General features: G+C 38.4%; 25 protein-coding genes, 2 tRNA genes and 1 pseudogene. 7 read left to right on the top strand and 21 right to left on the bottom strand.

The window, feature by feature from the left end:
• Positions 1-277: 277 nt before the first annotated feature.
• Genes HMPREF9072_RS01855 through HMPREF9072_RS01835 form a run of 5 tightly spaced genes read left to right on the top strand, consistent with a single transcriptional unit; the run spans position 278 to position 5,531 of the window.
• Entirely contained in the window at positions 278-3,130 is a 2,853-nt protein-coding gene (locus tag HMPREF9072_RS01855; RefSeq protein ID WP_009410237.1) for a DEAD/DEAH box helicase, read from the top strand.
• 55 nt (positions 3,131-3,185) lie between these two features.
• A complete protein-coding gene (locus tag HMPREF9072_RS01850) occupies positions 3,186-3,473 on the top strand; it encodes a hypothetical protein (protein WP_002672706.1) in 288 nt (95 codons plus the stop codon).
• Between the two features lie 17 nt (positions 3,474-3,490).
• A complete protein-coding gene (locus HMPREF9072_RS01845) occupies positions 3,491-3,715 on the top strand; it encodes a hypothetical protein (protein ID WP_009410236.1) in 225 nt (74 codons plus the stop codon).
• A 15-nt stretch (positions 3,716-3,730) separates the two neighbouring features.
• The gene (locus HMPREF9072_RS01840) at positions 3,731-4,240 is read left to right on the top strand and encodes a DUF4252 domain-containing protein (RefSeq protein ID WP_009410235.1); all 510 of its coding nucleotides are present in this window, start codon (positions 3,731-3,733) and stop codon (positions 4,238-4,240) included.
• Between the two features lie 7 nt (positions 4,241-4,247).
• A complete protein-coding gene (locus HMPREF9072_RS01835) occupies positions 4,248-5,531 on the top strand; it encodes a dihydrolipoamide acetyltransferase family protein (protein WP_009410234.1) in 1,284 nt (427 codons plus the stop codon).
• Between the two features lie 101 nt (positions 5,532-5,632).
• Here the strand turns inward: HMPREF9072_RS01835 and ftsZ are convergent, their stop codons facing one another.
• The 7 genes from ftsZ to HMPREF9072_RS01800 all read right to left on the bottom strand — a co-directional run bounded on the left by ftsZ (position 5,633) and on the right by HMPREF9072_RS01800 (position 13,296).
• Positions 5,633-7,414, bottom strand: a complete 1,782-nt coding sequence (gene ftsZ, locus HMPREF9072_RS01830) for a cell division protein FtsZ (RefSeq protein WP_009410233.1) — start codon at positions 7,412-7,414, stop codon at positions 5,633-5,635.
• Between the two features lie 29 nt (positions 7,415-7,443).
• Positions 7,444-8,871, bottom strand: a complete 1,428-nt coding sequence (gene ftsA, locus HMPREF9072_RS01825; protein ID WP_009410232.1) for a cell division protein FtsA — start codon at positions 8,869-8,871, stop codon at positions 7,444-7,446.
• A gap of 251 nt (positions 8,872-9,122) precedes the next feature.
• Positions 9,123-9,860, bottom strand: coding sequence for a 3-deoxy-manno-octulosonate cytidylyltransferase (gene kdsB, locus HMPREF9072_RS01820; protein WP_009410231.1), 738 nt, complete (start codon positions 9,858-9,860; stop codon positions 9,123-9,125).
• Between the two features lie 2 nt (positions 9,861-9,862).
• Positions 9,863-10,306, bottom strand: a complete 444-nt coding sequence (locus tag HMPREF9072_RS01815) for a DUF6790 family protein (protein WP_009410230.1) — start codon at positions 10,304-10,306, stop codon at positions 9,863-9,865.
• 79 nt (positions 10,307-10,385) lie between these two features.
• Positions 10,386-11,738 (bottom strand): acetyl-CoA carboxylase biotin carboxylase subunit, encoded by a 1,353-nt coding sequence (gene accC, locus HMPREF9072_RS01810; protein WP_009410229.1) that lies wholly within the window; start codon positions 11,736-11,738, stop codon positions 10,386-10,388.
• An 11-nt stretch (positions 11,739-11,749) separates the two neighbouring features.
• The gene (gene accB, locus HMPREF9072_RS01805) at positions 11,750-12,253 is read right to left on the bottom strand and encodes an acetyl-CoA carboxylase biotin carboxyl carrier protein (protein WP_002672720.1); all 504 of its coding nucleotides are present in this window, start codon (positions 12,251-12,253) and stop codon (positions 11,750-11,752) included.
• 32 nt (positions 12,254-12,285) lie between these two features.
• On the bottom strand, positions 12,286-13,296 hold the full coding sequence (locus HMPREF9072_RS01800) for a beta-ketoacyl-ACP synthase III (protein ID WP_002672722.1): 1,011 nt from the start codon (positions 13,294-13,296) through the stop codon (positions 12,286-12,288).
• Positions 13,297-14,159: 863 nt separating this feature from the next.
• Between HMPREF9072_RS01800 and HMPREF9072_RS01790 the strand changes: the two genes are divergently transcribed.
• Positions 14,160-14,483, top strand: a complete 324-nt coding sequence (locus HMPREF9072_RS01790) for a hypothetical protein (protein ID WP_009410227.1) — start codon at positions 14,160-14,162, stop codon at positions 14,481-14,483.
• 101 nt (positions 14,484-14,584) lie between these two features.
• On the opposite strand, the gene HMPREF9072_RS01785 is transcribed toward HMPREF9072_RS01790, so the two are convergent.
• From HMPREF9072_RS01785 to HMPREF9072_RS01770, 4 genes are all read right to left on the bottom strand, one after another.
• Positions 14,585-26,440, bottom strand: coding sequence for a T9SS type B sorting domain-containing protein (locus HMPREF9072_RS01785; RefSeq protein ID WP_009410226.1), 11,856 nt, complete (start codon positions 26,438-26,440; stop codon positions 14,585-14,587).
• A gap of 486 nt (positions 26,441-26,926) precedes the next feature.
• A tRNA-Met gene (locus tag HMPREF9072_RS01780) sits at positions 26,927-26,999 on the bottom strand.
• A 70-nt stretch (positions 27,000-27,069) separates the two neighbouring features.
• The gene (gene alr / locus HMPREF9072_RS01775) at positions 27,070-28,179 is read right to left on the bottom strand and encodes an alanine racemase (RefSeq protein WP_009410225.1); all 1,110 of its coding nucleotides are present in this window, start codon (positions 28,177-28,179) and stop codon (positions 27,070-27,072) included.
• A complete protein-coding gene (locus HMPREF9072_RS01770) occupies positions 28,176-28,943 on the bottom strand; it encodes an enoyl-CoA hydratase/isomerase family protein (RefSeq protein WP_009410224.1) in 768 nt (255 codons plus the stop codon). The genes alr and HMPREF9072_RS01770 overlap by 4 nt, the downstream gene beginning before the upstream one ends.
• 89 nt (positions 28,944-29,032) lie before the next feature.
• On the opposite strand from HMPREF9072_RS01770, the gene HMPREF9072_RS01765 reads away from it, so the two are divergent.
• Positions 29,033-29,106 (top strand) — tRNA-Ala (locus HMPREF9072_RS01765).
• Positions 29,107-29,479: 373 nt separating this feature from the next.
• On the opposite strand, the gene nqrF is transcribed toward HMPREF9072_RS01765, so the two are convergent.
• From nqrF to lon, 10 genes and pseudogenes are all read right to left on the bottom strand, one after another.
• Positions 29,480-30,793: an NADH:ubiquinone reductase (Na(+)-transporting) subunit F gene (gene nqrF / locus HMPREF9072_RS01755; protein ID WP_009410222.1), complete on the bottom strand. Its 1,314-nt coding sequence runs from the start codon at positions 30,791-30,793 to the stop codon at positions 29,480-29,482.
• The gene (gene nqrE, locus HMPREF9072_RS01750; RefSeq protein WP_009410221.1) at positions 30,777-31,520 is read right to left on the bottom strand and encodes an NADH:ubiquinone reductase (Na(+)-transporting) subunit E; all 744 of its coding nucleotides are present in this window, start codon (positions 31,518-31,520) and stop codon (positions 30,777-30,779) included. The genes nqrF and nqrE overlap by 17 nt, the downstream gene beginning before the upstream one ends.
• 20 nt (positions 31,521-31,540) lie before the next feature.
• Entirely contained in the window at positions 31,541-32,188 is a 648-nt protein-coding gene (locus HMPREF9072_RS01745; RefSeq protein WP_009410220.1) for an NADH:ubiquinone reductase (Na(+)-transporting) subunit D, read from the bottom strand.
• Positions 32,189-32,194: 6 nt separating this feature from the next.
• Positions 32,195-32,932 carry a Na(+)-translocating NADH-quinone reductase subunit C gene (locus HMPREF9072_RS01740; RefSeq protein ID WP_009410219.1) on the bottom strand — a complete coding sequence of 246 codons (738 nt, stop codon included), beginning with the start codon at positions 32,930-32,932 and terminating at the stop codon, positions 32,195-32,197.
• Positions 32,933-32,935: 3 nt separating this feature from the next.
• Positions 32,936-34,165: an NADH:ubiquinone reductase (Na(+)-transporting) subunit B gene (locus HMPREF9072_RS01735; RefSeq protein ID WP_009410218.1), complete on the bottom strand. Its 1,230-nt coding sequence runs from the start codon at positions 34,163-34,165 to the stop codon at positions 32,936-32,938.
• The gene (locus tag HMPREF9072_RS01730) at positions 34,162-34,686 is read right to left on the bottom strand and encodes a ClbS/DfsB family four-helix bundle protein (RefSeq protein ID WP_009410217.1); all 525 of its coding nucleotides are present in this window, start codon (positions 34,684-34,686) and stop codon (positions 34,162-34,164) included. The genes HMPREF9072_RS01735 and HMPREF9072_RS01730 overlap by 4 nt, the downstream gene beginning before the upstream one ends.
• 5 nt (positions 34,687-34,691) lie before the next feature.
• Positions 34,692-35,567: pseudogene (locus tag HMPREF9072_RS12625) on the bottom strand (hypothetical protein).
• Positions 35,568-35,607: 40 nt separating this feature from the next.
• A complete protein-coding gene (locus HMPREF9072_RS01720; protein WP_009410214.1) occupies positions 35,608-36,963 on the bottom strand; it encodes a Na(+)-translocating NADH-quinone reductase subunit A in 1,356 nt (451 codons plus the stop codon).
• 375 nt (positions 36,964-37,338) lie between these two features.
• Positions 37,339-38,010, bottom strand: coding sequence for a GTP cyclohydrolase I FolE (folE, locus tag HMPREF9072_RS01715; RefSeq protein WP_009410213.1), 672 nt, complete (start codon positions 38,008-38,010; stop codon positions 37,339-37,341).
• Between the two features lie 37 nt (positions 38,011-38,047).
• Positions 38,048-40,501, bottom strand: a complete 2,454-nt coding sequence (gene lon, locus HMPREF9072_RS01710) for an endopeptidase La (protein ID WP_051032646.1) — start codon at positions 40,499-40,501, stop codon at positions 38,048-38,050.
• Between the last annotated feature and the right edge of the window lie 288 nt (positions 40,502-40,789).

Below are 40,789 nucleotides of genomic sequence, written 5' to 3'. Positions count from 1 at the left end.
GAGCCGCACGGGCAGATAAACAAAAGACGAACAATGAACGAAGAATAAATGGTGATAAAATAAAGGTAAGGTGAAGATATAATATATCAAGTTTTAACTTTTCCAAAGTTTGAAATTTTCGCAAAGTGAGGACAAATATCTTGCAAAGTGTTGTTCAATAAAGGTTTTTTCCTATCGATGTTGATAAAAAGAGGTTACTTAGTTTTTTTATTCCTGTAAAAATACTGTACCTTTGTCCGCTGAATACAAAACCTTACAGCAGTTACATTATTGAGTTATGTTTTTATTTTTTGACTTTAGCTTTCACCCTACCATAGAACTAGCTTTGCCTAATGCTTATTTAGCCGAAAAACAAAACGGATACGCCTCGTTTTACAAGAAAGCTACCACAGAAGTATTACATAGTTTGACTAACTTTGAACTATCAGAAAGTGAAAAAAGGGCTTTAAGTATCGTAAATAGTCTACAACCTAATATTCTACATCAAAAATACATCAAAAAAGGGGATAGTTTTGAGGAAATATACAAAAATGCCCAAATAAAAAAGCATATTCAACAACAAATAGAAGAAAAAACAGCTGAATTACTTTCTATTATTGCAGAAAATAGTTTGTTTATCACTACTAACCACAATCACAAAGACGATATCAGTAAGAAAATACTCCCCATAAGCACGAATATAATTGAACCTCTATTGGAATTTACAAAAATTGAAGGAGGTATTAGTTATCGGTTGTTGTTACAGAAAGACGATGAAAAATTATTGCCTTGTGAAAGCCATATCGAACTGCTGAACAACTCATACGCTTGGATTGTACTCAAAGGGCAAGTAGTGCGAGTAGCTCATATTAAAGCTTCGCACCTTAAACCTTTTTTGAATAAAGAAAGTACCTTTATTCCCGAAAAAACTTTCCCCGAATACTTCGAGAAATTCCTTAAAAAAGTACTTAGAAATGCACAGGTAGAAGCAAAAGGCTTTAAAATTATTACTCAGAATGAATTAAAAGGTAGTGAATTGGATATTTTATACGATTTCTTTGCCAATCATTACAAAATATACATACACTTTGATTACAATGGTTATACTTTTGACAGTAATCAATCGAAAAACAATCAGTCGAACTTAGAAATAAGCCCCAATAACGATATAAAAATATATAATTACCAACGAAATAAAGAAGAAGAAACAAGAAAGTATCGCCTTTTGGAACAGTTAGGTTTTGTGAACGACGGAGGTACTTTTTCAGTTGAAAGTAAAGACCCTTTTGCTTCGTATTTTCATCTGTTGCACTGCAAAAAAGATTTGGAAGAAGCAGGTTTTGGCTTTCATACTTTCAGCATAGAAGGAGGAAAAGAAATCAGTGAACATCTGCCTGAGCTCATTTTTGCAGAAACAAGTACCGAAAACGATTGGTTTGACCTCAATATAAGAGTAAAACAAGGAGAAAATAGCTTTCATTTTAAAGATTTAATCAAGAATTTAAAAGAAAATAACCCTATTTACTTACTTCCTGATGGAAAAGCCTTCATTATTCCTCAAGAATGGTTTAGTAAGTTTGGTAGTATTGCCAAATATGCACAAATTAGGCAGGAGAAACTGCAAATTAGCAAAAGTAACTATGCACTTTTGGAAGCTGTACCCGAGATAAAACCTCAGAACTTAGTAGAAAAAGTGAATTATACCCCCTCGCCTAACCTACGAGCTACCTTACGTCCGTATCAAATAGAGGGTGTGGAGTGGCTTTTACAACACTATTACAATGGTGTTGGGGCGTGCCTTGCTGATGATATGGGACTTGGGAAAACACTACAAACCATTGCCTTATTGGTGGCTATACACGATGCTTTACCCGAAAAAGCGATTGAAACTGCCGACCTTTTTTCAGGGATAGAAAAGAGTAAAGAGGCTCTAAAAGTATTGGTTATTCTGCCTTCATCGCTTATTTTTAATTGGTATGACGAGACTAAAAGGTTTGCCCCACATTTTAAATGCACACAATACGTGGGGACTGACCGAAAAGTAAAAGCCAAGCGCTTAGGCAATTACGATGTGGTTTTTACCAGTTATCCGATAGTAGAACGCGATGTGGAACTCTTCCAAAAGTACGAATTTAGGTATATCATTTTAGATGAAAGCCAGCGTATTAAAAACAAGAACTCAAAGACATTCAAAGCAATACATACCTTAAAAGCGACTCATCGCATTGCGCTGAGTGGGACACCTATTGAGAACTCACTCAGTGACTTATGGTCGCAGATGCAATTTATCAATCCGAATATACTGAAAAGTTATGCTTCGTTTTACAAGAACTATGAAGTGGAAATCAGCAAAAAGAAAAACGCGCAAGCCTTAGAGGAGTTAAAGACTATTATCAGTCCGTTTTTACTAAGGCGGACAAAGGAGCAAGTGCTTGACGATTTGCCAGAAATGGAAGAGCAAATTATCTACTGTCCTATGAGTGAAGCCCAACACAAATGGTATGAAACAGAAAAATCGAAAGTGCGTAACCAGCTTTTACAAATTAATGAGCCAATCACTGAATTTAACACTCTAAATATGCTAATGAGGCTTAGAAAAATAAGCTTACACCCTAAATTAGTGGACAAAGAGAGTAAAATTGCATCAGGAAAGTACGAAGAAGTGATAAATTATATGGAGGAATTGCTACAATCATCTCGAAAAGCACTTATTTTTAGCAGTTTTGTGAGTCATTTAGCACTTTATGAAGAATGGTGTAACAAAAAAGGGATAAAATATGCTAAACTAACAGGCGAAACACCTTCGTTTGAGCGCAAGAACCAAGTAGAGATGTTTCAGAACAATCCTAGTATATCGTTCTTTTTCATTTCGCTTAAAGCAGGTGAGGTAGGGTTAAATCTCACGCAGGCATCTTATGTTTTGTTATTAGACCCGTGGTGGAATCCGTTTTCTGAAAAGCAAGCTATTGGGAGGGCTCACCGTATAGGGCAACAAAATAAAGTGAACGTGATACGCTTTGTGAGCAAGGATACCATTGAAGAAAAAATCATCAAATTACAGAAAAGTAAAACAGAACTTTCCGAAAACATTATTGATGAAAATCACATCATTAAGGAAGTAATGGAACAAATTAATAGCTTATTGGAATAATTTTTGTGCAATATTTTATTGTTAATTATCAATTATTTTTTACCTTTGCATTATTATGAAGATTAGATTATTTAAATTACCAAAGAACAAGCGCTTTAACTATACTCCTCGTTACTACGAAGGGAAGGAAGAAGGCAACCCTTTTGAGATGGGCTCACGCATTCGCAAAGACCGCGAAACCGTAACGAACCACTTCACGGAAGAATGGCGTTCTATCCGCAGTGAGAGTCGCAACCGAAAAAACGCAGGGGTAAACAAAACTTTTTGGATAGTGTTATTAGTATTAATATTGATAACTCTTTACTTCCTTGACTTTGATTTATCAATATTCAGAAGACATTAACAAAGTTACAAGAAAATATGAAAAAAACCATTGCAATTTGTGTACTCATAGCGGTGGCGATAGGATTAGGCTGTTTTTATTGGGTGAAACAGCAACGCGAATACAAAGAAGCAGAGTACAACTACCAAGTAATAAGAAAAGGGCTTTTAATACTCTCAGAGGAATATAATAAAGGCGCTGAGAAAGTGCAATACCTCAAAGAATATGAAGAAACTAAAAACAAAATCGTTAAAGAACATTAACAACATATTGTTACTATGAAAATAAAGAAAATATTAATGCTATCTGCTTTTTGGGTGACCATAGCTGTTAACGGACAAACAGCCTTTGAAAAGTTAGAAACCAATAAAGATATTAGCACTGTGGTAGTATCGCAGAAGATGTTTCAGATGCTATCAAAAATTGACAGTAAAGATACGGAAGCTAAAGAGTTTATGGAAGTTGCTAATAAGCTCAAAGGAATGAAGATTTTTACGACTGAAAGTAAAACGGCTGCTGGGCTAATGAAAACAGAAGCACAACAGTACCTTAAAACAGCAGGGCTATCAGAATTAATGCGAGTAAAAGACAAAGCTCAAAATGTGAAATTCTACACCAAAGAAGGGAAAGATGCTACCCACGTATCGGAACTGCTAATGCTTGTAGAACCGACCGAGACTTCAAAACAAACTATAGTATTATCGCTCACAGGCGATATAGACCTTAATAAAATAAGCGTATTAACCAAAAATATGAACCTCCCACAAGAGGTTAAAGAAATAAAGTAGCAGGAAAATGGCAAGATATGAATTAATTTTCCCTTCATTAGGAGAAAGTGTAACAGAGGCTGTTGTTACCAACTGGCTGAAAAAAGTAGGCGATCCTGTAGAAGCCGAAGAAAGTATTGTGGAAGTATCCACAGATAAAGTAGATACTGAAGTACCTACTGATGTGTCGGGTATATTGGCTGAAATCAAGTTTCAAGTGAATGACGTCGTGAAAGTAGGTGAAGTAATAGCTGTTATTGAGACACAAGAAGAGATTAGCACTTCTGGAGAGGCGCTTGATGTTGTACAACAATCGGTTGCAAGTTTAGAAAAGAACATTGCTAACATACAACAAAGTACCTCAGCTCAGCCACAAATAGACTTCAGCAAAACAGAGCGTTTCTATTCACCTTTGGTAAAGAATATCGCTAAGAAAGAAGGTATCAGTTTAAGTGAGTTAGACAGCATCAAAGGAACGGGGTTAAACGACCGTGTAACCAAGAGTGATATTCTTGACTATCTATCGCATAGGACACAAGGAAAAGCAAAGCCTTCAGCTACTTTTGATGCTACTCCTGTCGATAAGAGAGTTTATACCAAACGCGGTGAAGAACGAATTGAGATGAGCCGTATGGGTAAACTCATTGCAGAGCATATGCTAAAAAGTAAACTTACTTCAGCACACGTACAAAGTTTTATTGAGGTAGATGTAACCCGTATATGGAAATGGCGCAATAAAGTAAAAAAAGCATTTGAAGAGCGCGAAGGTGAGAAATTCACTTTTACACCTATCTTTATGGAAGTGGTAGCCAAAGCACTTGTTGATTTTCCTATGATGAATGTCTCAGTAGAAGGAGATAGCATTATCAAGAAGAGAAATATTAATATAGGCATGGCTACTGCGTTATCAGACGGTAACCTAATTGTTCCCGTTATAAAAAACGCTGATGAGCTCAGTTTAAGAGGTATGGCAAAAGTAGTAAATGACCTTGCTAATAGAGCTCGTGCTAATGCACTCAAGCCCGATGAAGTGAAAGATGGCTCATATACAGTAACCAATATAGGTTCATTTGGCACTTTGTTTGGCACTCCTATTATTAATCAGCCACAAGTAGGTATCTTAGCAATAGGAGCTATCCAAAAAGTTCCTGCTGTAATTGAAACTCCAGAAGGAGACACAATAGGCATTCGTTATAAACTAATGCTTTCTCACAGTTATGACCATCGTGTTGTAAATGGAGCCTTAGGAGGAATGTTTGTACAGCGTGTAGCTAAATATCTTGAAGAGTGGGATATGAATAGAGTACTATAAAATAATTTTAATAATGTGATTATATAGAAAAACGGGAAGTTTTAATTAAACTTCCCGTTTTTATTAGAATATGGTTTTTCTCATAGATGAGTCCTATAAAACTAATCTACATTGTCGTGTAAATAAGAATTGTTTTTTCTTATTTGCATCTCTCCTGCGCTATCTTTCCCCATAGAGGTACGTGATTGATTATTACTTCCAAACTTGTAGTTATAATCTTGCAAACGATTGGAACGAGAGCGTTTCATTACATCAGAGATTCTACTGTCAATAGGGTTCAAAGAAGACTCTATATCCTCTTCTTCTGCAAACATATCTAATTGACCTGAAGAAGTAGAAGTTTTGGACTTAGAATCCTCTTCTTTTTTATAAAGAATAAACTCGTTTGAGTTTTTATCTTCTGTAAAAGAGGTTGGCTTTGCTTCTATAAAAGTTCTTTCAAGCTCTGTATAGTCTTCTAAAGTATAACGAATTTCTCCCTCTTGATTTACAACAGGAGGATTCTTCCGGCGTTCTACTTGAGGAGCTTCTTTATGAATATCCTCACTCAATTGGTGAATAATTGGAGCTTCTTTTTCGGGCTCTTCGTGTTTTACTGATGTTGGTTGCTGGGTTTGCACTTCAGCTTTTTTTTCAATAGTCTGAAAACTATTCTTTTTAGGAATAGACTTATCTACTATCACAAACTCATCATTTACAGCAGTAACTATTTCACAATCCACCCAAATATTAAATAAATCTGATAGCGAAGACTCTTTCTTTATATCAGAGATTGAGGAAATAGGATAACTGCTACTTATAGCATTAACCACAGTTCCTTTGGGCTCTGTTAAATCACGAGTAGCTGTTTGGTTTTCCTCAAGAATATGTATTACCTTTTTGGTTTCAGCGTTCACTATTTCTTGTTGTTGATCAGCATCAAAGCCTGTGGCAATCACTATCACAGAAATAGCTTCTCCTAATGATTCATCTTCACCTATCCCATAGATAAGGTCAGCCATATTATCACCTGCTTGCTCTTGGATAAAACTACTTATTTCAGTAACTTCACGCTGAGTAGCTTCTTTTTTACCATAAGTAATCAAAAGAAGAGCATTTTTAGCACCTGCTATCTTATTATCATTTAGTAAAGGAGAGTTTAAAGCAGCTGCTACGGCTTCATAAGCTCTATTATCACCTTCAGCTGAGGCTGAGCCCATAATAGCCGTACCCCCGTTTTCAAGTACGGTACGAGCATCGCGTAAGTCGATATTTACAAGGTAATGCTTACTGATTACCTCAGCCATACCTTTAGCTCCTTTTAATAATATCTCATTCGCCTTTCCATAACTCTCTTTAATACTCAAATCACCGTATATTTCGTTGATTTTATTATTATTGATAACAATAAGAGAATCTACACATTCACGTAGTTTCTTAATACCCGCTTGTGCTTGTCGACTGCGCTTTAAGCCTTCATAATTAAATGGAGTAGTTACAATAGCAACAGTAAGAATACCCATATCCTTAGCTTGCTTAGCTATTACGGGCACTGCTCCTGTTCCTGTTCCACCACCCATACCAGCTGTAATAAACACCATTTGGGTATTCCCTTCCAAAGTACGTTGGATATCCTCAATACTTTCAAGAGCCGCTTTTTCACCAATATCAGGATTGGCTCCTGCTCCTAATCCTTCAGTAAGGGTAACTCCTAATTGAATTTTATTAGGGATAGGGCTGTTTTCCAAAGCTTGTGCATCTGTATTACAGACCACATAATCTACCCCTTTAATACCTTCGTTGTGCATGAAATTCACGGCGTTGCACCCTCCGCCTCCTACGCCAATAACTTTGATATAGTTACTAATATTCTTTGGCAAATCAAATTGAATGTCCGAATTCATATCAAAAAATCATAATTATTTGTTTCTACTTAATCTTCACTATCTAAGAAGTCCTTTAGTTTTTCATTTAATTTACTCCACCAGCCTCTACTAGTTTTATGTATCTCTAATTCATCATCTTCATCTTTATCTTGAAAAACATTTATTTTCGGTGAATCTACTATTGTGATAGGTTGTTTTTCAAGTGATGAATCCTGCAAATCTGCTGATAAAGACTCTACTACCACTCCCTTTCCGCTCTCTATCGTTTCTTGAGCTTTTACTTCCTGGAAGCGTTTTTTAAATTGCTCTTCTGCTTCATTTTCAATAGCGCTCATTACAAGACCTATAGCCGTAGAGTAAATAGGCGAAGTAAGTTTAGGGTCAGAGTTACCTGCTAAGTGCTCATTAGGATAACCTATGCGGGCATCCATTCCCGTAATATATTCTACTAACTGAACAATATGCTTCAGTTGGCTTCCACCTCCTGTGAGTACTACTCCGGCAAACAGTTTCTTTTTAGTTTCTTCGTGACCGTAATTTTTAATCACGTTAAACACTAAATTGATGATCTCACTTACTCTTGCGTGAATAATTTTAGAAAGGTTTTTAAGTGTTATTTCTTTAGGTTCCTTCCCTTTAATACCAGGAATAGATACTATCTCATTATCTCGGTTCTCTCCTGGCCAAGCTGACCCAAATTCTACTTTCAGCATCTCGGCTTGACGGGTGAGTATTCCACAACCTTCTTTTATATCATCAGTAATAATATTACCTCCTAAAGGCACTACGGCTGTATGGCGGATAATACCATCTTTAAAGATAGCTACATCGGTGGTACCACCTCCTATATCCACTAACACCACTCCTGCATCTTTTTCCTCTTCGCTTAATACAGCTTTAGCAGAGGCAATAGGTTCCAAAGTAAGGCCTATGGGCTTTAGATGTGCCATTTCCACACAACGAGTAATCCCTTTGATAGCGCTTACTTGCCCAATAACTAAGTGAAAAGTAGCATCTAAACGCGTCCCCATCATACCGATAGGTTCTTTAATATCTCCCACATTATCTACTTTATAGTCCTGAGGGAGTGCGTGAATTATCTTTTGTCCTGGTGAAAGTGCTATAGAGAACACCTGTTCTTTCAGGCGTTCCAAATCGTCAAAGTCTATAAGTTGTTCAGGGTCTGTACGGGTAATATAATCGCTATGCGAACGACTTATGATATTTTGTCCTGCGATACCTGCTTCTACGTTCTCAATTTCTAAGCCTGTCTTTTCTTTGGCATCTTGAATAGCATCCATAATAGATTGAGTAGTTTTAGCAATGTTAGTTACTACTCCTTTATTGATGCCTTCACTTTTAGATTGCCCATAACCTAAAATCTGAATCTTCCCGTATTCGTTCTTTGCCCCTACCATAGTTACAATCTTGGTAGTCCCGATATCTAACCCTACGTAATACTTGTTATATTTCATTTTTCACTTAAACAACTATATCTAGATGTATAGCCGATAATTTTTTGTTTAATTCGTTATTAATTAGGTCGCTCTATTCGTGTCTTTACACTTCTTTAGACGTAGCAAAGATATAGAAAAAAAGAAACTTTACAGCATTTTTTTATTAATAAGTTATCAACATTTTTATAAACAGCTGATAATCAATGTTAATAATTTGCTAAATTTCTGCTTTATTCCCCTCAATTTTAGTCTTTTTATCTCTATTTTTATCATTTTTGTGTAATCAATCGCTTACGTGCCCTCTCCAAATCTTCGGGGGTATCAATCCCTATGGTAGGAATATCGGTTAGCGCTAAACGTATTTTAAACCCATTTTCTAAGTAACGAAGCTGTTCTAATTTTTCCGTTTCTTCTAATAAGGAAGGAGGTAACTCGGTGAACTGTTGTAATGCTTCTTTGCGATAGGCGTAAATACCTATGTGCTTGTAATAAGACACCTCGGTGTTAGGGTCGCGAGGAAAGGGAATGATATTCCTCGAAAAATAGAGCGCCTCTCCAAATTTGTTCACTACTACCTTCACATTGTTCGGGTTTGCAATATCATCTGGGTCGGTAATACGCTCCATTAGGCTTGCTACTGCTATGCTTTTAGTAAGGTCTTTAGCAAAAATATCAATTACTTTTTGTAAGTTCTCTTTATCTGTAAAAGGCTCATCTCCTTGTACATTCACAATAATATCTACGTCTAAATCTCTTGAAGCTTCTGCCAAACGGTCACTGCCACTATTGTGTTCTTTTTTACTGCGAATTACTTTGCCTCCTACCTCTCGTATCGCCTTTTCTATACGGTCATCATCAGTTACCACATACACTTCGTCAAACAAGCGGGTATCAGCTACACGTTCATAAGTATGTACAATTACAGGCTTGCCACAAAGGTCTTGCATCAGCTTTGCAGGGAAGCGTGTCGCCCCGTAACGGGCAGGTATCATTGCTATGAGTTTCATCTCTAATTCAGTATAAACAATATTAATAACGTTAAGGGCATTAGCAAATCAGGAAGAATAATCCATACGTTCCCTTTGTTGAAATTGTGTTTTCGCTTTATCTCAGCGATGTGTAACAAGGCTGCTCCTATCAAGAATACACTAAACGGAATAGCCGTTGCCAACCAGAATCCGTCGCGAAACCAATGGCACAATATACCACAAATGCCTATCCCCAACGACACAAACCCCAATTCTTTTTGAAAACCATTAGATGCCCATCCTATGGTTTTAGCTACTTTCTCACTGAGTACCGAGTGCCCTACAAAGTTAAACAACCCGAAAAAGCCTACCCCATAAACCAAATGGGTGTATAATGCGGTATATACAAAGCTTTCATCGAAAGAAAAAGCATACAGTACAACAGCTAATACCCAACAAATAAAATATACAATAAGATATATCATAGTATTGTAACGATATAAAAGGGACTATCTTTCTCTTGAGTTAGACAGTCCCTTTCTTTATATAATCATTTCTACTTCATTATTCTGCCACTTGGGGTTTCATCTGGAAATCCTCCATAAACTTAGTAGTGTAATTGCCTGCTAAGTAATTGGGGTCGTCCATTAGTTGCAAGTGGAACGGAATTGTGGTTTTCACTCCTTCTACTACAAACTCGTCTAAGGCGCGTTTCATCTTGGCTATTGCTTCCTCACGGGTTTGCGCTGTAGTGATGAGTTTCGCAATCATCGAGTCGTAGTTAGGCGGAATTACATAACCACTGTACACGTGAGTATCGAGGCGCACTCCGTGACCTCCTGGGGCGTGCAAGGTGGTAATCTTACCTGGCGACGGACGGAAGTCGTTATAAGGGTCTTCCGCATTGATTCGACACTCTATGGCGTGCAGTTTAGGCGTGTAGTTCTTACCTGAGATAGGCACTCCGGCAGCTACCAATATCTGTTCGCGAATAAGGTCATAGTCTATCACTTGTTCAGTGATAGGGTGCTCTACTTGTATACGAGTATTCATCTCCATAAAGTAGAAATTGCGGTCTTTGTCTACCAAGAACTCTACCGTTCCTGCCCCTTCATATTTAATAAACTCAGCAGCTTTCACTGCAGCTTCTCCCATACGCTTGCGAAGGTCGTCCGTCATAAAAGGCGACGGCGTTTCTTCGGTAAGTTTCTGGTGGCGACGCTGTATCGAGCAATCGCGTTCTGAAAGGTGACAAGCCTTGCCGTATTGGTCGCCTACGATTTGTATCTCAATGTGACGAGGGTCTACAATCAGCTTTTCCATATACATCGCATCGTTACCAAAGGCAGCTCCTGCTTCCTGCATCGCGCTGTTGAGGGCTTTCTCGAGGTCTTCCTCTTTCCATACATCGCGCATACCGCGACCTCCCCCACCAGCAGTAGCTTTCAGCATCACAGGGTAGCCTATTTCAGCAGCTATCTTTTTAGCGTGCTCCAACGATTCTACGAGCCCGTCGGAACCTGGTACGGTAGGCACTCCTGCGTCTTTCATAGTCGCTTTAGCTGATGCCTTATCACCCATTTTTTCAATCATTTCAGGCGATGCGCCTATAAACTTAATGCCGTGTTCTGCACAAATCTTCGAGAATTTCGCATTTTCCGAAAGAAATCCGTAGCCTGGGTGTATGGCATCGGCATTGGTAATTTCGGCAGCGGCTATAATATTAGGTATTTTTAAGTATGAATCTTTGCTGGGTGGAGGACCTATACACACAGCTTCATCGGCAAAGCGCACGTGCAAGCTGTCAGCATCGGCAGTAGAATATACGGCTACCGATTTGATACCCATTTCGCGACACGTACGTATCACGCGTAAGGCAATTTCTCCACGGTTGGCTATCAATATTTTTTTAAACATAATTGTTTGGTTTATGAAGGATCCACTAAATACAATGGCTGGTCAAATTCTACAGGTGAAGAATCATCAACCAATATTTTAACTATCTTACCAGAAACTTCTGATTCTATTTCGTTGAAGAGTTTCATCGCCTCAATAATGCAAATCACACTACCTTTGGCTATGGTAGAACCTACTTCCACAAATAGCGGTTTGTCTGGACCAGGACGACGATAAAAAGTACCAATCATCGGCGATTTGATAGTAATGTATTTGCTATCGTCATCGGCAGGTGTTGCTGGTTTGCTGTCAGCAGGTTCAGCTGTAGGAAGTTGTTGTACAGGTACTTGCTGTTGCAAAGGCAATTGCGGCAGCTGTTGTGCTACGGGCAATTGTTGTACAAACACTTGCTCTTTGCCACTTTCATCAGGGTTCGTTTTAATGGTGATTTTTACATCTTCCATTTCCAATTTCACTTCGCTTGCCCCCGACTTGGCAACAAACTTAATTAAATTTTGAATGTCTCTTAAATCCATACGTGTATTGTATTTTTCTCAATGGTTGTTCCTTATTTGTGATAAAGGGCTCCGTCGTATGCCCATTTTAAGTAAATAGCTCCCCAAGTGAAACCTCCCCCAAAGGCTGCCAATACTATATTGTCTCCTTTTTTGAGTTGGTTTTCGTAGTCGTTAAGAGCTAAGATGATGGTTGCCGAAGTTGTATTGCCGTACTTGTGAATGTTGAGCATCACTTTTTCAGCAGGTAATCCCATACGCTCGGCAGTAGCATCAATAATGCGTTTATTAGCTTGGTGAGGCGTAAGCCATTGCACTTCGTTTGAGGTCAAACCGTTGCGTTTGATAAGCTCCTCTGCTATGTCAGCCATTCCTGTAACCGCATATTTAAACACCGTTTTACCGTCTTGGAATACAAAATGGTCTTTGTTAGCCACTGTTTCAGCCGTAGTCGGACAGAGAGAACCTCCTGCTTTAATGTACAAATAGTTACGTCCTATACCATCACTTCTTAAGAGTTCGTCCTGTACGCCTAAACCTTCGTAGTTAGGTTCAAAGAGTGCAGCCCCTCCCCCATCGCCGAAGATAATGCAAGTAGCTCTATCGGTATAGTCTATGATAGACGACATCTTATCTGCCCCCACCAAGAGTACTTTTTTATAACGCCCTGATTCTATGTATTTAGCAGCTACCGAAACCCCAAATAGGAAGCTCGAACACGCAGCTTGCAAATCGAATGAAAAAGCATTCACAGCGCCTATTTGCGACGCTACATAAGGACCTGTAAGGGCTACAGGCATATCAGGGGTAGCCGTAGCCAAAATAACTAAGTCTATTTCTTTGGGGTCGAGACCTGTTTTGCGAATAAGGTCTTTAGCGGCTTCAATTCCTAAAAATGATGAACCTTTATTAGGGTCTTTAAGTATGCGTCTTTCTTTGATACCTGTACGGGTGTAAATCCACTCATCGTTAGTATCTACCATTTTTTCTAACATTTCATTGGTTAGAACATCTTCAGGTACATAGCCTCCGATAGCCGTAATGGCAGCGGTTATTTTCTCCATCGTAATTCTCTAAATTAATTTTTATATAACTCACATAGTGATTATTAACTCCAATAAGTAGTTTTTTCACAAAGCCCACTATATAAATTTGGGGCAAAAGTACATAATATTTTTGATTTAGCACCAATATGCAAAGAGTTTTTTTACTGAATATCCTTTTAAGAGCTTATTTTTAATGATGCAAAATTTTTACAAATAAATAAAGCCCTAATAAAATCAGCTTTTAAACTATTATAAAACACCCTATCTCCACCCTGCTACTCAGGTTTCATTTGTTCATCATTCGTTTATGTATAAACTTTGTAGAAGTTTGAAACTCTAACAAAGTTGAAAACCTTCAATAACCATCTTTTTATCTTTACCTCAACTTCAACTTACCTTCGCTTTAGCATCGCTCTTCCTTCGTCTTTTCTCTATCTGCCCGTGCGGCTCGCACCGTCTTTTGTTCGTTTTTTGTTCGTTTTTTGTTCGTTTTTTGTTCGTCTTTCCTTCGTTCATTGTTCGTCTTTCCTTCGTCTTTTGTTTATCTGCCCGTGCGGCTCGCACCGTCTTTCCTATAAGCTTTCTATAAGCTTCTCCCAAATTAACCATTAACCATTAATCATTAAATAAGGCTTTCATCTACATTATTTTATTTCCCCTCCCCCATTTGCTAATTTGCTAATTAACCCATTTACTAATTTTACTCGCTTGTGTGGCTCACACCTGCCAGTGTGGCTCACACCTCACACCGTCATTGATTGGGTATTATTGGTATTTCTAGCATTTCTGATATTAATCAGTATTATTAACATTTTTGGTATTATGGTATTAATTCGGTATTAATTAGTATCTTTGCAAAGTAATTATAAACTTTTGTACCAATGAAAACATTCTATGCGGTTGCTATTATTGGAATTATGCTATTGGGCATAGCGCATTCAGCACTTAGTTTCAAGAAATACGACCAACTTTCGGCAGAAGCCTTTTGGTTTTTCAGTGCAGGGTTAGCCCTTATTTTTGCCGGTTTAGCCAATGGCTTACACTATCAGTTACAACTGCCTATTACTTTTCGTTATGTACTTGCTATAAACGTGCTATTAGTACTTTTTACAGTATTTTTAGCGATAAAAGTACCTGCCCCCACTACACTTTTAGTAGCGATATTCTCAGCACTACTTTGCATAGCAATTTTACTAAACAAATAGATAGGCAAGTTATTGTATTCATAACTCAATTACGATGAGTTTAATAAAAAAGAGCTGTTCATTGCTGAACAGCTCTTTTTAGTTATGAAAACTATTAACGATTATCGGTATAATGTAAAGTTGCCATAGAACTCACGTTTGTCGTATAATTCATCGTTCACCTCAATGATATACCAGTAGTCACCAGCTGGTAAGCTACGACCGTCGTAAGTACCATCCCAACCCTCTCCTGATCTGAGCAGAGCTACACGTCTACCATAGCGGTCGAAGATGTAGAAGCGAGCATTCACGTTGTTGTCTAAGTTTTTAGGTTTCCAAACATCGTTAATTCCATCGCCATCTGGGGTGAAGAAGTTCGGTACTTCAATGTCTAGATATTCTTTTTCTATCGTCATTGTACGTACACAACCTTGTGCATCTTCCACCTTCACTTCTATGATTTTAATGCGTCTGCCATTATCTATTCGTTCAGGGTCATTATGCTTGATTTTGTATACACGGTTATCGCCACTATCTACTCCGTTGAAGTAGTAAGTATAGCCCTTCACTGTGCTAGTGACCCCTCCTGTAGCTATCACTTCTATCGTATTGAGAGTAGTATTGGTTACCTGACTCAATACAAGCGGAGTGATTTGGTCTACCGTAAAGGTCTTGCTTGTTGTACAATATCCTGTGATAGGAGCTACCGCAGTGTAATGTATATGAATAGTTTGAGTGCGGGTTGTTCTATCAAAGTTATCGATATAAGCTATATTACCTACCGTACGAGTAAAGGCTGTACGACTTGCCGTACCGTTAAGACTATAAGTTATCTTAGAGTAATCTACTTCTGTATTTCTGAAACGTACTATCAAATGGTCTACATAGTTATTAGTATTCATTTCACAAGTACCTTCTTGTTCTACATAGCTTATAGCTATATCAGGGAACTCTTCTACAGTAAAGCTGAGTGTCTTAGTCATCGTACACTTATTAGTATCTTGTATCACTACTTGATAATAAGTGTTCTTAGGTGATGGAGCTAATCCTGAGAACGTTTCTGATGAACCTGCTGTTACTCCTGAGCGTCCATCTATCTTTTGGTTATTATCAGCTCTCACAATATTTACTGTATAAGAACCTGTACCGCCTGCGATATTGTGAACTGTTACACTTCCTCCATTCTCACCATAGCAAGTAAAGAAGGTTGAGTTAGTCACATCAATATCAGCAGTAATAGGTTGCGGATTCGTAAAGGTATAGCTTCCTGCTATGGTTACTGAACAGTTCTTAGCATCTACTATATCCACACGGTAAGTACCAGGTTTAATACCTGTAAAGGTTGCTTCACCTTCATTAGTAGCTATTTCAGGTAAATCACTGCCCGTTGCCGATGTTCTCACTAAAATATAGTGATAAGGACGTGCTCCTCCTGTTACACCTGTTACTTTAAGAGTACCGTCATCAGCATCAATACAAGTGATTGGGGTTGTGGTTACTGAAATAGTAGAGGTATTGATACCACTATATGGGTCAATAGTCACACTCAAAGTACCTGTAGCGGTTGCACAGCCTAAGGCATCGGTTACTGATATAATATAGCTACCTGCGTCTAAGCCACCAAACTCAATTCCTGGAGCACCTGCTCTCACATTAGTTTGTACGTGTGGAGTACCACCTCCTACAGGAGTAAGTGTTACAGTAAAGGTTTCTTGACCTCCTACTACTGTTAAAGCTGCTACCCCGTTCTTATTAGCACAATCGACAGATACTTTTTGTCGAGCATCTCTCACTTCTATCTCAGCAGGGTTAGAAGGAATAGTAAAGCGTGTTTTCGGTACTTTACATCCTACTCCATTCACTGTTACTTCAATATCATATGAACCACCTTTCAAGTTCACAGTAAAGCTACGTGTACCTGCTGGTATCGTTGCCGAAGTAGAAGTAGCTACTGTAGCTCCCACTGAGGTAATGGTATAAGTATATCCACTTGTTGATTGATCGCCGTTAGAAAGGTCTGTATCCACTAATCCGAGTGTGATAGAACCATTATCGTTATGGCAAACCGCTCTCACTGGGTTAGTTGATTCTATCGCAAAAGTATTAGGCTGTCTAATACTGTGTACGCCTGTAATGCTACAACCAGTACGTTCATTAATTACTTCTATTGTATAATTGCTATTACCAAAGCCACTTGAACCTGTAAGTGGTACACTAAGGGTAGTAGCAGTAGTAGAAGTAATAGCCACAAATCCATTATCAGTACCTCGGATAGTATAGCGCAATGGAGTGCCTGCTATATAAGTAGGCGTTACCGTTAAGCTAATATTTATCACTTCATCTACCACACAAGTTACTGAGGTAGTTGTGGTAATGCTCATTGAGGTAAGAGCAAAGGCAGGAGCTACTGTTACGCTAGCAGTATTAGTACTACAAGTGCCTGAAGCGTCTTTTATGCTTACGTAGAAGCTACCTCCATTGAGGTTTGTTAAGGTGTACTCAGTACCTGTACCTAAACTATTACCTGCTCCGTCAAAGAACTCAGTAGTATAAGGTGGTATACCTCCTCGTATCTTAGTTACATCTACGCTTACTTTTGGTGTAGTCATTCCTGCACCTCCCTCACATACATATTGAGTAGCTGAAAGAACATCTGCATCAAAGCTCAAAGGCTCTGGTGAAGTAAGTATTGTTTCTACCATTGCGGTACAACCCGTACTATTAGTAACAGTTATTTGGTATCTTACCCCTTGCGTAGTACCTCGTAGCTGTGTAAAGGTAGCATTATGAGTTCCTGCGGTTGAAGGTGTAGTAGTTACCGTTACGTTGCTACCATCGGTTAAGTCTATAGCACTTGTAATTCTAAATGTATAGGTATCAGGGTCGGTAGGGATAGCTACGTCTATGCTTCCTGTTGGGGTAGCTGTGAGACCTAAATTACATTTTTCGTTATAAGCTTGAGCTACTATAGTCGATGGGTCGATAGGTGTTGGGTCTACCACTTGAACTTCTTTCACGATAGGACAATCGCGTGTTTCTGCATCAAATATACTGATGCGGTAGGTAGCAGCCTCAGTTGGGTTGGTAATAGTTACCACACCACCTGCTGGCAAGGCTACATTCTCTCTAATAATTTCACCTGCTAACGAACCGTTATCTAAACGCTCTAAGGTATAGCTGTATACACCTGTACCTCCAGTGGCTACTACGGTTATTTCAGCCGTAGGTGTAGCACACGTTTTCACTTTGCTCACGGTAGCCGTAGCGGTGATGATAGCCGTAGTACTGAATGTTGTACTAGTAGCACAACCATTCACATCTTTCACAACGATAGTGTGATTTACTAATGGGCTTACTTCTACCTCAAAGGCTTGATTAGCTATTGTCCAAACCACAGGCTGATCAGCACTACCATCTAAGGTGTAATAGTGGTTACCTTGACCTATCTGGTTGAGGGTCACTCTCACTGGTATCTTACCTGTTATATTGTTGTAGGCTTGGCAATTCAAAGCTGTAACATCCGATATACTTGGTACATCAAACATTCCTATGGTTACAGTAGCGTGCTGTATACAGCCATAAGCATCGCTTACATATACATCCCAGTTACCTGCTGGCAACTTGATGTAAGTAGAAGCTTGTGTAGTGCCTGTCATTACCGCTGGGTTATAAGCTCCTCCTGCGGTTACATAACCATAAGTATAGCTTGCAGTACCTCCTTTGATATTCAACCACGCTTGACCAAGTGTACTACAAGAGGCTTTCTGAGTAGCCATAGTAGATACTTGTAATGGCACCGCTGAGCGTTTTACTTCAAATGGGAAGGCTTTCACGCAACCTGTATTTTCAGTAAACTCAATATAGTATTTACCTGCTGGCAAATTACTATTGGTGTTTTGTGTGATATGGAACGGAGCTGTTACACTTCCTCCTGCACCTACTTGTTGGTGATTATCTTCTCTGAATATCTTCCAAGTAATAGCTGTTGTGCTACCTTGGAAACCTGTTAAGGTATAGCTTACTGTACCGTCATTACCTCCTGCACATTTCACATTGGCTACTTGTAAAGTAGCACCCAATGTAGAATACGTAGGCACTGGCATAGTAGCTTGTTGAGTATATCTACAACCTGTTGTGATGTTGTACACCACAAAGGTATATTGAACACCAGGTGTTAAGTTTGGTATTTTCACAGCTACTCCTGTACCAGAAGCAGTTCCTTTATACCAAGTATCAGTACCTCCATTGAGGTTATTGGTAGTTAATTGTGCTGCTGTTGCTGTATTTGGTGGATTTACAATTCCTGGACGATATACAGCAAAGTAAGCATTGGTAGTTGCACTGAATGTAGTGCCATTACTTGCCTTAATAACCATACTACTTGTAGTTGTACAACTTGTAGGCGTTTCAGCAGTGATAGACATTACATTAGAATTAGGATTAATTACAGTGCTAAGTTTAGTTTCACAACTGTTAGCATCAGTAATGGTAATATCATAATTACCATAATCCAAACCAGTGAACTCTGTTGGCATATTATTAGAAGCGGTTAAAGTATGTGTACTTTCATAACCGTTCAAGTTATTTCTCAAATGTACTGCAAAAGGTGGAGTACCTCCTCCATTAACAAGAGTTACAGTGATAGCCGCTAAATCAGCTGCTGCTGATGTACAGCCCATTTGTTTAGTAACCGTAGCAGTAGCAGTAAGCTGTGGTACTGCTCCTACAGTAAAGGTTTGGGAAGCCACACAACCACGATTATCGGTTAATTCAGCTACATAGTTACCTTGTGCTAAAGCAGTAGCTGATTGTACAGTTCCTCCAGTATCTTTAATCACTAAGGTATATGAAGCAGTACCTACATAGTAATCATTTGGTGTAATTGTTACTGAACCATTCGCTTTTCCACAAGTAGCTTTGGTAGTAGTGAACGGTTTCAAGAAGCGAGGTGAATCGCTTAATAAAGTGATGTAACGTTCAGCAGTACATTCGCTACCGTCAGGTTTATAGGTTACTTGGAATCTAATAACAGTAGTAGTGGCTACACTCACTGCTACAGTAGCTTGTGAAGGAGCCGTAGCTATGGTAGTATAAGTTATACCATTATCTACACTGTATTTAAATTCTTTCATTGCTGTTGGGATACCGCCTTGTGCTGTAAGGGTGTAGGTTACACTACCTCCCTTACAATCAGCATACTGTTGGGTAGTAGGCGATACCTGTAATGTCAATGGGTCGTATACTTGGGTAGTAACAGTAGTACTACAACCAAATCCATCAGTTATAACAAAGGTATGGTTTCCTGCTGGCAAAGCATCAGGATATACATAGCTATTAGTGTTGAATGAATAGATAGCTCCTCCCACACGTTGTACTTTATAATTGCCATTACCACTGAGCATTGTAATAACTACTTTCTTCTCATCACCTGTTCTATAACAGTAAGATTGAGGTTCGGCAGTCGCTGAAATAGTAGCTTTATCTTCAATCTCAAAAGTAGTTTCTGTTTTACATCCATTAGCATCAGTTACTACTAAACTATAGGTTCCTGCTACAAGGTTATTAAACTCATAAGGGTTAGGCGTTTTAGCAGCTGGCTGTGGAGCACTTAAAGTACCTGTTACCAATCCCACTTGATACTGATAACCTGGTGTACCTCCCGTAGCCGATACTTTTACTTTAGCCTTTCCTCCATTGTAACAAGTTATTTTCTCCATTACTACAGCAGTAGGTACAATAGAAGTAGGTTCTCCTATCTTGTAACCCGTTTGTAAGGTAGTAATACAGTTTGGATTATTAGCATCTTGTACAGCTACTACACCGTTTTGAGTAGCACTTAATCCTGTAATAGTAAAGACTCCTTGTGCATCAAGGGTAGTCGTAGTCCAAACCGCTTGATAAGGATCAATAGAATATTTAACAGTATTAGAAGCTGGATTTATTACTCTAATACGCACTTGTCCGTCACTAGCTCCTTTACAGCTTACATTCTTCTCAGCACCATATTTCTCAATACGCATTTGCTTGAATTTCTCAATATTCACTAATTGAGAAACTTGTGAAGCACAATATTGTGTAGCTTGCGCTACTTTAATATTATCCACAGCATAATCATTGCCTAAGTTACCATAACTTGCAGCCGCTGTATTTACAATCTTAACGATAAGAGTACCATCGGTAAGACCTGTTAATTCAGCTTCGGTAAAGGTAACACTTACATTCTTCCAGCTCGTAGCATTCACAGTGCCTACATTCTTGCCACGAAGCAGTGCTCCATCGCTCTTGTGTAATTCTACACTGAAACGAGGTGCTACTCCTGAGGCACTTGAAATGAGATTCAAGGCATCAAAACTTACAGTTATAGGAGTAAGAGCAGTTGCTCCTGTAATGCGTTTTTCATACACTAATTCGCTACTACCATTTCCTGCAATAGCCAAATAACGTCCTCCCGAAGGGTCAGTAGGTGATGGTACCCAAGAAGCATTAGTACCTACTTGTTTAGTAACTACATAATTACCATCTGCTAAGTTACCATCAGTCTTACACACTAAACCTGTAGTGGCTCCTGATAAGCACTCATTAGCACCTTTACCAAAATCTTCTACGTATAGTACATTAGGCGTAGTAGCTGTATTCAAAGTCTTATAGTACACAGTAATAGAGTGCGTACCTGGCGCTAACCATCTACTGAAAGTATTACCTGCGATAGCTGTTTTACCACTACCATCTATACTGTATTCATAAGTTTGACTAGTAGTTGAAGCAATCGTTACAGTTACCATTCCATAACCATTATCACAACGATAGGTAATAGGGTTGGCAACGGTAAGAGTCGGTATGGTTTGCGCAACAATATTCACAGGGATAACAATACGACAATCCTTGCTATCTTTTACATACACATTACCAGAAGCTCCCATAAAGCCAACGTTGTTGGTACCATAAGTAGTTTCTCCATCAAAACTATAACGGTAAGGAGGTGTGCCTCCTGCAACATTGTTTACCGCTATTTTATATTGATTACTTGCATCGCAATCTTTATCGGCTACTACTCCTGCAAAAGCTCTAAGAGGATCTTTAGTAGGAGCAATTACAATAGGTTTCTGACTGTAAGTACATATATTACCCCCTACATTCGATTTCATTTCTATTTCATAGCTTCCTGCGGGCAAACCAGTAAATAATCCTCCTGAACTTGTTTTGAAAGCAGGTGTGATGCGATTACCATTACTATCTAACTTATACAAGTTAATAGTACGATTTTGGTGTTGGCTACCTGCTGGGAATATCATATTGATGTGTCCACTATTAGGATTGCTTTCGCACTCAATTTCTTGAGTTACCGACAAGGTATAGCTATGTGGATCTGGTGGTGTAATCGTTACCTTGTTAGACAAAGCAAACTTACCATTATCCATATCACCTACTATAAATACATATTCTCCTACTTGGGTAATATTTGGCACATCTACATCTACGCTTGTTTGGTGTCCTAACTGTAATGCAATAGGTGAAGCAGAAGCAATTGCCGTTTGTTCGTCAGCAAATTGTTGTACTCCATTGATACTCCAAATATAGAAACGATAAGTAGGTTTACCACCTTCGGCTTTAAGTTGTAATTTAGCAGTGTTACAATCTTTCCAACCTTTGAAGGCAGCAGTCATTGTCATTTCAGTGAGCTTATCTATCGTTACATTACCATTATACTCACAACCTGGTATTTGCACTGAGGTAACTTTAATATCATAAGTACCTTGTGGCAAGTTAGGAATGCGGTAATCATTTGTATTGATATTGTCAGTTCTTAGAAGTACACCTCCTTTGTAGATTTCTACCTTATAGTTTACACCACTGGTGCTAAGAGTTAATCTCACTGAACCTTGTGAATAGTTTGTTTCGTCAATCTTATCAGTAAGGTTACCACTTAATCCTGCTGTAAATACTTCAAAATAGAAGTTTTCGTTACAATCTTTCAAGTGTAAACGATATTTACCAGCACTATTAGCTGTAAAAGTAGCGTTAGAATGTACCGGATTCCAGCAATTATCATCGGTATTACGACAATCAGGAGAAGTTTCTGTACAACCTCCACTCCATTGTTGCCATTCAAAAGCAGTGTTTTTATAGCTTACCGTAATATTCTTACTTCCTCCTTGACAGAAGTAGAAGTGGCTTGTCCAACTACCATCACCAGGACAAGTTACCCCTATATTCTGAGCTTGTGCGCGAATAGGGTCAGTAGTAGGTGAAATACCTTGATAGTTGATAGTTTCTACTGTTACTACTGAAACTCCTTCACAAAAATTCGTTTTCTCTACCTTATAAACACCTGGTGAATTAGCAACAATTGATTGTTTTGTTTCTCCTGGTATGAGGCTTCCATTCTTATACCATTGATAACTTGTAAAGCCTCCTACAGCTTCAAAAGTCATCGCTCCAGTACCACAGAACACTTCCTGACGATTGCAATCCGTAGTATTTATGGTGATTGTTTTAGTACCTGCTTCCGTTTGTTGATTTCCTGTACAACCCGCAGCCCCTCCTTCGTAGTCTATATTCATAGACGTTTTCAAAAAGTTCTCACAAGGTTTTAAAAAGTCATTACAATCGCCTACAAGTTTAAGAGGAATACGTATTGTACGAACAGGGTCTCCAGCTTTAAGCGTAGACTGCAACTGTACGCCTCCTGCTTTACCTCCTATCACAAACTGATAGCTCTTAGTAGCATTGTTATAGCTACTTTGAGGAAGAGGATTATTCACTGTGCCATCACCTGCCCCATTAAGATCAGGGTTACCATTAGTAACTACGGTAGTATTAGCGGGAAGTTTTACATTTATAGTTGCTTTATTGATATTTTCTGAACCGTCGTTCTGATAAGTAAGTACATAAAAGAACTCCTGATTAGGGGTCAACTGAGTGATAGTATTCCCCGAAGTATCAGTATAACGATGGCTTGATTTTAGTTTAGTAGCGTTAGATTTCACTGTTACAGTGAAAGAACAACTAATAGTATTTCCTTTTATATCAGAAAACGCATAGGTAACGGTATGAACTCCTATATTGAAATAATATGGAGGTGTATGGCTCTTTGTAGTAGTGATAGTACCACTACAAGTGTTATAAGCCGAAGGCTCTTGCCAATTTACCGATTTACCACAGGCTCCCTGATCAGCAAAAACTGTAATATCATTAGGACAAGGTGTTCTAAACTTAATGGCATCACTTCCTGAAGCCACCTCTACAGTAGTAGATTTAGTATATACTTTAGCATTACCACAACCTATACCTGGCTTCAAGTTATATTCAGCCAAATAGTGAGTAGTGGTCGTAATATCCTCAGAGAATGAAGGTCCCGATTGAAGTGGAGACGAAGTAGTTTTTTGTCCATTAGCATCAAGCTTAAACCATCGGATATCAAAAAGATGTCCTGATACTCCAAGAAATACTTTAACTGTATTAGTTTCGCATAATCCTGATTTATCTACTAATAAATAAGGATCAAAATCACCAGTACTGTTTATCTCTATATCTTTATTTACTGTTTGGCAACGGTGAATAGTCCTCACCATATAGTGCCCCATAGGTAAATTAGAGAAAATATGATAATATTGGTTTTGTGACTGCTGGTAAGTTGCTTTTTTTACAAAAGTAGTTTGAGTAGAAGTAGCACTCGGTTTAGAATACAGCTCATAGGTAACAGGGAAAGCCACTTGCTGTCCTGTTAAATCTACTGAAATCATACCAGTGTTGCTACCACTATTACATACTGCAGGGTTTAAAACAGGGTTTAATTTCTCCATCTCTGGAATAGAGATCTCTTGGTAATTTTTCCTATTTATAGGAGGCATAGTAGGATCTGTTAAACTATGAACTCTATAAATTCCAAAAGTAGAAGAAGGAATAAAACCATACTTATTATCCCAGTCGGAAAATATCCTATATTTCCCAGTCAATAAATTAATAAATTCTCCTTTACTATTCTTTATATAACTATCATTACCATTTACTTTCACAGGTTGCCAAGAGTGATTGCCATAAGCGTCTACTACATCTCGTTCTATATATACTTTTTCTGAATCGGATCCAGTATTATTCACTAATCGTCCTATGTCAAAAATAATCTTTCCTACTTCACAATCTCTTTCATATTTCAAGATTGGATTATATCGCATTGCTGGAAGCACGTAATCTCGTGTAGTAGTATTACTACAAGCATCCGTTACTATTATTCTATAATTGGTAGAAGGCAAATTGGTATAACCAAAATTTCTAATATCACCTTTATTCGTATAATTTATTGGATATGTAATAGTACGAGTAACAGAGCTTCCTAAAGCCAACTTTCCTTGATAAGTAACCGATTTAGTACCATCTACAGGTTCTATCTTAAATTTCAATGGATAATAAAATTTATTATCACCTATTTCTTCAAAACGAAAAGCTCCTGTCCCTTCATAACTACCATAGCCTATTTTTAAATAGTTCCATATTTTCTCAATCGGATTAGAGGTAGTTTTATCTATATATTTTATATATTCTTCTCTAACACAAGTTCCTCTACATCCCATAGGGTCTTTATAGGTAAGCCTATAAAGTCCTTCTCCTACCTTATCTAAATAAATAATATTACTTGTCCATCTTGCTTGTCCTGCTCCAGGGGTTCCTGACACCATTGGTATTTCTACCCAAGGTCCTGCAGAATTACCCGTTGTACTTTTTTCTAACTTATATTGACTTATGTCAACAGGAGCTACTGGCCAGGTGACATCATATGGATAAGTACCTCCATCCAAATTAGGCAAAGTTCTCCAATCCCCCGCTCTTAAATAGTGATAAAGAGATAAACTTTGTTCAAAAGCTCCACAAGAACCTGGCTTATTTTTTTTATAAGAATTATTATAAGTTCTAAATGTGTCACCTCTAGGACACAAAGGAGTTACGATTTGTTCATTAAAACGTACTCGCTCAGTAATCGTATTATTAGGTCCCTTTATAATAATCTCTACTTCATCACCTTTTTCAATAAAAGAGGGGAATTTCAATTTAAAACCATAACCATCAAAAGTACTAGAAATATCTACTTGTGGTTTAGAACTGTTTAAAAAGCGCACCACGGCTCTACCAGGTTGAGTAAAGAAACTTTTTATCTCTGAATATGTTATATTCGGATTCTGAGTTAGCCAACGATCTTGTCCTACTTCTTTTATTCTTAATTCAACTTCATATTTATTACAATCAGTTCTACTTCTCGTTAAATAACGATTGCTAATTCTTATGTCAATACAACTAAAGTCATTTTGTAAAGCTGGAATTTGTACTTTTGGAAGTATGCGTTCCTCACCACAGTTGTTATGTACATTTGTAATATCTTTTATTTTCACCTTTATAAAAGTATTTGGAAGTACCTTATGAGAATTATTTCCTCTTACTTCTATATAATTGTTACCTGTAGGACGAGTAAAGGTTTGTGCAGGCACCAGCACTTGGTCACTCATATCAAGTAGGGTTACCTCAAAAGGACCTATACCTCCATTAGGTATTTTAAATTTCACACCACCATTGTTCTTATTACAGGCAGGAGCAATGGCTTGTAGACTCTGGATATTCATTATCTTATAGCTAGAAATAACCTTTACGCTTTTAGCTTCAGAGTTCCCATTTTTCGCATCATATACTGTTACCGTATAGTTACCAGGATTTAAACTAGTAAAAGTATATTGCCCTGAGGTACCTCCTGCCATTCTCTCCAAACCTGAATCAGTTCCGTAACCCTCTAAGCGTACAAAATAACCTTCACTACCAGGCGCAGGACAACCCGAAGGAAGAGGTGATACTGGCTTTGCCTCTACCTTTAGCTGTGCATCGGAGTAACAAGTACCCGCCGTAGGCGTTACTTTTATGTCTATACATTGAGCTGACGCAACTCCTGCGAACATCAAAAACAAAATTGCTGATAAAAACTTTTTCATTATCATTAGTTATTAAACTATGGTATATAAAACTGCTATTCTTAAAACTAATATGTATATTATGTATACAGAGTTAGTGCGACAAAAGTAATCTTTTTTTTTTAATTACACATCATTAAAGTATATATTTTTACGTTTTTAAATCAAAAAAAATATAGGTTTTTCATTTCCAATATTTTACACTATGTTAAAGTCTTGTTAAAGTTTTACCCAAATGCATTTTAGATGTTTTTTAAGTTGTAAAAACTTTTCTTTTTGCAGAAATAAAATACGATTTCAATAATATTTTATCTAACAAATAATATAAGACACATTAAAAATATCTATAGCGTTAAATTAAATATTGCTAAATTACTTTATATAAAAAGTGAAGAGATGTTTTCTATTTACGGCTACCTTCCTCGTGCAGGAAAATAGCTACAAATCCGATGCACTTATTTTAAGAAGTTAGGCGTAATCAGTCTTTAAACCAGACTAATTACGCCTATTTTGTAGCGGGAACTGGACTCGAACCAGTGACCTTCGGGTTATGAGCCCGACGAGCTACCTACTGCTCTATCCCGCGATTTCTGGGTGCAAAAGTACAACCTTTTTTTTATATACCAAAATTTTTTAGGTATTATTTTTTACACTTTTCACTCTTCTATATATACTCTCTTGATTCTGTGCGCCATAGAGGTAATAAGTTCATACGAAATTGTACCTGCCGATTCCGCTAATGTCTCAGCTGTATGGTCTTTATCAAATACAATTACCTCTCCTCCCTCTTCACAAGAAATATTAGTAACGTCTACCAATATCATATCCATACACACATTACCTATAATAGGCGCTTTCTTCCCATTGATAAATACAAAGCCTTTCCCCTTACCGTAAATACGGTTGATTCCATCAGCGTGACCTACTGGTATAGTGGCTGTTTTAGTAATATGGTCAGCAATGTAACCTCGATTATAGCCTAAACTATCACCTACTTGCAAAGTGTGTATTTGTGAGATAACGCTTTTAAGAGTCATAATAGGCGTAAGATATTGTTGTAGCTGAGCGTCATTGGCAAAGCCGTACATTCCTATACCACAACGCACCATATCAAACTGAGCGTGGGCATAATTCAGTATACCTGAAGTATTACACTGGTGGTAAATTACTTTATGAGAGAAAGTTTTGTTTATCTTTTCTTGAAAAGCAATAAAAGTCTTAATCTGATTTTCAGTAAACTCTTTCTCATTCATATCCTCTGAAGCCGCTAAATGAGAATAAGCCGTTTTCACTGTCACCGTAGTATTATTTTTTAACAAAGTAAGCTCTTGGTCTATTTCATTTAAATCAAACCCCAAGCGATTAAGCCCTGTGTTACATTTAAGGTGCACAGGATATTTTACCAAATGGTGTTTCTCAGCATATTCCAAGAATAGCTTTGTAATACGCTGTGAATATAATGTCGGTTCTAATTGATATTTTACAATATCATCAAAATTAATAGGTTGTGGGTGTAACACCAATATAGGAAGTGTAATACCTGCTTCTCTCAAAGCTTTACCTTCGGAAGTGTAGGCAACTGCAAAGTAATTCGCCAATCCTTTCTTTTGCAAATGTAAAGCTATAGGCACTGAATTATTCCCATAAGAGAAAGCTTTTACCACTCCCAAAAACAAAGTTGTAGGTTTGAGTCGGCTTTTTAAGTAAAGAACGTTTTTTTCTAAGGCGGTAAGGTTGATTTCTAAAACGGTTTCTTCTGTTTTCATTTATTCTTCAATTTTTCTAACATTAATCTTGTTTGCTCTGAAAGTACTAATTTTCCTGAAATAGCTGCGTTATTTATGAGCTCTTGTTCCCAATGCTCAGTGTGTTGCCAAGTGATGCGTTTCATTTCTGACAAAGCTACTGGGTTGGATTTCAGAAGCGTAACTATAAAATGGTCTATCGCTTCGTCCATATCTTTTGTATTTTCGAACACGCGAGCAATCAACCCTTTCTGTTGAGCCCAATAAGCACTTTTCCATTGGTCAGGAGCCATAAAAAGCTCGTTGAGTGTTGCTTGTCCGGCTTTACGTAAGATTGCAGGAGCAATCACAAAAGGACCTATGCCCAGTGAAAGTTCCGATAGCTTGATACTCACTGCTTCGGTAGCAAACACATAGTCTAAGGTAGCGAGTAAGCCCACTCCTCCGCCAACAGCCTTGCCTTGAGCGCGCCCAATAATAAGTTTTTTACAGCGACGCATCGCCAAAAAAAGATGCGCAAAGCCCTCAAAGAAACGTTTTCCTTCTTCTTCATTGCTAACGGCTAAGAGCTCGTCAAAAGAAGCTCCTGCACAAAAAGCTCCATCTCCTTCACTCTTGAGAAGTATAATGCTTACTTCTTCATTTTCAGAAAGCGCATCAATTTCTTTAGTAAGTCTGTTTAACAACTCCAAAGGGAAAGAGTTCGCATTAGGATGTCCAAAAGTAGTAACAGCCAGTTTTTTATCTATTTTCGTATACAACGAACCTTGCAATCTATCAGTCATTGTTATTATAAATTTATGGCAAAAGTATAACTTTTTTCGCAAATAGGTTTGGTAATTAGAAAAAATATTTTACCTTTGCGCTTGCAAACGGGGATGTAGCTCAGTTGGCTAGAGCGTTTGGCTGGCAGCCAAAAGGTCGTGGGTTCGAGCCCCATCTTCTCCACAAGCAAAAAAGATGATTAAAAGTTCTACTTTTAATCATCTTTTCTTTGTTTATTCTTCTTCTGTCTGCGAAGCTCACTCTGTTTATCTTTCATCATTCGTTCGTCATTCCTTCGTTCTTTGTTCATTTGCCCGTGCGGCTCGCACCGTCTTTTGTTCGTCTTTTGTTCGTCATTTGTTCGTCTTTTGTTCGTCTTTTGTTCGTCTGCCCGTGCGGCTCGCACCGTCTTTCATATAAGTTTTCTATAAGCTAAGCATACCTTATTCTGGCATTATTGACATTATCGACGTTATTAGTTTTTTCTCTCATTCCATTATCAATAAAAAAATCCGACTTATCACTAAGTCGGATTTTTGTATAATGTAGGTAGTGATTAACCACCAAAGTCGTCGAAACGAATGTTTTCATCAGGCATACCAAAGTCTTGTCCCATTTTCTGAACGGCTTTGTTCATCATTGGAGGACCGCAGAAGTACAATTCTATATCTTCTGGAGCTTCGTGTTTGCTCAAATACTGTTCAATTACAGCGTTGTGAACAAATCCTAAGAAGCCATCGCCTTCAGGATCATTAATATCTTTCTTCACTTTCCAGTTGTCTTCAGGTAGTGGTTCAGAAAGTACAATAAAGAATCTAAAGTTAGGAAACTCGCGCTCTAATTCACGGAAATGTTCTACATAGAACAACTCGCGTTTTGAACGACCTCCGTACCAATAAGTAACTTTCCTATTAGTTTTTAAGGTTTTAAAAAGGTGATACAAGTGCGAACGCATAGGCGCCATACCAGCTCCTCCTCCTACATATAACATCTCAGCGTTAGAATCATTGATGAAGAACTCACCATAAGGCCCTGAGATGGTTACCTTGTCACCTGGTTTACGTGAGAAGATATAAGAAGAAGCTACCCCAGGATTTACGTCCATCCATCCTCCTTTAGCTCTATCAAAAGGAGGCGTAGCGATACGCACGTTCAACATTATACGGCGTCCCTCTGCTGGATAGGAAGCCATAGAGTAAGCACGCTCTGCCGGTTCCGGATTCTTCATTACAAGAGGCCATAATTTAAACTTATCCCACTCCATTCTGAACTTATCAGGCTCTCCTGGGTGTTCTTTAGGGTGTGCAGTGATGTCAATATCGGAATATTTCACTTCACAAGCAGGAATTTCAATCTGAATGTATCCTCCTGGTTTGTAGTCCATATCTTCTGGGAGTTCTACCACAAACTCTTTAATAAACGAAGCCACATTATAGTTGCTCACTACAGTAGCTTCCCATTTCTTGATACCAAACACTTGTTCTGGTACGCCTATTTGCATATCTTGTTTTACTTTCACTTGGCAAGCTAAACGCATACCTTCTTTGAGTTCCTTCTTTGTAAAGTGAGGCGTTTCTGTAGGAAGAGCCTCTCCTCCTCCCTCATACACGTGGCATTTACATTGTAAGCAAGACCCCTTACCACCACAAGCTGATGGCAAGAAAATCTTCTCGTTACCCAAAGTAGAAAGCAATGAACCGCCGATAGGCACTTCAATTACTTTGTCTTTATTAATTGTAATTTTCACAGGTCCCGATGGGGTTAGTTTCTGTTTTACGTAAAGCAAAATAGCTACTAACAGCAGGATTATTACCAATAATCCTATTACCGTTACCGTAATAGTTGTTAATATTTCACTTGCTAATATCATTGCTTAAATCTTTTGTGTTATGAGCTAATTTATCAGTTTTAACTTCTTGTTGGATAGTAGTCTCTTGTTTAGGAGCTTCTTTAGCTTCCTTTTTGCTGCTACCACCTGTAAGCATACCACCAAAACTCATAAAGCCGATAGCCATAAGCCCTGTAGTGATAAAGGTGATACCCAAGCCACGCAAGGGTGCAGGTACGTGTGAATAACGTATTTTCTCACGGATAGCTGCCAACGCTAAGATAGCGATAGCCCATCCCAATCCTGAACTGAACCCGTAGGCTACTGAAAGACCAAAAGAGTGAATAGTTTCCTCACGTGATTGCATAAAGAGTGACCCTCCCAAGATAGCACAGTTTACGGCTATCAAAGGCAAGAAAATACCCAACGAGTTATATAACGATGGAGAAAACTTCTCTACAATAATCTCTACCAACTGCACCATCGTAGCTACAGTGGCAATGAATAAGATATAGGTAAGAAAGCTCAAATCATAATTAGCATACTCTGGACCTAACCAAGCTAAAGCACCTTCTTTGAGGATATACTGGTTCAACAAGTAGTTCATAGGTACGGTAAGAGTCTGTACAAAAATAACAGCAGCTCCTAAGCCTATGGCAGTAGATACTTTTTTAGATACAGCCAAGTACGAACACATACCTAAGAAGGTAGCGAAAATCATATTCTCTACGAATACCGATTTAAAAATCAGTGTTAAATATTCTAACATTTTCTTTTCTTTTTAAATGATTAATGACTGTCTTCTATCAAGGCTTTATTACGTGAACGTTGTACCCACACTACTATACCGTAAGTTACTAATGCCATAGGCGCTAACAACATAAAACCGTTGTTTTCATAGCCCCAAGCATATACACCTGTTTTCTTAATAGGGTCTCCTAATACTTGGAAACCGAGCAAAGTGCCTGAACCTAATAGTTCACGGAAGAAGGCGACGATAAGCAAAGCGATAGAATAACCACCTGCATTACCAATAGCATCTAAGAACGATTTTCCTGGAGGATTTCCTAAGGCAAACGCCTCAAAGCGTCCCATCAAAATACAGTTAGTGATGATAAGCCCTACATATACCGATAGCTGTTTGCTAAGGTCGTACACATAGGCTTTCAGCACAAAGTCCACCACGATTACCAAAGCAGCTGCTACAATTAGCTGGGCAATGATACGGATTTTAGGTGGTATTACATTTCTAAGTAAAGAAATGGTTACGTTACCCATTACAAGTACAAAGGTAAAGGAAAGACTCATTACAATAGCGGCTCTCAATTGCGCTGTAATCGCTAAAGCTGAACAAATTCCTAATACTTGTACCGTTACGGGGTTGTTATCCCATAGAGGGTCGGTTACTAATTTTGTATCTTTTTTTGATAGTCCCATAGTCTCTTATTTGTTTAAACTTTTAATATAGGATATATAAGGCTCTATGCCATCGCGTATCATTGCTTGCACTCCATTACCAGTAAGGGTAGCTCCTGCAATAGCATCTATTTTCCCATCTTCTTTACGTTTGTTTTCAGGGTCACCATTGCTTTTTGAAATTTGAATGCTTTGGAAGTTACCAGCAGCATCCAATAAATGTTCCCCGATAAAGTCGTCCATAAAGAAACGTTCTTTGATATTAGCTCCCAAACCAGCAGTTTCTCCCTTGTGGTCAAAGAAAACGCCACGTACGATAAGGTCTTTATCTACGGCTATATATCCCCAAATAGCATCCCACAAACCACGTCCGTTTACGGGAATGATGTAGAGGGTAGTTCCATCTTTTTCACCTACATAAAGAGGCAAACCTTCGCGATGACCGTTAAAGTTGATAAGGTCGTTAGCACCTTCTACTTTTTCAGCGGTTTTCCCTTTGATAAGGTATTGTTCTTTCACATAGTTAGGGAACTCTTTTTCAGCATCAGTTGTAGAAAGAAACTCTACTTTACCACCTCCGAGCTCACCTTGGTTGTGATTTACACCCATAGCGTAGAGAATGTTTTGTTTCTTTTCTAACTTTTTATTGTTACTGATATCGCTGCTCAATGCTGACGAAATACCAGCGAGCAAAGCTCCTACGATTACCACCATTATAATGGCGAAAATCACTGTATACGAATTACTTTCTGTTTTTACTGCCATAATTTATGCGGTTTTAGTAACTGTTTTTAAACGTTTTTTACGACGAGATACATTAGCTTGTACTACAAAATGGTCGATAGTAGGAGCCAATACGTTCATTAATAGGATAGCAAGCATTACCCCTTCAGGATAAGCAGGGTTGAAGCAACGGATAGCAATAGCAATGAAACCAGCTAAGAAGCCATAGATATACTTACCAGTATTCGTTTGTGCTGCTGTAACTGGGTCGGTAGCCATAAATACAGCTCCGAAAGCCAAACCTCCAATGAGCAAGTGTTGATAAGCTGGTACACTCCAAATAGTGTAGAACTGAGTACCTACCATACTTGGTGCTAAAGCATTGAAGATAGCGCCCATTACCCAAGCTCCTATAAACATACTAACCATCACACGCCAAGAAGCAATTTTAGTATAGATGAGGAATAAACCTGCTAAGAGGATAATGATAGTAGAAGTTTCACCTACTGAACCTGGGATAAACCCGAAAAGAAGGTCAGAATCGGTGTAGTGAATAGGGTGTCCTTGTGCCAAGTTACCCAAGATGGTTTCGCCTGAAACCGCATCTAAGTTTGCTCCAGCAGCAATTTCTTTAGAACGATCTAATACACCTGTTACCCATACTTTATCCCCTGTCATTGAAGTAGGATAAGCAAAGAATAAGAAGGCGCGAATAGTAAGCGCAGGGTTTAAGATATTCATACCTGTACCCCCGAATACCTCTTTACCGATGATTACTCCAAAGGCTACTGCTACAGCAAGCATCCAAAGTGGAATATCTACTGGAACGATAAGTGGCACCAACATACCGGTTACCAAGTATCCTTCCTCTACTTCGTGACCACGAATGGTAGCAAAGATAAACTCAATGCCCAACCCTACTACGTACGACACTACTACAAGAGGAAGTACTTTTATAAAACCAATACTAAAATTTGTCCAATTCCAAAAATCTCCACTACAAAAAGCTAAGCCTTCAGCGGGGTGCGTTAAGTGACCGAAAGCCACTTCGTGCTGGTAACCTATATTGAAAATACCAAAAATCAAACAAGGAATTAGTGCCAAAACCACCATATTCATTGTTCGTTTTAGGTCGTCAGCAGCCTTAATGTGGGTACCTCCGTGGGTTACCTCATTAGGCGTATAGAGGAATGTGTGGAGGGCGTTGAAAGTCGTCTCCATCTTCGTTCCTTTATACTTTTCTTTTAATGTATTTAATTTACTTTTTAAACTCATTTTCTTGATGATAAGTAATTATTCTTTTTTATTGATTTACGAATTAGTTTTAAAGCCCAATCGTAATGACTTGATGTTGCCGAAACTAAATAAGAACCTAACGAAGTTGTCTTCGTCCAAGGATATCTTTTCTTTGTAAAAAGTTCCTCATCAGTATGACTTTCTATAATATGAAAAACCTTACTATGTGAATCTTTAAACAGAGAAAACATTTTAGAAAACGGTACTTTTTGGCAACTCTTCCATATCTCTCGATTTAATTTAGGAGTGTCTTTCATAGTATAACCCTCTTTGGGTATTTTAGGTTTACCTCCTTTCATTCCTTCCTCATACCAAGATAAAAAAAGCAAATGCCAATGATATAAATGCCCGAGTACATCTCGGAGATTTCGATTCATTGTTCCCTTAGGAAACTCCTTTTCTCGTTTGTCTTCGGGAATAGTATCAATCAAAGAAATCAATTCATTGTAATTTCTTTCTGCTGATACTACAAGCCCTAATTTAGATTGCGGACGTGCCATAATGTTTAGATTTTACTTTTCAATAAGTCATAAACAGTTTTATCAATACTGAGATATTTTATAAAATCTTCGGTATCAAACTCTATCTTATCTTTCTTATTCTTTTTTGCTGTAGCCTTAGAAACTGAAAGATAATACTCATTAGCCGAGGTATATAAGGTAAAAACACTATGGTTAGTTCCTTTATCACCTCTTTGAATAACTGTAAAAAGTTGTTCCCAATTACCTTGTTCAGCTTGTTGTTTAAAGTCACTTACATTTTCTATATAAGAAAAAGCAGGTAATTCTTCTTCTTTAAACCACTCATCTGCAAGCTCGTTAAAAGGCTCTTTAGCTCTACCTACAGAGGCAACTATTCCCATAATCACAATTACTAAGAATTCAATTACCCAAATAATGGTAAGGAAAACTCCACTCACAGTATTCCCCTTTATAGCCCACGTCCCTTCTTCATTGATAAGTCCTATCAATCCAAAAAGGTCTGACGGATGCCCTAATAAGTATAGCAATTGTTCAATTTGCACATTACTTACAGCTACACCTATTTACTTATTACCATACACTTCACTTGTATTGATAGCCAAATCAGCCCATACTACCCATTGCAGATAATAAGCAACAAGTGATGCTATGAGAGCAAACAAAATAGCTAAGCCATAATTACGTACTTTACCCAATCTAACTACTAAATAACCAACAGTAATGGCTATAGCAAAACCAAAACCAAATGTTACTAAGAAGTTAAGATATATAATTGGGATATACCATATTAAGTACGCATAGATGGTTGCTAATATAGGCAATGCTACTGTACATACTAATATGAAATACACAAATGATATAGGTGAAAACTTCCCTGAAGGTTTGTAATAATTAGACATATTTCAATTATTTAAAACTGTTTACTTACTTTTATATGAATCAACCTAATTCCGCCATCATTAAATCAAGTCCATCTCTGATAATTTGCTGATGTGGTTGTTTAGATACACATACAAATTCAGTAAGTGCAAAATCTTCTGGTGCTACTTCGTAAGCTCCTAAGTTTTCCAACTCGTCCAAATCCTTATACAAGCAGGCTTTGAGCAGTTGCATCGGATAAATATCCAACGGGAAAACCTTTTCGTACATACCTGTTACCACAAAAGCGCGTTGTTCACCATTGGTATTGGTATTGAGGTCGTACTTTTTCTTAGGGTTCAACCACGAGAAAGTAAGCGAACGTGTAAGCGAAATCTTGTTGGCTACTGGTTTTGCCCAACCGAACAAATCATAATCATTTCCTTCGGGAATTGCTGTAATTTGGTCGTCGTAAAAACCTAAGAAGCCTGTTTCACTCACCTTAGTACCAGTAAGCACATCACCGCTAATAATACGGGTTGCAGCCACGTCTTTTACCTGGCTACCCACGATGCCACTGATTTGAGCTCCAGCAAGGGCTGTAACATAGTGAGGTTTCTCAATGCGCGAACCTGTAAGAGCTACTGTACGAGTGAGGTTCACTTTACCTGTTAAGAAGAGTTCTCCTATCACCACCAAATCTTGAGGCGTCACCACCCATACCACTTCACCTTTGTTTATCGGACTGATTTGGGCAATTTGTGTACTGACGTTCCCTGCTGGGTGAGGTCCTGACACATTGTGCACCACTATGCCCTTAAGGTTGCGGAAAGGTGACAACGAGCTGTCTTTGAAAACAGACACGTGTACTTTCCCTGTGGTGAGTTTAGCTAAGGCGGTAAGAGCGGTTTGCAGAACTTGCTCTTTTCCTTTGAGCACATAGTCGTAATCGGGAGCGAGCGGATTGGTTTTGCAAGCCGACACAAAGATAGCCTTAGGCTTCCCGTCGGGATTGGCAATCACGTCATAAGGGCGTTGTTTGATAAAAGGCCAGCAACCTGCTGAAAGAAGGTGTGCCTTAATATCTTCACCCTGCATCTCTTCTACGTCTTTCTTCCCATAGTCTTTGAAGGTTTGTTCTTGACTGGGCGCAATGTGTATTTCCAACACTCTACGACGCTCACCTCGTACAATCTCCTTGATGGTACCACTTACCGGAGAAGGGAACAAAACACGCTCATCACTCTTTGAAAAGAATAGTGCTTCACCTGCTTTCACTTCATTACCCTCACGCAATAAAAGCTTAGGAATAACACCGTGAAAATCATTGGGTTTAATACCATACAAAGAGGCAAGCGGAAGCTGTTGTGTAGTTTTATCAGCTTCGCCTTCCAAGTGTATGTCTAACCCTTTTCGAATGCGGATGTCGTTTGACATATAAATAATATTAGTTAGTTTTATTAAATTAGGTGCAAATATACAAATTTATTTTTGATTTAAAATAATCTACTCCTTTTTTTAGCTCAATATATGAAATTTACTTATAATTTCTTCCTATTTCACAGCTAAAAAATAGCTCCCTATTTCATCTATAAACTTTTAAAATTCAATATTTAAACTACTATTCTTTACCTTTCTCTCTCCTAAAATCTTTATTCATAAAAAATACCCCTAAAAGTATCTAAACTTTTAGGGGTATTTTATTCTTTTAATTAACATCTGCTCAATATAACAAATATTATTTTCTATTGCCTGCCGTGCTACAGCGTTCTGAGGCACAACATCATCTCCTTACATCAAACTTACATTAGTTTAATGGAATCTCGTGTCTAATTTTATATATTCTAAGAACTCCTTTCTTACCTCAGGGTCTTTGAATTTACCACCAAACTCAGCAGTAACCGTACTGCTATCAATATCTTCTATACCGCGAGAGTTCACACATAGGTGTTTGGCATCTATAATACAAGCCACATCTTCGGTACCGAGAGCGCGTTGCATCTCTTGTACTATTTGCATCGTAAGGCGTTCCTGCACTTGCGGACGTTTTGCATAGTACTCTACAATACGATTCATCTTCGAAAGCCCTAACACTTTACCGTTAGAAATATAGCCTACGTGAGCACGCCCTACAATAGGTAACAAGTGGTGTTCACAAGTGGAATACACTACAATATTCTTCTCTACCAACATCTCACCATAATGGTAAGAGTTCTCAAAAGTAGACATCGAAGGTTTGCGCTCTGGTAATAAGCCTCCAAAAATCTCTTTTACAAACATCTTAGCTACACGTCTGGGAGTGCCTTTCAAACTATCATCGGTTAAATCCATTCCCAAAGTATGCAAAATAGCACGTACGTGAGTTTCTATTTCTGCTATCTTTTCGGTTTCACTCATCTGAAAAGCATCTGCTCTAAGTGGTGTAACTGCCGAAGTTGCTATATGGTTATCTCCTAATATATCTTCTTCTTGATTTTTATTCATTGTTCTTTATCTTATGAAAGTGCAAAAGTACTAATTATTACTCAAAGGTTAAAACTTTTTTGTGTTTTACATCTTGATTGGTAATTGCCAAACGTATCACTTCTTCCATATCCGTTACATAATGAAAAGTAAGTCCTTTAAGGTATTCTTGTTTGATTTCCAAGATATCTTTCTCGTTGTCTTTGCACAAAATATATTCTTTAATACCTGCGCGTTTCCCTGCCAAAATCTTCTCTTTAAGTCCACCTACCGGTAGTACCTTTCCACGCAAAGTAATCTCTCCGGTCATTGCCAAGTGTTTTTTCACTCTCTTTTGAGTAAAGAGCGACATTAGTGAGGTAAGCATCGCAATACCCGCACTCGGACCATCTTTAGGGGTTGCCCCTTCGGGTACGTGTATATGCACATCGTAACTATCAAAGAGTTTCACATTGAGGTTATAGCGCTCAGCATTGGCTTTTAGGTATTCCAAAGCAATAGTAGCCGATTCTTTCATCACCTGACCTAAATTACCCGTGATATTAAGCACCCCCTTACCTTTCGATAAGGCAGATTCTATAAACAGAATATCTCCTCCTACACTCGTCCACGCCAATCCAGTAACTACGCCAGCTACCTCGTTATCTTCGTATTTATCGCGTTCTAAGCGGGCAGGTCCCAATATTTTTTCTATGGTCTCTATGGTAAGTTTAGGGTCATAGGCTTCTTCCATTGCTAAGTTTTTAGCTCCGTAGCGCACTACTTTCGCTATTTCTTTTTCCAAAGCGCGTACCCCCGATTCGCGAGTATAACCTTCCACAATACGTTCTATTTCCTTTTTGCCTAATTGCAAGTCAGTAGTTTTCATACCGTGTTCTTTGAGTTGCTTAGGTAATAAGTGGCGTTTAGCTATCTCGGTCTTTTCCTCTATGGTATAACCCGTTACGTTGATGAGTTCCATACGGTCTAGCAAAGCAGGCTGTATGGTCGAAAGGTCGTTCGCAGTAGCGATGAACATCACCTTAGAAAGGTCGTAACCCATCTCGAGGAAGTTGTCGTAAAACTCTTTATTTTGCTCAGGGTCGAGCACTTCTAGCATAGCCGAAGAAGGATCGCCTTGGTAACTATTGTTTCCTAATTTATCTATCTCATCTAATACAAATACAGGGTTGGAAGTCTTAGCTTTTTTAAGCTGTTGCAAAATACGCCCCGGCATTGCCCCAATATAGGTTTTGCGGTGACCGCGTATCTCAGCCTCATCGTGCAAACCTCCTAACGACATACGCACGTACTCACGGCTCAAAGCTTTGGCAATAGAGCGTCCTAAGGAGGTCTTCCCTACCCCAGGAGGTCCATAGAAGCACAAGATAGGTGATTTCATATCATTACGGAGTTTAAGCACCGCCAAATACTCTATGATACGGCGTTTCACCTCTTCTAATCCGTAGTGTTCCTTATCAAGAATTTTCTGAGCGCGTTTTAGGTCAAAGTTGTCTTTAGAATACTCATTCCAAGGCAATTCCAATAATACTTCTAAGTAATTACGCTGAATGCCATAATCTGGACTATTAGGATTGGTACGTTGCAATTTGCTCAGTTCCTTTTCAAAAAGCTCTTTTATCTTGTCGTCCCACTTCTTGGTTTTAGCTTTCTTTTTCAGCTCTTCCATCTCTTGCTCGTACGACACGCCTCCTAATTCTTCCTGAATGGTGCGCATCTGCTGGTGCAAGAAGTATTCACGCTGTTGCTGGTCGATATCAATACGCGTTTTCGACTGTACTTCGTTACGCAAGGTAAGGCGTTGCAAGTCGATATTCAAATATTTTAAGATAGCCGTAGCGCGCTCTTTTAGTTCGTCAATTTCCAATACGCCTTGCTTTTCCAAAACGGTAGCATTCATATTGGACGATATAAAGTTAATAAGGAACGATGTGCTCTCTATATTCCTAATAGCAAAAGCCGCTTCCGAAGGGATATTCGGATTTTCTTGTACAATCTTGATAGAGAGGTCTTTCACAGCTTCAATAGTCGCTTCAAACTCCTTATCGTTCGCTTCGGGTTTCACATCCGGCATCTCTTTTATCATCGCTTTGATGTACGGCTTTTCTTCTACAATACTCTCTATCTCGAAGCGCTTTTTACCTTGAATGATAATAGTTACATTGCCGTCAGGCATTTTCAATACTCTGAGAATACGGGCTACCGTACCAAAACGGAAAAGGTCTTTGCCCTCGGGTATTTCGGTCTTCTCGTCTAATTGAGCTACAACACCAATAGTCTTAGTAGTAGCATATGCCTCGTTGATAAGGTGAATAGACGCATCTCTCCCCGCACTGATAGGCACTACTACTCCTGGAAATAGCACAGTGTTTTTCAAGGGAAGAATAGGTAACACGTGTGGTATGCGTTCGCGTTCTATCTCTTCTTCATCTTCCAAAGTAAGAAGCGGAATGAACTCTGTATCTTCGTCTATATGTTCAGCCAAAAGGCTGTCAAAATTTCCTATATTCATATTTAGATCGTTACTATATGCCATTTTGTCAGTAGCCACTTATCTATATAAATATTCTCATTATATCTATACAGTTTAAAATCAATTTCTTATATACTACAAAATGTACACTGCTTCCTATGTATTACAATAGGTGTGCCATAAAAATTACCTCTTTCTTACTTTCTTCTTTACTCCGTCTTTACCGTCACACTCCCCCTAGTACCTATGGCCTAAGGCCTAGTACCTCTTCCTCTTTCTTTCGCCTCGAAACTCCGTTTTTAACATTTTTAGCCTTGTTGTATGATA

It is taken from the genome of Capnocytophaga sp. oral taxon 324 str. F0483 (assembly GCF_000318315.2).
GTDB lineage: Bacteria > Bacteroidota > Bacteroidia > Flavobacteriales > Flavobacteriaceae > Capnocytophaga > Capnocytophaga ochracea.
This window is presented reverse-complemented; position numbering and strand designations above follow the sequence as displayed.

Bases quoted from the DNA above. Each gene is read 5' to 3' on its own strand.
- HMPREF9072_RS01855 (WP_009410237.1), top strand. From the start codon at position 278: ATGTTTTTATTTTTTGACTTTAGCTTTCACCCTACCATAGAACTAGCT.
- HMPREF9072_RS01850 (WP_002672706.1), top strand. From the start codon at position 3,186: ATGAAGATTAGATTATTTAAATTACCAAAGAACAAGCGCTTTAACTAT.
- HMPREF9072_RS01845 (WP_009410236.1), top strand. From the start codon at position 3,491: ATGAAAAAAACCATTGCAATTTGTGTACTCATAGCGGTGGCGATAGGA.
- HMPREF9072_RS01840 (WP_009410235.1), top strand. From the start codon at position 3,731: ATGAAAATAAAGAAAATATTAATGCTATCTGCTTTTTGGGTGACCATA.
- HMPREF9072_RS01835 (WP_009410234.1), top strand. From the start codon at position 4,248: ATGGCAAGATATGAATTAATTTTCCCTTCATTAGGAGAAAGTGTAACA.
- ftsZ (WP_009410233.1), bottom strand. From the start codon at position 7,414: ATGAATTCGGACATTCAATTTGATTTGCCAAAGAATATTAGTAACTAT.
- ftsA (WP_009410232.1), bottom strand. From the start codon at position 8,871: ATGAAATATAACAAGTATTACGTAGGGTTAGATATCGGGACTACCAAG.
- kdsB (WP_009410231.1), bottom strand. From the start codon at position 9,860: ATGAAACTCATAGCAATGATACCTGCCCGTTACGGGGCGACACGCTTC.
- HMPREF9072_RS01815 (WP_009410230.1), bottom strand. From the start codon at position 10,306: ATGATATATCTTATTGTATATTTTATTTGTTGGGTATTAGCTGTTGTA.
- accC (WP_009410229.1), bottom strand. From the start codon at position 11,738: ATGTTTAAAAAAATATTGATAGCCAACCGTGGAGAAATTGCCTTACGC.
- accB (WP_002672720.1), bottom strand. From the start codon at position 12,253: ATGGATTTAAGAGACATTCAAAATTTAATTAAGTTTGTTGCCAAGTCG.
- HMPREF9072_RS01800 (WP_002672722.1), bottom strand. From the start codon at position 13,296: ATGGAGAAAATAACCGCTGCCATTACGGCTATCGGAGGCTATGTACCT.
- HMPREF9072_RS01790 (WP_009410227.1), top strand. From the start codon at position 14,160: ATGAAAACATTCTATGCGGTTGCTATTATTGGAATTATGCTATTGGGC.
- HMPREF9072_RS01785 (WP_009410226.1), bottom strand. From the start codon at position 26,440: ATGATAATGAAAAAGTTTTTATCAGCAATTTTGTTTTTGATGTTCGCA.
- alr (WP_009410225.1), bottom strand. From the start codon at position 28,179: ATGAAAACAGAAGAAACCGTTTTAGAAATCAACCTTACCGCCTTAGAA.
- HMPREF9072_RS01770 (WP_009410224.1), bottom strand. From the start codon at position 28,943: ATGACTGATAGATTGCAAGGTTCGTTGTATACGAAAATAGATAAAAAA.
- nqrF (WP_009410222.1), bottom strand. From the start codon at position 30,793: ATGATATTAGCAAGTGAAATATTAACAACTATTACGGTAACGGTAATA.
- nqrE (WP_009410221.1), bottom strand. From the start codon at position 31,520: ATGTTAGAATATTTAACACTGATTTTTAAATCGGTATTCGTAGAGAAT.
- HMPREF9072_RS01745 (WP_009410220.1), bottom strand. From the start codon at position 32,188: ATGGGACTATCAAAAAAAGATACAAAATTAGTAACCGACCCTCTATGG.
- HMPREF9072_RS01740 (WP_009410219.1), bottom strand. From the start codon at position 32,932: ATGGCAGTAAAAACAGAAAGTAATTCGTATACAGTGATTTTCGCCATT.
- HMPREF9072_RS01735 (WP_009410218.1), bottom strand. From the start codon at position 34,165: ATGAGTTTAAAAAGTAAATTAAATACATTAAAAGAAAAGTATAAAGGA.
- HMPREF9072_RS01730 (WP_009410217.1), bottom strand. From the start codon at position 34,686: ATGGCACGTCCGCAATCTAAATTAGGGCTTGTAGTATCAGCAGAAAGA.
- HMPREF9072_RS01720 (WP_009410214.1), bottom strand. From the start codon at position 36,963: ATGTCAAACGACATCCGCATTCGAAAAGGGTTAGACATACACTTGGAA.
- folE (WP_009410213.1), bottom strand. From the start codon at position 38,010: ATGAATAAAAATCAAGAAGAAGATATATTAGGAGATAACCATATAGCA.
- lon (WP_051032646.1), bottom strand. From the start codon at position 40,501: ATGAATATAGGAAATTTTGACAGCCTTTTGGCTGAACATATAGACGAA.